36 protein-coding genes, 1 tRNA gene, 1 pseudogene and 1 riboswitch are annotated in these 41,200 nt (G+C 74.1%); of the genes and pseudogenes, 17 read left to right on the top strand and 21 right to left on the bottom strand.

Translation table 11 applies throughout. The features are described 5' to 3' along the window. Positions 1–75 precede the first annotated feature (75 nt). From ABZ873_RS23910 to ABZ873_RS23895, 4 genes are all read right to left on the bottom strand, one after another. On the bottom strand, positions 76–636 hold the full coding sequence (locus tag ABZ873_RS23910; protein ID WP_360875528.1) for a stress protein: 561 nt from the start codon (positions 634–636) through the stop codon (positions 76–78). 82 nt (positions 637–718) lie between these two features. Beyond that, positions 719–1,243 carry a stress protein gene (locus tag ABZ873_RS23905; protein ID WP_360875526.1) on the bottom strand — a complete coding sequence of 175 codons (525 nt, stop codon included), beginning with the start codon at positions 1,241–1,243 and terminating at the stop codon, positions 719–721. Between the two features lie 252 nt (positions 1,244–1,495). Continuing rightward, positions 1,496–1,693, bottom strand: coding sequence for a hypothetical protein (locus ABZ873_RS23900; RefSeq protein ID WP_360875524.1), 198 nt, complete (start codon positions 1,691–1,693; stop codon positions 1,496–1,498). Positions 1,694–1,748: 55 nt separating this feature from the next. Then, on the bottom strand, positions 1,749–1,934 hold the full coding sequence (locus ABZ873_RS23895; protein ID WP_360875522.1) for a hypothetical protein: 186 nt from the start codon (positions 1,932–1,934) through the stop codon (positions 1,749–1,751). Positions 1,935–2,079: 145 nt separating this feature from the next. Between ABZ873_RS23895 and ABZ873_RS23890 the strand changes: the two genes are divergently transcribed. From ABZ873_RS23890 to ABZ873_RS23875, 4 genes are all read left to right on the top strand, one after another. Then, entirely contained in the window at positions 2,080–3,180 is a 1,101-nt protein-coding gene (locus ABZ873_RS23890) for a LuxR family transcriptional regulator (protein ID WP_360875521.1), read from the top strand. Positions 3,181–3,257: 77 nt separating this feature from the next. Then, entirely contained in the window at positions 3,258–3,923 is a 666-nt protein-coding gene (locus ABZ873_RS23885; protein ID WP_360875519.1) for a GNAT family protein, read from the top strand. A 4-nt stretch (positions 3,924–3,927) separates the two neighbouring features. After that, a complete protein-coding gene (locus tag ABZ873_RS23880; RefSeq protein ID WP_360875517.1) occupies positions 3,928–4,827 on the top strand; it encodes an arginase family protein in 900 nt (299 codons plus the stop codon). 64 nt (positions 4,828–4,891) lie between these two features. Continuing rightward, the gene (locus ABZ873_RS23875; RefSeq protein WP_360875515.1) at positions 4,892–6,862 is read left to right on the top strand and encodes a DUF5107 domain-containing protein; all 1,971 of its coding nucleotides are present in this window, start codon (positions 4,892–4,894) and stop codon (positions 6,860–6,862) included. Between the two features lie 25 nt (positions 6,863–6,887). On the opposite strand, the gene ABZ873_RS23870 is transcribed toward ABZ873_RS23875, so the two are convergent. After that, a complete protein-coding gene (locus tag ABZ873_RS23870; protein ID WP_360875513.1) occupies positions 6,888–7,709 on the bottom strand; it encodes a methyltransferase domain-containing protein in 822 nt (273 codons plus the stop codon). A gap of 232 nt (positions 7,710–7,941) precedes the next feature. On the opposite strand from ABZ873_RS23870, the gene ABZ873_RS23865 reads away from it, so the two are divergent. Then, positions 7,942–9,159, top strand: coding sequence for an aminotransferase class I/II-fold pyridoxal phosphate-dependent enzyme (locus tag ABZ873_RS23865; protein WP_360875511.1), 1,218 nt, complete (start codon positions 7,942–7,944; stop codon positions 9,157–9,159). Between the two features lie 53 nt (positions 9,160–9,212). Then, positions 9,213–10,283 (top strand): MBL fold metallo-hydrolase, encoded by a 1,071-nt coding sequence (locus ABZ873_RS23860; RefSeq protein ID WP_360875509.1) that lies wholly within the window; start codon positions 9,213–9,215, stop codon positions 10,281–10,283. Here ABZ873_RS23860 and ABZ873_RS23855 read toward each other — a convergent pair. From ABZ873_RS23855 to ABZ873_RS23845, 3 genes are all read right to left on the bottom strand, one after another. Further along, complete coding sequence (locus tag ABZ873_RS23855) at positions 10,280–10,738, bottom strand: MarR family winged helix-turn-helix transcriptional regulator (protein ID WP_360875507.1); 459 nt, start codon at positions 10,736–10,738, stop codon at positions 10,280–10,282. The genes ABZ873_RS23860 and ABZ873_RS23855 overlap by 4 nt on opposite strands. 126 nt (positions 10,739–10,864) lie before the next feature. Next, the gene (locus tag ABZ873_RS23850) at positions 10,865–11,515 is read right to left on the bottom strand and encodes a VTT domain-containing protein (protein ID WP_360875532.1); all 651 of its coding nucleotides are present in this window, start codon (positions 11,513–11,515) and stop codon (positions 10,865–10,867) included. Between the two features lie 44 nt (positions 11,516–11,559). Further along, the gene (locus ABZ873_RS23845) at positions 11,560–12,330 is read right to left on the bottom strand and encodes an MBL fold metallo-hydrolase (protein ID WP_360875505.1); all 771 of its coding nucleotides are present in this window, start codon (positions 12,328–12,330) and stop codon (positions 11,560–11,562) included. A gap of 145 nt (positions 12,331–12,475) precedes the next feature. On the opposite strand from ABZ873_RS23845, the gene ABZ873_RS23840 reads away from it, so the two are divergent. The 3 genes from ABZ873_RS23840 to ABZ873_RS23830 all read left to right on the top strand — a co-directional run bounded on the left by ABZ873_RS23840 (position 12,476) and on the right by ABZ873_RS23830 (position 16,564). Next, positions 12,476–12,880, top strand: a complete 405-nt coding sequence (locus tag ABZ873_RS23840; protein ID WP_360875503.1) for a hypothetical protein — start codon at positions 12,476–12,478, stop codon at positions 12,878–12,880. A 114-nt stretch (positions 12,881–12,994) separates the two neighbouring features. Beyond that, entirely contained in the window at positions 12,995–15,112 is a 2,118-nt protein-coding gene (locus ABZ873_RS23835; RefSeq protein WP_360875501.1) for a phage holin family protein, read from the top strand. A 75-nt stretch (positions 15,113–15,187) separates the two neighbouring features. After that, positions 15,188–16,564, top strand: a complete 1,377-nt coding sequence (locus ABZ873_RS23830; protein WP_360875499.1) for an amino acid permease — start codon at positions 15,188–15,190, stop codon at positions 16,562–16,564. A gap of 73 nt (positions 16,565–16,637) precedes the next feature. Here the strand turns inward: ABZ873_RS23830 and ABZ873_RS23825 are convergent, their stop codons facing one another. Both ABZ873_RS23825 and ABZ873_RS23820 read right to left on the bottom strand, forming a co-directional pair. Further along, positions 16,638–18,236, bottom strand: coding sequence for an RNA polymerase sigma factor (locus ABZ873_RS23825; RefSeq protein WP_360875497.1), 1,599 nt, complete (start codon positions 18,234–18,236; stop codon positions 16,638–16,640). Positions 18,237–18,473: 237 nt separating this feature from the next. Then, the gene (locus ABZ873_RS23820; RefSeq protein WP_360875495.1) at positions 18,474–19,235 is read right to left on the bottom strand and encodes a methyltransferase domain-containing protein; all 762 of its coding nucleotides are present in this window, start codon (positions 19,233–19,235) and stop codon (positions 18,474–18,476) included. Between the two features lie 56 nt (positions 19,236–19,291). Next, positions 19,292–19,394: riboswitch (ZMP/ZTP riboswitch) on the top strand. 72 nt (positions 19,395–19,466) lie between these two features. Between ABZ873_RS23820 and ABZ873_RS23815 the strand changes: the two genes are divergently transcribed. After that, positions 19,467–20,312, top strand: coding sequence for a bifunctional 5,10-methylenetetrahydrofolate dehydrogenase/5,10-methenyltetrahydrofolate cyclohydrolase (locus ABZ873_RS23815; RefSeq protein ID WP_360875530.1), 846 nt, complete (start codon positions 19,467–19,469; stop codon positions 20,310–20,312). Between the two features lie 108 nt (positions 20,313–20,420). Here the strand turns inward: ABZ873_RS23815 and ABZ873_RS23810 are convergent, their stop codons facing one another. The 3 genes from ABZ873_RS23810 to ABZ873_RS23800 all read right to left on the bottom strand — a co-directional run bounded on the left by ABZ873_RS23810 (position 20,421) and on the right by ABZ873_RS23800 (position 24,672). Further along, positions 20,421–21,818, bottom strand: a complete 1,398-nt coding sequence (locus ABZ873_RS23810) for an FAD-dependent oxidoreductase (RefSeq protein ID WP_360875493.1) — start codon at positions 21,816–21,818, stop codon at positions 20,421–20,423. Positions 21,819–22,038: 220 nt separating this feature from the next. Then, positions 22,039–22,842: a helix-turn-helix transcriptional regulator gene (locus tag ABZ873_RS23805; protein ID WP_360875491.1), complete on the bottom strand. Its 804-nt coding sequence runs from the start codon at positions 22,840–22,842 to the stop codon at positions 22,039–22,041. Between the two features lie 24 nt (positions 22,843–22,866). After that, entirely contained in the window at positions 22,867–24,672 is a 1,806-nt protein-coding gene (locus tag ABZ873_RS23800; protein ID WP_360875490.1) for an FAD-dependent oxidoreductase, read from the bottom strand. A 171-nt stretch (positions 24,673–24,843) separates the two neighbouring features. On the opposite strand from ABZ873_RS23800, the gene ABZ873_RS23795 reads away from it, so the two are divergent. Together ABZ873_RS23795 and ABZ873_RS23790 are read left to right on the top strand one after the other, a co-directional pair. Continuing rightward, positions 24,844–25,149: a 4a-hydroxytetrahydrobiopterin dehydratase gene (locus ABZ873_RS23795; protein WP_360875488.1), complete on the top strand. Its 306-nt coding sequence runs from the start codon at positions 24,844–24,846 to the stop codon at positions 25,147–25,149. Beyond that, entirely contained in the window at positions 25,149–25,913 is a 765-nt protein-coding gene (locus ABZ873_RS23790) for a class I SAM-dependent methyltransferase (protein WP_360875486.1), read from the top strand. Before ABZ873_RS23795 ends, ABZ873_RS23790 begins: the two co-directional genes overlap by 1 nt. 27 nt (positions 25,914–25,940) lie before the next feature. Here the strand turns inward: ABZ873_RS23790 and ABZ873_RS23785 are convergent, their stop codons facing one another. The 4 genes from ABZ873_RS23785 to ABZ873_RS23770 all read right to left on the bottom strand — a co-directional run bounded on the left by ABZ873_RS23785 (position 25,941) and on the right by ABZ873_RS23770 (position 30,232). After that, on the bottom strand, positions 25,941–26,366 hold the full coding sequence (locus ABZ873_RS23785; protein ID WP_360875484.1) for an RICIN domain-containing protein: 426 nt from the start codon (positions 26,364–26,366) through the stop codon (positions 25,941–25,943). Positions 26,367–26,379: 13 nt separating this feature from the next. Then, a complete protein-coding gene (locus tag ABZ873_RS23780; RefSeq protein WP_360875482.1) occupies positions 26,380–27,228 on the bottom strand; it encodes an aldo/keto reductase in 849 nt (282 codons plus the stop codon). 144 nt (positions 27,229–27,372) lie between these two features. Beyond that, a complete protein-coding gene (locus ABZ873_RS23775) occupies positions 27,373–29,232 on the bottom strand; it encodes a long-chain fatty acid--CoA ligase (protein WP_360875480.1) in 1,860 nt (619 codons plus the stop codon). Between the two features lie 148 nt (positions 29,233–29,380). Next, positions 29,381–30,232 carry a LysR substrate-binding domain-containing protein gene (locus ABZ873_RS23770; RefSeq protein WP_360875478.1) on the bottom strand — a complete coding sequence of 284 codons (852 nt, stop codon included), beginning with the start codon at positions 30,230–30,232 and terminating at the stop codon, positions 29,381–29,383. 471 nt (positions 30,233–30,703) lie between these two features. Between ABZ873_RS23770 and ABZ873_RS23765 the strand changes: the two genes are divergently transcribed. Both ABZ873_RS23765 and ABZ873_RS23760 read left to right on the top strand, forming a co-directional pair. Continuing rightward, a complete protein-coding gene (locus ABZ873_RS23765; protein ID WP_360875476.1) occupies positions 30,704–31,783 on the top strand; it encodes a bile acid:sodium symporter family protein in 1,080 nt (359 codons plus the stop codon). A 9-nt stretch (positions 31,784–31,792) separates the two neighbouring features. Continuing rightward, complete coding sequence (locus ABZ873_RS23760; protein ID WP_360875474.1) at positions 31,793–32,221, top strand: (2Fe-2S) ferredoxin domain-containing protein; 429 nt, start codon at positions 31,793–31,795, stop codon at positions 32,219–32,221. A 117-nt stretch (positions 32,222–32,338) separates the two neighbouring features. On the opposite strand, the gene fdhD is transcribed toward ABZ873_RS23760, so the two are convergent. Next, a complete protein-coding gene (fdhD, locus tag ABZ873_RS23755) occupies positions 32,339–33,166 on the bottom strand; it encodes a formate dehydrogenase accessory sulfurtransferase FdhD (RefSeq protein ID WP_360875472.1) in 828 nt (275 codons plus the stop codon). A gap of 216 nt (positions 33,167–33,382) precedes the next feature. On the opposite strand from fdhD, the gene ABZ873_RS23750 reads away from it, so the two are divergent. Continuing rightward, positions 33,383–34,324, top strand: a complete 942-nt coding sequence (locus ABZ873_RS23750) for a beta-ketoacyl-ACP synthase III (RefSeq protein WP_360875470.1) — start codon at positions 33,383–33,385, stop codon at positions 34,322–34,324. Positions 34,325–34,507: 183 nt separating this feature from the next. Continuing rightward, a tRNA-Leu gene (locus tag ABZ873_RS23745) sits at positions 34,508–34,595 on the top strand. A 153-nt stretch (positions 34,596–34,748) separates the two neighbouring features. On the opposite strand, the gene ABZ873_RS23740 is transcribed toward ABZ873_RS23745, so the two are convergent. From ABZ873_RS23740 to ABZ873_RS23730, 3 genes and pseudogenes are all read right to left on the bottom strand, one after another. Further along, positions 34,749–36,284 (bottom strand): CHAP domain-containing protein, encoded by a 1,536-nt coding sequence (locus tag ABZ873_RS23740; RefSeq protein ID WP_360875468.1) that lies wholly within the window; start codon positions 36,282–36,284, stop codon positions 34,749–34,751. Between the two features lie 334 nt (positions 36,285–36,618). Beyond that, a pseudogene (locus tag ABZ873_RS23735) lies at positions 36,619–37,338 on the bottom strand (IclR family transcriptional regulator C-terminal domain-containing protein); the annotation flags it as partial. Between the two features lie 815 nt (positions 37,339–38,153). Continuing rightward, positions 38,154–38,933: a sigma factor-like helix-turn-helix DNA-binding protein gene (locus ABZ873_RS23730; protein WP_360875466.1), complete on the bottom strand. Its 780-nt coding sequence runs from the start codon at positions 38,931–38,933 to the stop codon at positions 38,154–38,156. Positions 38,934–39,417: 484 nt separating this feature from the next. Here ABZ873_RS23730 and metG point away from each other — a divergent pair. Then, positions 39,418–41,200 (top strand): methionine--tRNA ligase (gene metG / locus ABZ873_RS23725; protein WP_360875464.1); only part of this gene is annotated, 1,783 nt, incomplete at its 3' end.

The following is a 41,200-nucleotide window of genomic DNA, read 5'->3' as shown; positions in this document are numbered from 1 at the left end:
CGCGCCCGGCGGCCCCCTCCGCCGTCCCCGCGCGGGGGAGGGAAGGGGGCCGCCGGTGGGCCTGGTGGGGTCCGCCTACCAGGAGCGGTTGAACTTCACGTGGCCGCCGTTGCGCTCGTACCAGCCGACGAAGCCCCAGTTGATCCAGCCGCCGTCGCCCTGGTTGGTGAACTCGCCGGACTCGAAGATCCACAGGCCGTAGTGGATGTTGCCCCACTGGACGTTCGCGTAGACCTTGGTGCCGCGGAACTTGTCGTTGTAGTTGTGGCTCAGGTTGAACAGCATGACGTTGTGCCGGCTGCCCGCGGCCTTGAACGCCTTGTCCACCGCTTCCTGGACGAAGCCCCCGCGGTTGTCGGTCTTGATGCCGCGCAGGGCGTCGGCCACGGCCTTGCCGCGGCCCAGGTGGTCCATGGAGACGGTGACGGTGACGCTCTTGCCGGACGCGGCCTCGGCCCCGGCCTGGGGCGCCGCCTGCGGGGCGGCCTCCGCCGCGTCCGCGGCGACGCCGGAGGTGGCGGGGGCGGAGGCCGCGGGGGCGCTGGGCCGTTCGGCGGCCTGGGCCGGGAGGGCGGCGGCGCCGGTGAGGGTGAGGGCGGTCAGGGCGATCGTGGCGAGGGAGGTGCTGCGACGCATGGTGAGGTCCTGTTCGGAGGGGACGGGCGGGACGAGGGGGAGCCGGGGCGTGAGCCGGGCCGGTGCGGGCCCGGCCGCCGGTTCACCAGGAGCGGCGGAACTTCACGTGGCCGCCGTCGCGGTCGAACCAGCCGCGGAACGCCCAGTTGATCCAGCCGCCGTCGCCGTGGTTGGTGAACTCGCCCGACTCGAAGACGAGGACCCGGTAGGTGCCGTGGATGCCGCTGACCTTGGCGTCGTAGACGACGCCGCGCAGCTTGGGGGTGTACTTGTTGGAGTTGTTGATGACCATCACGTTGTAGCGCTGGCCGGTCTGGTAGAAGGCGCCCTCCATCAGGGACTTCACATAGCCGGACCGGTTCTGCTTGCGCTCGATGGCATCGGTGACGATGTCCATGATCTTCTTGGTGATGTCGAGGACGGCGGAGGCGACGTCCACCTTGCCCGCGAGGGCGCCCGTCTCACCCGGGACGGCGCCCTGGACGGCGGCGGGGCGGTGCTGGGCGGGGGCGTCGGCGGCGAAGGCGGCCGTCGAGGGGATGAGGACGCCGGCGGCGGCGACCGAGCTGACGAGCATGAGCGCGGCACGCTTGCGGTGGAAACGCATGGTTCTGCTCCTTTGGGACGATTTTTCGGGCGTGCGGCAGCCAGGGAGGCCGCCGCAGGTGAATGCGCGGTGAGTGAATGCGCCGCGGAGTGCGGCAGAGCAGGGCAGGGCGCGGCGGAGCGTGGTGGAATTCCTGGTTTCGCCGTAGCGGGATTGTTTTAGGCCGAACTCGTCCGGCCGTATCCGGCGGGAAACCGCACCGCTGCCGCGGGAAAGGGGGCCCCGCTTATCGGGGCGCGGGGGCGGATCCCGTCACCACGAGGTGGTGAGGTGGGTGGCCGCGTCGTTCCGGAGGGGGTGAGGGCCGCGGTCGCGGCGGGCCGCCCCGGAGGGGGGAGGGGCGGTGATCCGCCGGACCAGCAGGAGGGCGCAGCCTCCGGCGCAGAGCAGGGAGAGGGCCTGCCACCAGGGAAGACAGGCTCCCCCGGTGGAGGTGGAAGGTTTCGGCATCGGGCACTTCCGGCGAGTTTCGCTCGATTCGGAACCTCGGGGGGCCCGGTCGGCTCTAGACGGACGGGGGGCAGTGGGTCGCGGGGTTGGTCCACTCGGTGTCCCCCGGCTTGTGGGTGCAGGAGGAGGTGGCCCGTGCGGAAGCGGTACCGGAGTCGACGCCGGATGCCGCCCCGGCGGTGAAACCGCCCGCGATACCCGCTGCCAGCGCCGCCGCACAAAGGAACCGAGTGAACTTCATGCTGTACTCCTGAGAAAGTGAATTCCGGTCTGATTCCGCCGGGTGTTTCTTTCCGGTGACTCAAGAATCCCCCGCCGGGGAAGTCCGGGTCCAGCGCCGGCGGGCCTCAGCAACGTGCGTGGCACGAAAGGGAGGGGCGTAAAAAATGGACAGAACCGGAGGAATGCGGTCGGACGCGGGGGTGTCGGGCCCGTTACCGCCCCCGTCGGCCCCCTCGGATCCGGAGCCGGATCCGGCGGGGACGGCGGACATCGGGCCCGTCGCGGTGCGGCTCTGGACCCGGCTGCTGGAGGGCGGCCCCGCGCCGACCGCCGACCTGGCCGCCGCGCTCGGCCTCAGCCGCGAGCAGGCCGAACGGGCCGCCGAGGAACTGCTGGGCCAGCGGCTGCTGGCCCGCGACCCCGACGGCTCCCGCGACCGGTGGCGGGCCGTCAGCCCCTACACCGCCGCCGCCGAGCTGGTCGGCCCCGAGGAGAACCGGCTGCGCCGCCGCCTGGAGACCCTGGAGCGCACCCGGTCCCGGCTGGGCGCGCTGATCCCGCTGTACGAGGAGACCGCGCGGCGCGGCGCCGACTCCGGCGCGGTGGAGGTCGTCGAGTCCCGCGACCGCGTCATGCTCCTCATCTCCGACACCGCCGCCCGGTGCACGGAGGAGGTCCTCACCGTGCAGCCCGGCGGCGGCCGCCCGCCCGGCTACCTGGAACGGGCCCTCCCGCGCGACCTGGAGATGCTGGGCCGCGGGGTGCGCCTGCACACCCTCTACCAGCACACGGCCCGCTACAGCCCCGGCACCCAGGAGTACGTCCTGGCCGTCAGCGCCGCCGGGGGCGAGGTGCGCACCCTCGGCGAACTCTTCGGGAAGATGCTGGTCTTCGACCGCGCCACCGCCTTCCTGCCCGTCTGGGACAACCCGGAGGCGGCGGTGGTGCTGCGCGAGCCCTCCGCCGTCGCCTTCCTCTGCTCGGTCTTCGCCAACGCCTGGGGCCTCGCCGAGCCCTTCTCTGCCTCGTACACGGCGGCCACGTCCAGCCAGTTGCAGGGCACCATCGCCGCCCGCCTCGCCGACGGGGCCAAGGACGAGCTGATCGCCCGCAGGCTCGGCATGTCCCTGCGGACCTGCCGTCGGCACATCGCCGAGCTGATGGACGAACTGGGTGCCGAGAGCCGCTTCCAGGCCGGCTATCTGCTCGCCCTCAGGGCCTCCGCCGCCCCGCCCGAAGGCTCCCACCATGCCGCGGGACTCTGAGAGCGCTCCCGGGGACCCCGCGCCCCGCCTGCCTCCGCGCTCCGCCTTCCCCGGCGTACAGCCCCTAACCTGGCCCGATGACCTCACCGACCTACCTCCGCGAGGGCCCCCGCGTCGGCCTGCGGCCCTTCCGGGCCGCCGACGGACCCGAGTTCACCGCACGCGTGCGCGAGAGCCGCTGGCTGCACCGCCCCTGGCTCTTCCCGCCCGACACCATCGAGGAGTACGAGCCCTACGCGGCCCGGCTGGCCGGGGACGCGGGCCGCGCCGGGTTCCTCGTGTGCGAGCTCGCCACGGGGGCCCTGGCCGGTTTCGTCAACGTCAACAACATCGTGCACGGCGCCTTCCGCTGCGGTGCCCTCGGCTACGGGGCCTTCGCCCACGCCGCCGGGCGCGGACTGCTCGGCGAAGCGCTCGGCCTGGTCCGCGCGCACGCCTTCGCGCCCGCCGGCGCGGGCCTCGGCCTGCACCGGCTGGAGGCCAACATCCAGCCCGCCAACACCGCCTCCCGCGCCCTGGTCCGCCGCGCCGGCTTCCGGCTGGAAGGGCTCTCCCCGGACTTCCTCCACGTGGACGGGGCCTGGCGGGACCACGAGCGCTGGGCGGTGACCGCCGAGATGGCCGCGCCCGGCGAGATGGCCGCGCCCGGCGAGACGGCCGCGCGCGCCGGGACGGCCGTACCCGCCGAGACGGCCGCGCCCGGCGAAAGGGCTGTGCCCGAGGGGCCGGATCGCCCAGGATGAGGGCATGCGCACCCTCGTACTGCTCGATGCCCCCTCCAACCTGGGACTGCGGCCGCCCGCCCCCGGCACCGTCCCCGGCGTCTACAAGCTCGCGGGCGCCCTGCGCGAACGGGATCTGCTGAGCCGGCTCGGAGCGCGCGAGGGCGGGGTCGTCGTACCGCCCCGTTACGACCGCGGGGACTGGGAGGAGGGGGACGGCGTCTTCAACGCCGACGCCCTCGCCGCGTACACCGTCGCCCTCGCCGACCGGATCGAGGGGCATCTGCGGGCCGGGGAGTTCCCCGTGGTCCTCGGCGGCGACTGCTCCATCCAGCTCGGCGCCTCGCTCGCCATGCGCCGGATCGGCCGCTACGGACTCGCCGCCGTCGACGGCTCCGCCGACTTCCGCCACCCCGGCAACACCGGTACCAACGGCCCCATCGGTGCGGCGGGCGGCGAGGAACTGGCCCTGGCCACCGGCCGCGGCCAGGCGTCCCTGACCGACCTGGAAGACCTCGCCCCCTACCTGCGGGACGAGGACATCCGCCTCTTCGGCCTGCGCGACGGCGATCCCGACCTGGCCGAACTGGCCGAGACCGGCATCTTCACCGCGACCGTCGGCGAGATCCGCCGCCGGGGCGCCGCCGCCGTGGCCCGTACCGCGCTGGACGGGCTGCACCCGCCCGTCACCGCAGGGTTCTGGGTGCACCTGGACGCGGACGTGCTCGATCCCGAGGTGATGCCCGCCGTGGACAGCCCCGACCCGGGCGGGCTGCGCCCGGAGGAGGTCGCCGCCCTGCTCGCGACCCTGGTGGGCTCCCCGCGCTGCGTCGGGCTCAACGTCACCATCTACGACCCGGACCTGGATCCGGACGGGCGTGCGGGCACGCTGCTCGCGGACCTGGTCGTGGGGGCCTTTGCGTAATCCTGACCGGTGGTCCTCGGCGGAACCCCTGTGCACCGGCCGCCGTGGCGTGTTCCATTTCCCCATGGCCACCACCGTCCGCCGCGCCGTACTGACCCTTCCCGCCGCCCTCTTGGGCTCCGACAACCCGCTGCCCGCCCTGCGCGCGCCCGACGGCGTGCACGCCCTGGACGAGCGGGCGCGCGCCGGACTGCCCCGCGACATGGCCCGCCAGATCGGCTGGGAGCCGCTGCGCTCGCTGCTGCCCGTCCGGATCCGCGACGGGTACGGGCGGGAGCGCGCGGAGCGGGAGTTCGAGGCGATCGTCATCGAGAACGCGCACCTGCGGGCCACCGTGCTCCCGGGGCTGGGCGGGCGCGTCCACTCGCTCACGCACCTGCCCAGCGGGCGTGAACTGCTGTACAGCAATCCGGTGTTCCAGCCCGCCAACTTCGCGCTCAACGGCGCCTGGTTCTCCGGCGGCATCGAGTGGAACACCGGAGCCACCGGCCATACGGCCCTCTCCTGCGCGCCCCTGCACGCCGCGCTGGTTCCGGCCCCGGACGGCGGGGTGATGGTCCGGCTGTGGGAGTGGGAGCGGCTGCGGGACCTGCCCTTCCAGGTGGACCTGTGGCTCCCGGAGGACTCGGAGTTCCTGCTGGTCGGGGTCCGGGTGCGCAATCCGCACGAGCGGCCCGCGCCGGTGTACTGGTGGTCGAACACCGCCGTTCCGGAGGACGCGGGCACCCGGGTCATCGCCCCCGCCGAAGCCGCCTGGCACTTCGGCTACGAGCGCTCCCTGCGGCGGGTCCCCGTACCGGAATGGGAGGGCGCGGACCGCACGTACCCGCTGCGCGGCGAGCACCCGGCCGACTTCTTCTACGAGGTACAGGACGGGGCCCGGCCCTGGATCGCCTCGCTCGACGCCTCGGGGCACGGCCTCGTGCAGACCTCCACGGACGCCCTGCGCGGGCGCAAGCTGTTCGCCTGGGGATCCGGGGCCGGGGGCCGCCGCTGGCAGGAGTGGCTGACCGAGCCGGGCACCGGCGGGTACGCGGAGATCCAGGCGGGCCTGGCCCGGACCCAGCTGGAGCACGTACGGCTGGACGCGGGCGGGGAGTTCGCGTGGCTGGAGGCGTACGGCCCGCTCGCGGCGGACCCCGCCCGGACGCACGGCGCCGACTGGGCCGAGGCCCGCAGCGCGGCGCGGTCCGCGCTCGACGCGGCGCTGCCGCGGGAGAGGCTGGACGAGGCGTACAAGGCGTGGCGCGGCCGGGCCGACACCGCACCGGGGGAGCGGCTGGCCACCGGCTCGGGCTGGGGCGCGCTGGAGGTGCTGTGCGGGGGCCACGAGCTGCCCGGTACCCCCTTCGAGGAGTCCACGCTCGGCGCGGAGCAGGAGCCGTGGCGGGAGCTGTGGCGCAGCGGCGCCCTGCCCGCCCCGGCCCGGCCGGAACCGCCGGGTCCGAGCCTGGTCGCCCCGCACTGGCGGGACATGCTGGAGACGGCCCCGGCGGACCCGCGGACCGAGTTCCACCTCGGCGTGGCCCAGTGGCACGCGGGTGATGTGGCCCAGGCGGTACGCAGCTGGGAGCGCGGGCTGGCCCTGGCGCCCTCCCGGTGGCCGCTGCTGAGGTGCCTGGCGGTGGCGGACACCCTGGCCGGGGACACGGAGCGGGCGGCCGACCGGTATGCGGCGGCCTTCGAGGACCTGGCCGCGGAGAGCCGGGACGAGGGGGAGCCGTGGGCGGCCGCGGAGTCGGCCCTCGGGCGGGAGGTGCTGGAGGCCCTGCTCACCGCGGGCCGGCTGGCCCAGGCCCGCGCGGTCTGGGACCGGCTCCGGCCCGCCCAGCGCGAGCAGGGCCGCTTCCGGCTGCTCGGGGCCCGGCTGCTGGCGGCGGAGGGCCATGTGGCGGCGGCCCGCCGGGTGTTCGAGGACGGCCTGGAACTCCCGGACCTGCGGGAGGGCGAGGAAACCCTGACGGAGGTCTGGTCGGCCCTGACGGACCGCCCCCTGCCGCCCCGGTACGACTTCCGCATGCGGCCGGAGGGCTGACGGGCCCGCCGATGGGGCCCCGGCGTCAGGCGCGGCAGAGGATTTCGGGGTTCAGGACCGAGAACCAGGCGTCCGGGGCGGCGGCCCAGGTGCGCCAGGCGTTCGCGGCCGCCTCCAGGTCCTCGGTCGTCGCGTGGCCCCCGCTGACGGCGAGGGCGGCGTAGGCGGAGGCGGTCGTACGGTCCGCCCACAGGCCGGACCACCACGCGGTCTGCTCCGGGCCGGTGAAGCACCAGGCCGTGGCCGAGGAGGTCACGTCCGTGAAGCCGGCCCGCAGGGCCCAGGCCCGCAGCCGGCGGCCCGCGTCCGGTTCGCCGCCGTTGGCGCGGGCGACCCGCCGGTACAGCTCCAGCCACGCGTCCAGTCCGGGCGTGGCCGGGTACCAGGTCATCGCCGCGTAGTCCGCGTCGCGGGCGGCCACGATCCCGCCCGGCCGGCACACCCGCCGCATCTCGCGCAGGGCCGCCACCGGGTCCCCGACGTGCTGGAGCACCTGGTGGGCGTGGATCACGTCGAAGGAGTCGTCGGGGAAGTCCAGCGCGTGCACGTCCGCCACGGCGAAGGTGACGGTGGCGCCCAGCCCGCGTTCCTCCGCGTACGCCGCCGCACCCGCGAGCACGTCCTCGGCGGCGTCGACGGCGGTGACCCGCCCGCCCGGGGCGACCCGTTCCGCCAGGTCGGCGGTGATCGTGCCCGGTCCGCAGCCGACGTCCAGCACGGTCATGCCGGGGCGCAGTTCCCCGATGAGGTAGGCGGCGGAGTTCTCCGCGGTGCGCCAGCGGTGCGAGCGCAGGACCGATTCATGGTGTCCGTGCGTGTAGACGGCGGTTTCCCTGGCGGCGTCCATGGCCGTACCCCTCCTCGTCGAAGCGTGGGCACCACCGTACGGGACGTGTTCGCGATATGAGATCTGCGTTTCAGTATATGGACCGAGCCGGGCAGGCGGCCGGGCCGCCGCCGGGCGATCGGCCCCGACAGCGCGCATACCGGGGTAAATAATCGTATAAAGGTCACCGTCGGCGGAGTGCGGTGGCACGAGAGGTGCGAGAGGCACGGAAGGCGGGAGTCCGGTGGCGGGGATGCAGCGCACGGTGGCGGAGGGCCGCGGCCCGGTCCGCTACGGCCCGCCCGCGCTCCAGCCCGGCCTGCCCGTCCTCCCCGAGCTGGTGGCCGTCCTCGGCGAGGCCGCCGCCCACCCCGCACCCCAGCCCCCGGGCGGCGACGAGGCGCTGCGCCAGGCCGCCTGCCGCTACTGGGGCCGGCGCGGGCTCGCCACCACCCCGGACCGCGTGGCCGCCGGGCCCGGCGCCCCCGGTCTGCTCCTGGCGCTGCTCGGGGCGTACGGGGGCGACGTGCTGCTGCCCCGGCCCTGCCCGGCCTGGTGGACCCCGCAGGTCCGGCTGCTGGGGCGGCGGGCCTACCACGTGCCGACCCCGGCCGAGTGCGGCGGCGTACCGGATCCCTACGCCCTGCTGGAGACCGTCCGGCGGGTGCGCGCCGAGGGCGGGGACCCCCGGGTGCTGCTGCTGTCGGTGGCCGACGACCCGACCGCGACCGTGCCGCCGCCCGAGACCCTGCGCGAGGCGTGCGAGGCCGCCGAGAGCGCCGGGCTGTTCCTCGTCAGCGACGAGAGCTGGCGCGACACCGTGCACCGGCCCCACGACACGCTCGTCCTGAGCCCCGCCGAGATGCTGCCCGAACAGGCCGCCGTCCTCGTCGACCTGGCGGGCGCGCTGCTGCCCGCCGGCTGGCCCGCCGCCGTCGTCCGCTTCCCCGGCACCCCGCGCGGGGCCTGGCTGCGCGCCCGTACCCTCGACGTCCTCACCGCCACCGGCGCCACGGTCGCCGGACCCGTCGCCGCCGCGGCCGCGCACGCCCTCGGCGAGCCCGAGGCGGTCTCCGTACGCGCGGAGGGCGCCGCCGCCCTGCACGGCCGGGTGGCCGCCGCCGTGCACCGCGAACTCCTCGCGGCGGGCGCCCTGGCCCGGCCCCCGCAGGCGGGAAGCCACCTCTACGCCGACCTCACCCCGCTGCGGGCCGGACTCGCCCGGCACGGCGTCGGGGACGCCATGGAACTGGAGGACTGGCTCGGCGGCCGGCTCGGAGCACCGGCCCCCGGAGGCCAGCGGTTCGCGGACGAGCTGGGCGCGCTGCGCGTCCGGCTGTCCACCGGCCCGCTGCTCGGCGCCACCCCGGAGGAGCGGCTGACCGCGCTCACCGCCCCCGACCCGCTCGCGCTGCCGCACGTACGGCGCTCCCTGGACCTCCTCGGATCGGTCCTGGCCGGACTGGCCTGACCCGACCCGACCCGACCCGACTCGACCCGGTGAACGGAAACGGAGACTTCTCGATGAGGGACCGGACGGACACCCCCGCCGCTGCCCCGGCCCCCGCCTCCGCCGCTCCGGAGCCGGACCCGCCGGCCGCCGCCCCCGTCCGGCCGCTCGGGGAGCACCGCCGCTGGCCCGCCTCCTTCGCCGACCGGCTGACCACCCCGCTGCCCGGCCTGCGTGCCTTCGCCCGGCTCGCCCGCGAGGGCGCCTTCCGGCCCGGCCCCGCCGGACTGCGCGGCATCCCCGACCTGCCCTACGCGCCCGGACCGCTGCCCGCCGCGCCGCCGGGCACGGTCTGCGCCACCTGGGCCGGGCACGCCAGCTGGGTGCTCCGCACGGGCGGGCTGACCGTACTGACCGACCCGGTGTGGTCCCGGCGGATCCTCGGCACCCCGGCCCGGATGACCCCGGTCGGGGTCCGCTGGGAGGATCTGCCGCCGGTGGACGCCGTGGTGATCAGCCACAACCACTACGACCACCTCGACGCGCCCACCCTCAAGCGGCTGCCCCGGCACACCGCCCTCTTCGTCCCGGCGGGCCTGGCGGGCTGGTTCCGCCGCCGCGGGTTCAGCCGGGTCACCGAGCTCGACTGGTGGGAGGCGGCCGAACTGGACGGCGTGCGCTTCGAGTTCGTCCCCGCCCACCACTGGTCGAAGCGCTCCCTCCGCGACACCTGCCGCTCGCTGTGGGGCGGCTGGATCCTCACCGACACCCTGAGCCCGGCCCCGCGCACGCTCTACTTCGCCGGGGACACCGGCTACGGCCACTGGTTCGGGGAGATCGGCCGCCGCCATCCGGGGATCGACCTGGCCCTGCTGCCCGTCGGCGCCTACGCCCCGCGCTGGTGGCTGGGCGATGTGCACGCCGATCCGGAGGAGGCCGTACGCGCCTGCCTCGACCTCGGCGCCCGCCGGATGGCCCCCATGCACTGGGGCACCTTCGTGCTCTCCGCCGAACCGGTCATGGAGCCCCTGCACCGCACCCGGGCCGCCTGGGCCCGCGCCGGGCTGCCCCGCGAGGACCTGTGGGACCTGCCGATCGGCGCCTCCCGCACGCTGCCCGACCCTGATCCGCAAGAGACGGCCTAGTGGTGCCAGGCGTGGCCGCCCGTGTTGTGGATGAAGCGCTGGAGCACCTTGAGGGTGGTCAGGTACTCCTCGTCCGGGATGCCCGCGTGCCGCTCGTCCCACAGCTCCCGCTGCAGGGCCGCCGCCCGCTCGAAGAAGTCCCGGCCCTCCGGGGTGAGCCCGAGGCGGCCCTCCGCGTCCTCGGTGATCCAGCCCCGGGCCACGGTCGTGTCGATCTCCTCGCCCAGGGCCGGATCGCCCACGGCGAGGTAGCCGCGCAGGACCGCGGTGACCTCCTCGCGGGACTTCGGCCGCTCCGCCCCGGCCACCTGGGCCAGGATCCACCACTGGGGCTGGGTGGTGCCGATCCCGGCGAGCGCGGCCCGGGTCCGGGTGATGACCGCGTCGTAGGCGGCCCAGCTCCAGTAGCCGATGGGCTGCCGGACCAGTTCGGCGTCGCTGTGCGTGTACTCCATGGTGGATCCGCTCCGTTCGCTCGGTCTCGGGCTCTCCCCCCGATGGACACGAACCTAGGAGCTCAACCGCACTTGATGTCCAGCCCGTTGGCGGCCCACTCGCGCGGGGCGCTCATCCGGGGCCACTCACGCGGCCCGCCCGGTGCCGCCGCGCCGCAGCCGCCGCCACAGCGCCGGGGCCGAGCTGATCAGCAGGGTCAGGCCGACCGCCAGCGCCACGCCCTTCCACGGCTCCGGGAAGAGGGAGCCGCCCAGGATGCCGATCAGCCCGTAGGTCGCCGCCCAGGCCACGCACGCCGGGGCGTCCCCGCGCGCGAAGCGGCGCAGCGGCATCCGCGCCAGCAGGCAGGCCAGCATCACCGGGATCCGGCCCGCCGGGAGCAGCCGCGACAGCACCAGGATCAGCACCCCGTGCTCGTCGAGGCCCCGCCGCGCCTGCTCCAGCCGCTCGGGCGCGGCCCGCGCGCGCAGCGCCTCCAGCCGGCGCGAGCCGTTGCGCGAGCGCACCCCGCGCTGTCCGAGCCAGTACAGGGCCAGGTCCCCGGTGAACGCCGCCAGGGCCGACACGCCGGTGACCAGCAGCACCCCGAAGGGCGGCGACTGGTGGTGGAAGGCGACCACCGCCGCCGAACTGACCAGCGCCCCGGTGGGGATGACCGGCACCAGCGCGCCCAGCGCCACCAGCAGGAACAGCAGCGGGTACCCCAGGGCTTGCTGGGTGCTCTCCGGCGGCACCTGGCCGGTGCCCGCCCCGGCACCCGCCCCCGCGGCCGCCAGGGAGACCGCGCCCGCCGTGGCCGCCGCCGCGAGCCCGGACGGCGTCACGGCAGCCGCACCCGTTCGCCGTGCCCGGGTACCCGGACGGCCACCTTCGGCGCCAGCCGCCGCGCGTGCCGCTCGAACTCGGCGCCGGGCGCGTGGAATTCGTGCGGCCGCACCGCGTCCATGCCCACCGGCCAGTACGTGCCGTAGTGCACCGGGACCGCCGCCGCCGGGGCCAGCGCGGCCAGTGCCCGCGCCGCCCGGCCCGCGTCGAGATGCCCCGGGCCCAGGTAGGGGCCCCAGCCGCCCACCGGCAGCAGCGCCACGTCCACCGGCCCGACCTCCTCGGCCATCGTGTCGAACAGGCCGGTGTCCCCGGCGAAGTAGGTCCGGGCCGCGCCCTCCACCACGTACCCGAGGGCCGGCGCCCGCTGCGGCCCGAACGGCAGCCGCCGCCCGTCGTGCCGGGCGCGTACCGCCCGGACCCGCACCCCGTCCCGTACGGGGACCTCCGCGCCCGGCGCCACCTCCGTCACCGCCAGCCCGCGCAGCCCCGCGACCCGCGCCAGCCCGGGCACCGCCCGGCGCGCCCCGCGCGGCACCAGCAGCCGGGTGCCGGGGGCCAGCCGGCCCAGCGACGGCAGGTGCAGATGGTCGGCGTGCAGATGCGACACCAGCACCACATCGGCCTCGGCCGCCTCGGGCGGCGGCAGCGCCCCGCGCCGCCGCCGCAGATGCGCGAGGCGCCGCGCGAACAGCGGATCCGTCAGCAGCCGCACCCCGGAATCCTCGACGGTGCACGTCGCATGGCCCCACCAGGTGATCTCCACCGGTCCCGGCCCTCCCTCCCTCACGCTCCCACGCGTCTCGGGGGTTCTCCTGCCCCACCCATCATGCCGGGACCCGCCGCCCGGCCCGGAATCGGAACGCCCCACCCCTCCTCTCGGGCGGCGGATCGGAGTAGGGTCCGGCGGCATGGAAGAGTTGCGCGTGGCCGCGATCGCCAGCCTGGCCCCGCTCGAAGACCTGGACACCGACCCCTTCGCCGTGGACACCCGCGGCCAGCAGGCCCTGTGCGCGCGCTGGGCCGCCGACCGGGGCTACGTGGTCACCCAGCAGCTGCTGGTCTACGGGATGCGCCCGGACCACTGCGGTTTCTGGTACGAGATCGACGCCGGGCGGGTCGACCTGTTCGTCGCCGCCAACCGCCGGGTGCTGTCCCGTGCGCTGAGCTGCGTGGAGGAGTTCGCCGCGGAGTGCGCGCGGCGCGGCGTACGGCTGGAGACCGCCGGGGAGGACGAGCCGCGGTACACCTCCGCGATGAAGGCCGAGGTGCACCGGCGGCTGTCGATGCCGACCGCCGGCTACGACGGCACCTGACGGCGGGACCGCCCTGAGCGGCCCCGGTGCCCCCCGGGCTACCCGGGTGGACCCGCCCCCACCGGCCCGGTTGTGCGAGCCTGGAGGCCGGACGGGCTCGCGGGAGGTGGCGGGGTGCGGCGAGGACGGTTGCGGACCACGGGCAACGCCCTGCTGCGCGTGATCCTGGTGTGGGCGGTGTCCACCCTGACCCTGCTCGCCCTGGCCGGGATCCTGCCGGACTTCCGCCTCCGCTCCGGGGACGGCGAGAGCGTCACCCGGACCGCACTGACCGCCGCCTGGGGCGCCGGGGCCTTCGGTCTGCTGAGCGCGCTGGTCTGGCCGGTGGTGGTGCGGGCCCTGCTGCTGGTGCCCGCCCTCGTGCTCGGGCTGCTCGTCTTCTTCCTCAACGGCTCGCTGCTGCTGATCGCGCTCCGGCTCGTCCCCGACGGCGGCGGAGCGGCCGCCCCCGAGACCGCGGTGGTCGTCGCCGCCGTGATGTCCGCGGTGGCCTCGGCGACCTCCACCGCCCTCGCGGTGCGCGACGACGAGGCGTACCGCCGCCGCCTCTACCGCCTCGCCGACCGGCGCCGCCGTCGGCAGGACCGCCGCCGGGGGCCGGAGCGCGGCGGGCCGCGCGCCCCCGGGCTGGTCTTCCTCCAGCTCGACGGAGTCGGCTACGAGGTGCTGCGCCACGCCTGCAACAGCGCCCTGATGCCCACCGTCGCGGGCTGGCTGGAGCACGGCCACCGCGTGATGCCCTGGCGCACCGACTGGTCCAGCCAGACGGGCGCCAGCCAGCTCGGCATCCTGCACGGCTCCACCTTCGACGTGCCGGCCTTCCGCTGGTACGAGAAGGACACCGGCGAGGTGATGGTCTGCAACCGGCCCACCAGCGCGGCCGAGCTGCAACGGCGGGCCGTGGCCCGGACCGGGGACGGCGGCCTGCTCACGCTCGACGGGGCCAGCCGCGGCAACCTGTTCAGCGGCGGGGCCGATCAACTGGCCCTCGTGCTCTCGGTCTCGGCGCGGCGCGGCCGCGCGAACCGGTCCCGCGCGGGCTACTTCGCGTACTTCTCCGACCCGGCCAACGCCGTCCGTACGGCCCTGTCCTTCGCCGCGGACGTGGTCCGCGAGATCCGCCAGTCCGTGCGCGCCCGGCTGCGCGGGGACCGGCCCCGGGTCTCGCGCGGGGCGCCCTACCCGCTGATCCGGGCCTTCGCGACCGTGGTCGAACGGGACGTGGTCGTGGCGGCGGTGATCGGGGACATGCTGGCCGGGCGCGCCGCGGTCTACGCGGACCTCGTCGCCTACGACGAGGTCGCCCACCACTCGGGCCCGCTCGGCCGGGACACCGACCAGGTGCTGGAGCGGCTGGACCGCAGCCTCGCGCTGATCGCGCGCGTGGCCGAGCATGCGCCGCGGCCGTACCGGATCGTGCTGCTGTCGGACCACGGCCAGAGCCCGGGGGAGACCTTCCTCGGCCGGTACGGGCTGACGCTCAAGGACCTGGTACGGGCGGGCTGCGGGCTGCCGGTGTCCCGCCGGGCCGGCCGCACCCACAGCGGGGCCGAGGCGCGCGCGGCCGTGCTCGCGGCCCTGCACCGGCCCGTGGAGGAGGGGGCGGAGGCCCGCCCGGGACCGGGGCCGGATCCGGTGGTGCTGGCCTCGGGCAATCTGGCCCTGATCTCCTTCCCGGACCTGCCCGGACGGGCCTCCCGCGCCGACGTGGAGCGCCGGCATCCCGCCCTGTTGGCGACCCTCGCCAACCATCCGGGCGTGGGCTTCCTGCTGGTGGACGGGGAGGTGCTGGGGCCGGGCGGGGCGGTGGCCCGGCTCGATGTGCCGGGGGAGGCGGAGGAACTGCTGGCCGCCTTCGGGCCGGGCGCGGCCGATGCCGTCCGGCGCACGGACGCCTTCCCGCACGTGGCCGACATCATGGTGAACTCCGCGTACGACCCGGCGACGGGCACGGTGCACGCCTTCGAGGAGCAGATCGGCTCGCACGGCGGGCTGGGCGGGGAGCAGGGGCGGCCGTTCCTGATGTGGCCGGCGGAGCTTTCGGATCCGGGGGAGGAGCCGGTGGGGGCGGAGGAGGTGCACCGGGTGCTGCGGCGCTGGCTGCGCGAGTCCCACGGGCCGCAGGTGCCGCTCACGGCCGGGCAGGGAGCGGAGGAGGATCCTCCGCCGGGGGGCGAGGAGAGCGGAAGGTTTCCTTCCGGAAGGGTGGCCGCACGGGACGACATCCGTTGATTTGGCGGCGCACGGGCGGTGGTCAACCATGTGTTGACCTGCCCACCATGTGAGACATCCCGAGGCGCACCACCGATGACCAGCACCGCAGCCCTGCCCACCGAGGCCACCGCACCCCCCGGACAGGGCCGCGACCCGCACGCCCGGCGCTTCGGGCTCCCCATCGCGACCTGCCTGGTCATGGGCAACATCATCGGCGGCGGGATCTTCCTGCTCCCGGCCTCGGTGGCCCCGTTCGGGACCATCAGCCTGGTGGCCTTCGCCGTGCTCACCCTCGGCGCCGTCGCGCTCGCGCTGGTCTTCGGCCGCCTGGCCCGGCGCCACCCGCAGACCGGCGGTCCGTACGTCTACGCCCGCGCCGCCTTCGGCGACTTCGCCGGCTTCCTCGCCGCCTGGAGCTACTGGATCACCTCCTGGGTGTCGAACGCGGCCCTGGCCGTCGCCTCCGTCGGCTACCTCACCGTCCTCTTCCCGGCCATCGGCGCGCACAAGTGGTCCATGTGCCTGGCGGCGCTGGCCATGCAGTGGCTCCCGGCGCTGGCCAACCTGGCCGGGACCCGCTGGGTGGGCACGGTGCAGCTCGTCGCCACCGTCCTGAAGTTCGCCCCGCTGCTGCTCGTGGCCGTCGGCGGCCTGTTCTTCTTCGACCCGGCCAACCTCGGGCCCTTCCAGGCCACCGACCAGAGCCCGGCCGGGGCCCTCTCCGCCTCCGCCGCCATCCTGCTGTTCAGCTACCTCGGCGTGGAATCGGCCGCCGTCAGCGCCGGAGAGGTCCGCGACCCGGCCCGCAACGTCGGCCGGGCCACCATCCTCGGCACCGCCGGCGCGGCCGTCGTCTACCTGCTGGGCACGCTCTCCGTCTTCGGCCTGGTCGCCCACGAGAAGCTGATCGCCTCCGAGGCCCCCTTCACCGACGCCGTGAACGCCATGTTCGGCGGCACCTGGGGCGGCACCGTCGTCGCCTGCGCCGCCGTGATCTCGATGGCGGGCGCCCTCAACGGCTGGACCCTGCTCAGCGCCCAGACCCCGTACGCCGCCGCGAAGGACGGGCTCTTCCCGCGCGCCTTCGAGAAGAAGCGGCGCGGTGTCCCGGTGGTCGGCGTCCTCGTCACCACCGGCCTGGCCTCCGCGCTGACCGTCTACAACTACACGGCCGGCTCCGGCGGCGTCTTCGAGATGCTGGTCCTGGTCACCACCTTCACGGCGACCGTCCCCTACCTGCTCTCCACCGCCGCCCAGATCTACTTCCTGCTCTCGGGCCGCGCCGACCGCGTCCACCGCGGCCGCCTGGCCCGCGACGGCGCCCTGGCCACCCTCGCCTTCGCCTTCTCCATGTGGCTGGTCGCGGGCTCCGGCTACGCCGCCGTCTACCAGGGCGTCCTCTTCCTCTTCGCAGGCGTGGCCGTCTACGCGGCCATGTCGGCCCGCACCACCCGCCGCACGACCACCTGAGCCACCCAGGCCCACGCAGAACGCCCCCGGTCCGCGGAATGCGGGGCGGGGGCGTTCCGGTGTTGCGGGTGGATCAGTCCAGGTAGTCGCGCAGGACCTGGGAGCGGGACGGGTGGCGGAGCTTCGACATGGTCTTGGACTCGATCTGGCGGATGCGCTCGCGGGTCACCCCGTAGACGCGGCCGATCTCGTCCAGCGTCTTCGGCTGGCCGTCGTTGAGGCCGTAGCGCATGGAGACCACGCCCGCCTCGCGCTCCGAGAGCGTGCCCAGGATGGACTGCAGCTGCTCCTGGAGGAAGGTGAAGGAGACCGCGTCCGCCGGGACGACCGCCTCGGAGTCCTCGATGAGGTCACCGAACTCGCTGTCGCCCTCCTCACCCAGCGGGGTGTGCAGGGAGATCGGCTCACGGCCGTACTTCTGGACCTCGATGACCTTCTCGGGGGTCATGTCCAGTTCCTTGCCCAGCTCCTCCGGAGTGGGCTCCCGGCCGAGGTCCTGGAGCATCTGCCGCTGCACACGGGCGAGCTTGTTGATGATCTCGACCATGTGGACGGGGATACGGATCGTGCGCGACTGGTCGGCCATGGCACGCGTGATCGCCTGCCGGATCCACCAGGTCGCGTACGTGGAGAACTTGAAGCCCTTGGTGTAGTCGAACTTCTCCACCGCGCGGATCAGACCGACGTTGCCCTCCTGGATCAGGTCCAGGAACAGCATGCCGCGGCCCGTGTACCGCTTGGCCAGGGAGACCACGAGGCGGAGGTTGGCCTCCAGCAGGTGGTTCTTGGCCCGGCGGCCGTCCTCGACCAGGATCTCCAGCTCGCGCTTGAAGGCGGGCTTGTGGTCCTCCTCCTCTTCGAGCTTGTACTCGGAGAAGAGACCGGCCTCGATGCGCTTGGCCAGCTCCACCTCCTGCTCGGCGTTGAGGAGCGGCACCTTGCCGATCAGCTTGAGGTAGTCCTTGACCGGGTCGGCGGTGGCACCGGCCACCATGACCGTCTGCGCCGGGGCGTCGTCCTCGTCCTCGTCGGACAGTACGAAGCCCTGGGCGCCGGCCTTGGGGGCCGCCTCCTCCTCGACCTCGTCGACCAGGTCCTCCGCGGCCCAGTCCTCGCCCTCGACGGCCGGGTTCTCGCCCTCGTCGGCGTCCTTGGCGCTGGTCTTCTTCGCCGCGGCGGTCTTCTTCACCGCGGTCTTCTTCGCGGCGGTCTTCTTGACCGTGCGCTTCTTGGGCTCGGCGGCGGCCTCGGCCGGCACCTCACCCGCGGCGGCGGCCGACGGTGCGGATATCGCCGCGGCCGTGGAGCCGACGGCGGTGGCGGGAGCGGCGGTCGCCGCGGTCTTGCGCGCGCCGATGGGGCGCGGCGCGGCGGTGGCCTTCTTGGTCACGGTGCGGGCCGGAGCGGCGGCAGCCTTGCGGGGCTTCTTCGCGGCGGCCTTGGTGGCGGGGGCCGCGCTGACGTGAAGGGCGACACCCTCCTCGTCGAGGACCTGGTTCAGACTGCGCAGGACCCGCTTCCACTGGTCCACCGGGATGCGGCCGGCCTCGAAAGCCTGGCGCACGTCGTCACCGTTGATGTGACCCTGCTCGCGGCCGCGCTCGACGAGCGCGACCAGGGCCTCGGATTCGGCGATCTCCGGAGGGAACGTACGGGACGGGCTGAGCGACACAAGGAGCCTCTCGTTGCGAACAGATTAAGGATGGGCGGGACATCATCGCGCGAACTCGGGAAACAGACCGACAGGGGGTCTGTATTCCGGGCCGCGCGAGGACACCTGTCGGTTCATCGCATGCCCGAGTCGATTCGTTACGCGCTGAATTGAGTGACCTGCGCCACGCCGCGACGGGGCAACCCGATCCGGCGCGGATCCGTCCACCCTCCGTGCACGCTCCGTACCGCCCCGCTGTCAGCCCGCCTTGCGGGCCTGGATCAGGAAACGGGCGGTGTGCGCGACGAACGGACCCTCCCGCTCGATCCGTTCGTGCAGCTCGCGCAGGCGGTCCCGGTACTGGCCGACCGTGAAGCCGGGCACCATCCAGATCACCTTCCGCAGGAAGTAGATCACGGCACCGATGTCGTGGAACTCCGTCCGCAGCCGCTCGGAGCGCAGATCGGTCACCTCCAGACCGGCCGCGGTGGCGTCCGCCACCGCGTCGTCGGGGTGCCGGCTGCGCCGCACCTCCTCCGGCTGGGGCCCGAGAAAGTATTCGACGAGTTCGAAGACGCTCGCCGGGCCGACCTGCTGCGAGAGATAGGTCCCGCCCGGCGCCAGCACCCGCGCGATCTCCTCCCACCAGATGGTCACCGGGTGCCGGCTGGCCACCAGCTCGAAGGCGTCGTCCCCGAAGGGCAGCGGCGGCTCGTCCGCGTCCGCGACCACCACCGCGCCCAGCGGGTGCAGCAGCCGCGTCGCCCGCTGGATGTTCGGCGGCCAGGACTCGGTGGCCACGGTCAGCGCCGGCAGCGGCCCGGAGCCGGCCAGGACCTCCCCGCCGCCGGTCTGGATGTCCAGGGCGGAGCGGACCCGCGCCAGATGCTCCCCGAGCAGCCGCTGGTAGCCCCAGGAGGGCCGCTGCTCGGTCGCGCGGCCGTCGAGCCAGGAGAAGTCCCAGCCGTCCACGGACACGGATTCCGCCTCGGCGACAAGATGGTCGAAAGTACGCGTCATGCATTGATCGTCGCAGGTGGGACATCGGTGGACCACCGGATAAGTCGTCTACAGTGGAGCCGGGCCGTGACTGGCGTTCGGGTGGATCACCACCGGGGAGCGGCCCGGCGTACCGCATGCTCCTCCGTACGCCGACTGCCGCGCGCCTGGGCGAACCGCGATCCGCAGCGACGTTCAGGAGACCCCGTGACGACTGCCCAGACTGCCCCCGCCGCCGGCACCGCCCGCCTGATGGACGGCACCGCCCTCGCCCGCCGCGTCTCGGAGCGCACCGCCGCCCTCGCGGCGGCGATCACCGAGCGCACCGGTACCGCGCCCTGCCTCGCGACCGTGCTGGTCGGCGAGGACCCCGCCTCCGTCACCTACGTCCGCATGAAGCAGAACCGCTGCGCGAAGGCCGGTATCACCTCCCGCCACGTGGAGCTGCCCGCCTCGACCACCACCGAGGAGCTCGTCGCCGCGATCACGGCGCTCTCCGAGGACCCGGAGATCAGCGGCATCCTGCTCCAGCACCCGGTCCCGCACCACATCGACGAGCGGGCCGCCTTCGAGGCCATCGCCCCCGGCAAGGACGTCGACGGGGTCACCATGCACTCCTTCGCCGCCATGGGCTTCGGCCTGCCCGGCTTCGTCTCCTGCACCCCCGGCGGCATCATGCGCCTCCTCGCCGAGTACGAGGTGGACCTCACCGGCAAGCACGCCGTGGTCGTCGGCCGCAGCGCCATCCTCGGCAAGCCGGCCGGGATGCTGCTGCTGGAGCAGAACGCCACCGTCACCTACTGCCACTCCCGCACCCAGGACCTCCCCGCGATCGTGCGCCAGGCGGACGTGCTGGTCGCCGCCGTCGGCAAGGCCGAGTTCATCCGCGGCGAGGACATCAAGCCGGGCGCGGTGGTCCTGGACGCCGGCTACAACGAGGGCAACGTCGGCGACGTGCACTTCGAGTCGGCGGCGGCCCGCGCCTCGCTGATCACGCCCGTCCCGGGCGGCGTCGGCCCGATGACCATCGCCGTCCTGCTGGAGCAGACCGTGCGGGCGGCCGCCACGCAGGCCGGACTGGACCTCGCGGAGCTCTGATCCCGCCGCAGCACGCCGCGTACGCCCCGGGGCCCGGCCCCGGGGCGTTCCGCGTTCCGGATCCGGCTCAGCCTCCGGGCCGGTCGCTTGTCCCTCCGGGCCGGTCCCTCACCCCTCCAGGCCGGCCACCGCGCGTTCCGCGGCCGTCAGCGGCGGTGCCGTCGGGGCGCCGCGCTCCGAGGCGCGCAGGACGTGCCACACCACCGAGGGCCGCAGCCAGTGCGTGGGCCCGCTGCTCATGGTGATCACCTGGAGGAAGGCGGCGGTCAGGGCCTCGCGGGTGGTGGCGCCGGTCATCAGCCGGCTCACGTAGGCGTTGAGCAGCCCGGCCCCGGTGCGCGGCCGCATACCGGTGGCCCCCGGGTAGAGGATGTCCTGCGAGGTGGCCAGGTCCCAGGCGGTGGCCACCTGTGGGGCGATCGCGCGCTGCGCCGCCCGGCCGAGGCCCGGCGGGACGATCCCGGCGACCCGCAGCAGGTCCCGTACGGCCAGCAGCCCCTGGGCGGCGACGGTCATGCCCTGCCCGTAGAGCGGGTTGAAGGTGGCGACGGAGTCCCCGACGGCGAAGAAGCCGTCGGGCAGCGCGGCCTTCTCGAAGAAGATCCGGCGGTTGGCGTTGCCCCGGGTGACGGCGACATCGCTGAGCGGCTTGCGGCCCTCCAGCAGCCGGCCCACGATCGGGTCCCGCAGGCTCCGGGCGAAGGGGATGAAGGCGTCCGGGTCCCCGGTCGGCCGGCCCCCGCGGGTCCCGGACAGGGTGGCCTGCCACTGGCCGTTCTCGATGGGCACGATGGTGGCGGTGCGGCCGGGCACGGGAACCCGCGGATCGGACTGCACGTTCACGATGGGGAAGCCCGCCTCGTGCGCCCCGGCGGGCGCCTCGAAGATCCGCGTCGCGTAGACCAGACCGGAGTCGACCTCCGCCTGCCGGATACCGCGTACGCCGAGGGCCTGGAGCCATGCGGGGGAGCGGGAGCCGCGCCCGGAGGCGTCGACCACGAGGTCGGCGGCCAGGGACCGGCCCTCCTCCTCCGGGGTGTCCACGCGCACACCGGTGATCCGGGCCGCGCTGCCCTCCAGCGCCCGCACCCGGCTGTTCTGGAGGGTGGAGACACCCGGCAGGGCCGTCACCCGCGCCCGGACCACCGCGTCCAGCAGGTCCCGGCTGCAGGAGATGCTGAACTGCATCTCCGGGCGGCGCGGGATCCAGCCCTGGGCGGTCATGGTCACCAGGTCGGCGGGCAGGCTGCGGCGCAGCGCCCCGGCGGCGGTCCAGTCGTCCGTGATCCCGGGCAGGATCCGCTCGATCGCCCGCGCCCCGCCGGACCACATGACGTGGACGTGCCGGGCCTGCGGGAGTCCGCGGCGCGGGACCGGGCCCTCCGGGAGGGCGTCCGCGTCGATGATCGTGACCCGGGCGTGCTCGGCGAGGACGGCGGCCGCGAGCAGGCCGGCCATGCTGCCGCCGATGACGACGGCGTGCGGGGCCGGGGAGGACTGCGTCATGGTGTCGGGCTCTCTGTCGGGGCCGTGCCGGCGGCATCGGCGCACGGGGCCCCGGGGGAGGGCCGGGGCGGCGTACGCCGTGGGTCCGCTGCACGGCCCGCGCCCGGGCGAACCTCCCTGTATCGAGGAGACGTTCGAGCTGATCGGTCGCGTGCAGCGTAGCCCGCCGCCCGGGGCCGGGACAGGGGAACCCCCAAGCTTCTCGATCTCCGCCCCCGGCTCAGCTCCCGAGCGTGCGCAGGTACTTCACCGTCGCCGGGTCGGCGGGCAGCAGCGTCTCGATGGCCAGCTCGGCGACCGTCACGTCCATCGGGGTGTTGAAGGTGGCGATGGAGGACACGAAGGAGAGCACGTGCCCGTCGTGCTCGATCACCAGCGGCAGCGCGATCCGGGCCACCGCCGCCGCGGAATCGTCCGGCTGCTGTCCGTCCGCCGCCGCCCGCTCCGGGACCGGGTACGCCGCCACCTCCTCGTACAGCGCGCGCAGCGGCTCGGACCGGGCCAGGGCGATCTGGCGTTCCATCTGGTGCAGCAGATGCCCCCGCCACTGCGCGAGGTTGCGGATCCGCGGGGCCAGCCCCTCGGGGTGCAGGGTGAGGCGCATGGCGTTGAGCGGCGGGGTGAGCAGATGCTCCGGGAGCCCGTCCAGCAGCATGGTGATGCCCGCGTTGGCGGCCACCACGGTGTAGGTGGCGTCCACGACCAGCGCCGGGTAGGGCTCGTACCCGGTCAGCAGCTGCCGGATGCCCTCGCGCAGGGTCTCCATCGACGGGTCGTCCAGGGCGGTGTGCGCGTAGTGCGGGGCGTAACCCGCTGCGAGGAGAAGGGAATTGCGCTCGCGCACGGGCACGTCGAGGTGGTCGGCGAGCCGCAGTATCATCTCCTCGCTCGGCCGGGAGCGCCCCGTCTCGATGAAGCTGATGTGCCGGGACGAGGAGTCCGCGCGGCCCGCCAGCTCCAGCTGGCTGAGGCCGCGGCGCTCCCGCCAGGCGCGCAGCAGCGGGCCCACTCGCGTCGTCGTCATGCGCACGACGGTAGCCGAGGCGGATCATCCCAGGTCGAAGACGTTCCGCAGGCCGAGCCGGTAGCGCCACAGGTCGTGCCGCCTGGCCGGTTCCACTTCGGGCGACCGGTACAGCGGCCGGACCACGCACCGTTCGGCCTTCGAGCCGTCGCGGTCCAGCAGGCTGTTCACGGCGGCGCGGGCCGAGGCGTTGGCGCCCTCCATCGTGGCCAGGTCGATGTCGACGGCGACGTAGTCCCCGCTGAGGAAGAAATTCGGGATACGGGTGCCCGCGCTGGGCCGGTTGTGGAAGGTCCCGACGGGGTGGATCAGCAGCTCGTCCTCGTTGGTGGGGTGCGGGGTGCCGAGCCCGTCCACGCCCGGGTCCAGGAACCACGAGTGCAGGGCGGAGTCCGTCAGGACCGCCCTGCCGGTGTCGTTGAGGGACGCCTTGAGCTGCGCCCACACCTCGCGCGCCACCTCCTCGCGGGTGCACTGCTTGGCCGTCTTCCCGTACAGGATCCCCGGCTTGTCCCATTCGGAGATGTCCACGGACAGGCAGTCGACGGCCCGGCCGTCGCCGTAGTCCGCGGCGAAGTCCCGGGAGGTCCAGTGCCCGGCCTGCTGGATGGCCGTCAACGACCAGGGCGAATCGATGCAGTTGAAGTGGCCGTGCACCAGTGGCGCGCGTTCGGTGAGATAGAACTGGATCCCGGTCATCCAGTCCGTCTCCAGCCGGTCGCAGCGCGCCAGCATCGGATCCGCGGCCCGCAGCGCGGCGCTCCAGGTGCGCCGGGCGTGCTCGACGGGCAGCGCGCTGACGTAGTGGTCGGCGGTGATCTCCCGCCGGGCGCCCTCCGGGTCCTCGACGGCGACGCCGCTCACCCGGCCCCCGGCGCAGCGCACCTCCCGCACGGTCCAGCCGATCCTGAACTCCACGCCCAGCGAGCGCAGATGGGCCTCCCACGGGTCGATCCACGCCTCGTTCGTCGGCAGGTCGAGGATGCGGTCCGGCGGGCCGTCGGCCCCGCGCCCAAGCAGGTTGAAGACGAACGCCTCGCCGAGGGTGCCGACCGTACGGGTGGACGCCTCCTCCGCCTTGGTGGCCACGATGTTGCGGGTGATCCCGATCGCGAGGATGCGCTGGTACTCCTGCGACATCTGCGCGGCCCGGGTGAACTCCCACCACGGGGTGCGCTCCCAGACCTCGTCGCGCCGCTCGTCGCAGCTGGTGAGGAAGACGAGCGCGCGGTTGACGAAGTACGCCGTCTCGTGGGGCTGCAGCCGGACGAACGTCTCCAGGATCCCGGTGAGGGCCCGCCGCAGCTCCTCGGGCGTCAGCCCGGCGGAGGAGTGGCCGGGCCAGGGGATGGGCGCGCGCAGGTCCTCGCGGCCGCCGGCGCGGGCGAACATCATCTCGCGCGGGGCCACCAGGTTGTCCCAGACGCCGTTCGCGTTCCCGGGGAAGGGGATGCGGCGCAGGGTGTCGGGGAGGTTGTGGTAGATGCCGGGGATGAAGCGGAAGCCGTGCTCGGCGGGCAGCGGCCGGCGGCCGCCGCGGGCGCTGCCGGGTACGTCCATGCTGCGGGCCTTGCCGCCGAGGGCGCGGCGCTCGTAGACCGTGACGGCGTAGCCGCGCTCGGCCAGCTCGTGCGCCGCGGTCAGACCCGCCACCCCGCCGCCGAGGACGGCGACGCGCCGGCCGTGGGGCTCCGCCGGTGCTGCGGCCCGGGTGGCCCGGGTGGCCTGGGGTGCCGCCGCGGCCTCCGGGGCCGTGAGGGCCTGGGCCGACAGGGCCGTCGCGCCCGCTCCCGCGAGGAACGTACGCCTGGAATTTCCGGTGCCGGGCATGGCCCATCCCCCTCGTTACCGCTGGTAACAGTGACGTCGGCGCAGGAGCCTAGGGGGCGCGCGGCGGGGGCGGAAGACGCGGGAGCACCCGAGCGCACTATGGCGCGAAAGGGTTGCTCCGGCGTGCGCTGTGGGAATCTTGACCACACGTCACGGAAAAGGAGCCGGTGCATGCCGAGTGAGCCGCTGTCGCAGAAGGAGATCGAGGACCGGTTGCGGGAACTCCCCGGCTGGGCCTTCGAGAACGACCGCATCTTCCGTACCTACCGGCTGGGCTCGCACTTCGCCGCCAGCGCCCTCGTCGCCCATATCGCCAGCATCCAGCAGGAGTTGAACCACCACGCGGAGCTGACCCTCGGCTACGACACCGTCCGCCTCGCCGTGAACAGCCACGACGCGGGCGATGTGGTGACCGGGTCGGACTTCGCGCTCGCCGAGCGGGTCGAAGCCCTCGCCCCCGCCCACGGCGCCAGCTGATGACCGGGCCCAGAGCCGCCGTACGGCCCCGGCCCGACTACGACGCCGAGGCCGCGGCCTACGACGCCACCCGCGGCGGAACCCCCCGCGCGCGGGCCGCCGCCGAGGCCGTCCTCAGCCTGCTCCCCGCCGGTACGGGAGCCCTCCTCGACCTCGGCTGCGGCACCGGCATCGTCACCACCCGCCTGCGCCGCCCCGGCCTGCGCGTCCTCGGCGCGGACGCCTCCCGCGCCATGGCCGCCCACGCCCGGCGCCGGGGGATCCCGGTGACCCTCGCCGACGCCGCCCGGCTGCCCGTGGACACGGGCTCGCTGGACGCCGTCAGCGCGGTGTGGCTGCTGCACCTGCTGCGGGAGCCGGGGCAGGTACCGGCCGTCCTCGCCGAGGCCGCCCGGGTGCTGCGGCCCGGCGGGGTCCTGGTCGCCACCGTCGACAAGGACTCGGCGCACGACGTCGGCAGCGACATCGACGCCGTGTTCGCCGCCCACCTGGACCCCACCCCCTCGGACTCCTCCGGCGAGGTCGAGGCCCACGCCGCGCGGGCGGGCCTGCGCCCCGCCGGTGAAGCCCTCTTCACCGGCCACGGCCAGGGCCGCACCCCGCGCGGCGCCGCCGCCGCGCTGCTCGCCGGGCGGTACGCGGCCCGCATCGTCCCGCGCGGCATCACCGCCGGGGAGCTCGCGGCCCGGCTGGAGCTGCTGCCCGACCAGGACACCCCGCGCGCGGAGCCCACGTACCGGCTGCGGAGCTTCGTACGGAGCTGAGGCGGCGGGCCGGGGGCCGGCGCGCGGTCAGGCCGGCTCCAGCCGCCACCACTGCGACGGCGAGTCGGAGTCCTCGACCTGCCGGACCCGGCCCTCCGCGTCCGCCTCCAGCGGCAGGCCGCTGATGCAGGCGATCAGCGACACCACCCCCGGATCGTCGAGATGCCGCTCGACGATCCACTCCTGCGCGCCGAAGGCGTTGGCCCGCCACACCTGCACGCGCGCACCGCTGTCCGTCGACGCGTTCGCCACGTCCAGGCGCCGCTCGTTGTCCTCGCTCACCACATGGAAGATCCCGCCGCCGCTGTGCACCGGCGCGATCCGCCACCGGCGGGCGGCCTGCGGGGCGGGCGGCCCGTCGGGGCCGACCCGCACCCGGGAGGCGCCCTCCAGCTGGAGCACCAGCCCGCTGTCCACATTGCGGATCCGGTACGTGCCCTCGGGAAGGTTCACCCGGCCCGCCCGCTCAGGCGTCGAACTCGGCCGGGTCCGGGCCGATCCGGCGGCCCGCCGCGCTCGCGCCCAGGGAGTCCAGGGCGGCCATGTCGGCGGAGTCCAGCTCGAAGCCGAAGACGTCCAGGTTCTCCCGGATGCGGGAGGGGGTGACGGACTTCGGGATCACGACGTTCCCGTGCTGGAGGTGCCAGCGCAGCACCACCTGCGCGGCGCTGCGGCCGTGCCGCTCGGCGATCGCGGTGACCGCCGGGAGCGTGAGCAGCTCCTTGCCCTGGCCCAGCGGGGACCACGCCTCGGTGGTGATGCCGCGCGAGGCGTGCAGGGCGCGCAGCTCGGTCTGCGGGAACAGCGGGTGCAGCTCGACCTGGTTCACGGCCGGGACCAGCGAGCTCTCGGCGGCGAGCCGGTCCAGGTCCTCGGGCCGGAAGTTCGACACGCCGACCGCCGTGGCGCGGCCGCTCTCCGCGATCTCCTCGAAGGTCTTCCAGATGGTGAGGAAGTCCTCGCGCATCGGGCGCGGCCAGTGGATCAGGTACAGGTCGACGCGGTCGAGGCCCAGCTTGCCGAGCGAGTCGTCGAAGGCGCGCAGCACCTCGTCCCGGCCCCACTTCTGCTTCGGGCCGTTCCACAGCTTGGTGGTGACGAACAGCTCCTCGCGCGGCACCCCGGCCGAGGCCAGGGCCTTGCCGGTGCCCCGCTCGTTGTCGTAGACGGCGGCCGTGTCGATGCTGCGGTAGCCGGCCTCCAGGGCCGTGCCGACGGCGTGTTCGGCTTCCGCGTCGGGCACCTGCCAGACGCCGAAACCGAGCTGGGGCATGAGCGTGCCGTTGTTGAGGCTGATGGCGGGGACCTGGTTCACGTTCGGTCGTTCCCTCACGTCGGTGCGGTGGGCGCGGCGGGGGACCGCGCCGTCGTACGAGGGGCGACAACCGGCCCCTCCTGCGACGTATTCCCGCCATCGCGCTGCCGTTCCCGCCCGTCCGGGTGACGCCGCCGCTTCCCGTCAGTGCTGGTAGAGGGCCGCGACCTCTTTCGCGTAAGCCTTCTCGATCGCCCGCCGCTTGAGCTTGAGCGACGGCGTCAGCAGGCCCCGCTCCTCCGTGAACTGCTCGCCCAGCACCCGGAAGGTGCGGATCGCCTCCGCCTGCGACACCAGCGTGTTCGCGGCCACCACCGCCCTCCGCACCTCGGCCGTCAGCTCCGGATCGCTCACCAGCTCGGGGGCGGTGATCTGCGGCCGGCCGCGCATCGACAGCCAGTGCGCTATCCCCTCCATGTCCAGGGTCAGCAGCGCCGCGATGTACGGCCGGTCGTTGCCCACCAGCACGCACTGCGAGACCAGCGGATGCGAACGGACCCGCTCCTCCAGCGCCGCCGGCGCCACGCTCTTGCCGTTCGAGGTCACCAGGATGTCCTTCTTCCGCCCGGTGATCACAAGGTAGCCGTCCTCGTCCAGCCGCCCCAGGTCCCCGGTCGCCAGCCAGCCGCCCCGCAGCACCGCCTCCGTGGACCGGGGGTCGCCCAGATAGCCCGAGAACACGTGCGCGCCGAACAGCCACACCTCCCCGTCCTCCGCGATGTGCACCGAACTGCCCGGGATGGGCCGGCCCACCGTCCCGTACTTGGTCGCCCCCGGCGGATTGGCGGTGGCCGCCGCGCAGGTCTCCGTCAGCCCGTACCCCTCGAACACGGTGACGCCCGCGCCGTCGAAGAACAGCCCCAGGCGGCGCGACATCGCGGAACCGCCCGACATGGCGTACCGCACGCGGCCGCCCATCGCCTCGCGCACCTTGCCGTAGACGAGCCGGTCGAAGACCTGGTGCTCCATGCGCAGCGCCGCCGAGGGGCCCGGCCCGGTGCCGAAGGCGCGCCGCTCGCGTGCCTCCGCGTACCGTACGGCCGTCTCCACGGCCCGGTCGAAGGTGGCGGTGCGCCCCTCGGTCTCCGCCTTGCGGCGGGCCCCCGCGAAGACCTTCTCGAAGACGTGCGGGACCCCCAGCACGAAGGTCGGCCGGAACGCGGCCAGGTCCGGCATCAGCTCGGCCGCCGCCAGCACCGGCTGGTGCCCGAGCTTGACCCGCGCCCGGACGGCCGCCACCTCCACCATCCGCCCGAAGACGTGGGCCAGGGGGAGGAACAGCAGCGTGGAGGGCGGATCGCCCTCCTTGCCTTCCTTGCCCGCCTTGCCTTCCTTACCCGCCTTGCCCTGGAACACCGACTCCCAGCGCGTGACCAGGGTGTCGGCCTCGTACATGAAGTTGGCGTGCGTGAGCACACAGCCCTTGGGCCGGCCGGTGGTCCCGGAGGTGTAGATGACGGTCGCGGTGGCGCCCGGTGTCACGGCGCCCCGGTGGCGGTGCACGACGTCCTCGGCGACCTGGCGTCCGTCGGCCACGAGCGCGTCCACGGCCCCCGCGTCGAGCTGCCACAGCCGTCTGAGGTGCGGAAGCCGGTCGATGACGGACCCCACGGTCATGGCCTGGTCCTCGTTCTCCACGACACAGGCGGTGCAGTCGGTGTCGGAGAGGATCCAGTGCACCTGCTCGGCGGAGGAGGTCGGATAGACGGGAACGGGCTGCGCGCCGATCGCCCACAGCGCGAAGTCGAAGAGCGTCCACTCGTACCGGGTACGGGACATGACCGCCACCCGGTCCCCGAACCGCACCCCCTGCGCCAGCAGACCCTTCGCCAGCGCCAGCACCTCGGCGGCCAGCTGACCCGAGGTCACGTCCCGCCACACCCCGCCGGTCTTCCGGCCGAGGACGACGCGGTCCGGATCCTCCCGGGCGTACTGGAACACGACGTCGGCCAGCCCGCCGACGGGCACGCCCGTGACGACCGGTGGGACGGTGATCTCCCGCAAGGCCCCGCTCCTCTCCGCGCGCCGCGGCGAACGTACCTCACGGCCGAGCCCCCCGAGGCCCCTTCGACGACCTCCACAACATTTCCCCAGCGATCACCCCTTCATGCCGCTGACGTGCGGTGCAGGGGGGACGGGAGGGGCGGGGGCGTCAGCCCGTGCGGGTGAGGCGGTCCGCGCCGGAGAGGATCGCGGCCGCCAGTGCCTCGGCCGCCGGGGAGGGCCGGGGGCCGCGCAGCAGCGCGAACTCCACCGGCCCCAGTTCCGGCAGGGCCCCGACCCGTACCAGGCCCGGCGGGATCAGCCCCCGCGTGTGCGCCATCACGCCCAGCCCGGCCCGCGCCGCCGCGACCAGACCGCTCAGGCTGCCGCTGGTGCACGCGATCCGCCAGGCCCGCCCGTCCCGTTCCAGCACCTCCAGGGCCCGCGCCCGGGTGATCCCCGGCGGCGGGAAGACGATCAGCGGTACGGGACGCTCCGGATCCACCCGCAGGCCCTCCGCCCCGATCCACACCATCCGGTCCCGCCAGACGAGCCGGCCCCGCTCGTCGCCGGGCCCGCGCCGTTTCGCCAGCACCAGGTCCAGGCGCCCGGCGTCCAGCCGCTCGTGCAGCGTGCCCGACAGCTCCACGGACAGCTCCAGGTCCACCTCGGGGTGCTCGTGCCGGAACCGCTCCAGGATCTCCGGCAGGCGCGTGAGGACGAAGTCCTCGGAGGCCCCGAAGCGGAGCCGGCCGCGCAGCCGGGTCCCCGTGAAGAAGGCCGCGGCCCGCTCGTGCGCCTCCAGGATCGTCCGCGCGAACCCGAGCAGCGCCTCGCCGTCCTCGGTCAGCTCGACGCTGTGCGTGTCCCGCAGGAAGAGCGGCCGCCCGGTCGCCTCCTCCAGCCGCCGCACGTGCTGGCTGACGGTGGACTGCCGCACCCCGAGCCGCCGCGCGGCCTGCGTGAAGCTGAGCGTCTGGGCGACGGTGAGGAAGGTACGGAGCTGGACGGGGTCGTACATGGGGCCATGTTATTGCGCTTCATGATGACAGTCAGAGCGGTGTACGGCTTTCCCGATCACGGCACACCCCTGACCATGGAGACACAGCCTCCGGCCCCCACCCCGGCCCCCGGCTCGCCCTTTGCCCGCCCCCGACCGGCGCGCGGGCACGACGGCCCCCGCCTACAGCCCCGACCCGCGCGCGGGCACGACGGCCCCGCCTACAGCCCCGACCCGCGCGCGGGCACAACGGCCCCACCGCCGGCCCCGACGGGTGCCCGGGCCGACGATCCGGTCCACGGCTCGCCCCGACTCCGACTCCGACCCCGCCCCCGGGCTCGTACCGACGCCCCGGGCTCGGGCTCGTACCGACGCCCCGGGCTCCGGCCCGTACCGACGCCCCGGGCGCCAGCCCGTACCGCCGATCCGCCGCCCCCGGCCCGCCGCGCCCCGCCCGGTGGGTGATCCGCCCCGACAGCAAGTGAGCGCCCCATGCCACGCCGCCCGTACCTGCCCGCCCGGATCCCGGTGGACCCGTACGTCCTGGCCCTGCTCGGCACCGTCGGGCTCGCCGCCCTGCTGCCCGCGCGCGGCGCCGCCGCCGGCCTCGCCGGGGCCGCCTCCACCGCCGCCGTGGCCCTGCTCTTCTTCCTCTACGGCGCCCGCCTCTCCACCCGCGAAGCCCTGGCCGGCCTGCGCCACTGGCGGCTGCACCTCACCGTGCTCGCCTGCACGTTCCTGCTCTTCCCGCTCCTCGGCCTGGCCGCCCGCGTCCTCGTACCGAGCGTCCTCACGCCCCCGCTCTACGGCGGCCTGCTCTTCCTCTGCCTGGTCCCCTCCACCGTCCAGTCCTCCATCGCCTTCACCTCGATCGCCCGCGGCAACGTGCCCGCCGCGATCTGCGCCGGCTCCTTCTCCAGCCTCGCCGGGATCGTCCTCACCCCGCTGCTCGCCACCGCCCTCCTCGACGGCGACGCGGGCGGCTTCTCCCTCGACGCCGTCCTGAGGATCACCCTCCAGCTCCTGCTGCCCTTCCTCCTCGGCCAGGCCCTGCGCCGCTGGGTCGGCGGGTTCCTGACCCGCCACAAGAAGGCCCTCGGATACGTAGACCGCGGCTCGATACTGCTCGTCGTCTACGCCGCGTTCAGCGCCGGCATGGTCGCCGGCATCTGGCAGCGGATCAGCCCCCTCCGGCTCGGCGCCCTGCTGCTGGTGGAAGCCGTACTGCTCACGGTGATGCTGCTCGCCACCTGGTACGGGGCGGCCCGCCTCGGCTTCGGCCGCGAGGACCGCATCGCCATCCAGTTCGCCGGGTCGAAGAAGAGCCTGGCCGCCGGACTCCCGATGGCCAGCGTGCTGTTCGGGGCGCAGGCGGGCCTCGCGGTCCTCCCGCTGATGCTCTTCCACCAGATGCAGCTGATGGTCTGCGCGGTCATCGCCCGACGCCGCGCCGCCGACCCGCTGCCGCCCGAACCCGCTGACGGGCATGGGGCGGACGGAGCGGACGGAGCGGACGGACATGTGGCGGAGGTCTCCCGCCCGTCCCGACAGGCGGCCGCCCGGGCCCGGTAACGTGCGGTGGTGACCTGGATACGCCCGCTCGGCGCCCACACCGAACGCCCCTGCACCCTGGTGGTCTGCCGCGGCTGCTGCTGCGGCGACCCGCGCAAGAACCCCGGCTCCGACCACGCCGGCCAGCTCGCCCGGCTGCGCGAGGCCGCCGCCGGCTCCGGGGGGCGTCTGGCCGTCCGTACGAGCGACTGCCTCGGCCCGTGCGCCCAGGCCAACGTCATCGTGGTCCAGCCCACCACCGAGGCCCGCCGGCGCGGCGCCCGCGCGATGTGGTTCGGCTGGGCCCTCGACGACACCGCCACGGACGAGATCATCGCCTGGGCCACCTCGGGCGGCCCGGGCACCACCCCCCTCCCGCCCACCCTGGACCTCCACCGCATCGACCCCCCGACCCCGAAGCCGGCCACGCCCACCCGCCGCAACCGCCGCGGCCGCTGACGTGTGCACCCCCCGGAGGTGACGCCCGACGGCCGGGCCCGCCTCACGGGGCCTACGGCTCGCGGTGCGCCTCCGGCGACCAGGAGCGTTACCACCGCAGGCCCGCGGAGTGACCCGCTACAGCGTGATCCGTTCCTCGCCCGCGTAGATGTTCATGTCCGGGCCCCGCAGGAAGCCCACCAGCGTCATGCCCGACTCCAGCGCCAGGTCCACCGCCAGCGAGGACGGCGCCGAGACCGCCGCCAGCAGCGGGATGCCCGCCATCACGGCCTTCTGCGCCAGCTCGAACGAGGCCCGGCCCGACACCAGCAGCACCGCCCCCGTCAGTGGCAGCCGCCCGGCCTGCAGGGCCCGGCCGACGATCTTGTCCACCGCGTTGTGCCGGCCCACGTCCTCACGCAGGTCGAGCAGATCCCCCCCGGCGCTGAACAGCCCCGCCGCGTGCAGGCCGCCCGTACGGTCGAAGACCTTCTGGGCCGCGCGCAGCCGGTCCGGGAGCTCGCTGAGCAGCCGCGCGGGCACCCGTAGCGGATCGGCGGCGACCCCCGGGAAGCGGGTCGCCGTACGGACCGCGTCCAGGCTGGCCTTCCCGCACAGGCCGCAGGACGACGTGGTGTACACGTTCCGCTCCAGCGTGATGTCCGGCAGCGGAACCCCGGCGGCCAGCTGCACGTTGACCACGTTGTAGGTGTTGGAACCGTCCCGCGTCGCCCCCTCGCAGTAGGTGACGGCCTGGACCTCCTCCGCCGCGCCCAGCACGCCCTCGCTCACCAGGAAGCCCACCGCGAGGGCGAAGTCGTCCCCCGGGGTGCGCATCGTGATGGCCAGCGGCCTGCCGTTCAGCCGTATCTCCAGCGGCTCCTCGGCCACCAGCGTGTCCGGCCGCACCCCCGCCCCGCCGTTCCGGATCCGGACGACGCGACGGCGCTCGGTGACCCGTCCCATGGTGATCAGCCCACCCCTCCTGTTTGCCCGCCGTTTCCGGCCGATGCCGATGTACTCATTCTCGCGGTTCCGCATCGGACCTGGTCCCGGGCAGGGAGCTCCTCGGGAAGCTCCAAAATCCGGGGCCGGAATCCTGTCGGGTCACGCGCACACGTACCCACCGGTAGCAGGCAAAGCTGGGTGATCCTGACTTCCGTACGAGGGGGGACCCCGCCCATGACCGGTTCACGCGTGGTGGCGCTAGGGCACTACCAGCCCGCGAAAGTGCTCACCAACGAGGACCTCGCGGCCATGGTCGACACCACCGACGAGTGGATCCGCTCCCGCGTCGGCATCCGCACCCGCCACATGGCGGGCCCGGACGAACCGGTGGACGAGCTGGCCTTCCAGGCGGCGGGCAAGGCGCTGGCCGGCGCCGGCCTGACCCCGGACGACATCGACCTCGTCCTGGTGGCCACCTCCACCGCGATCGACCGCTCGCCGAACATGGCCGCGCGCGTCGCCGCCAAGCTGGGCATGGGCAGCGGACCGGCCTGCATGGACATCAACGTCGTCTGCTCGGGCTTCACCCACGCCCTGGCCACGGCCGACCACGCCCTCCGGGCCGGCTCCGCCACCCGCGCGCTGGTCATCGGCGCGGACAAGATGACCGAGATCACCGACTGGTCCGACCGCACCACCTGCGTCCTGACCGGCGACGGCGCGGGCGCCGCGGTGGTCGAGGCGTGCGAGGAGCCGGGCATCGGCCCGGTGCTGTGGGGGTCCGTCCCGGAGATGGGCAACGCGGTCCGCATCGAGGGCTCGCCGCCGGTGTTCGCCCAGGAGGGGCAGTCGGTCTACCGCTGGACCACGAGCCAGCTCCCGCCGCTGGCCCGCAAGGTCTGCGAGAAGTCCGGGATCACCCCGGAGGACCTGGCCGCGGTCGTCCTCCACCAGGCGAACCTGCGCATCATCGAGCCGCTGGCCGCCAAGATCGGCGCCGTGAACGCGGTCGTCGCGCGCGATGTCGTCGACTCGGGCAACACCTCGGCGGCCAGCATCCCGATGGCCCTGTCGAAGCTGGTCCAGCGCGGGGAGATCCCCTCGGGCGCCCCGGTCCTCCTCTTCGGCTTCGGCGGCAACCTCTCGTACGCGGGCCAGGTCATCCACTGCCCGTAGCGGCACCCGGCGCCGGGGGCCGGGGGAGCCGGGACGCAGCGTCCCGGCTCCCCCCGCCCCGGACATGCCCGCAGGTCAGCCCGGCGTGGCGCACTTGGGGGCCACCGGGATAAGTGGTCGGAGCCCCGCCGATCCTTTGCTATTGTTGTCCATGTCGCCGCGGGAAACCGGGGCCGACCACCGGTCCGGGTGGCGGAATGGCAGACGCGCTAGCTTGAGGTGCTAGTGCCCTTTATCGGGCGTGGGGGTTCAAGTCCCCCCTCGGACACCAACGAAGACCCCAGCTCTGCTGGGGTCTTCCGCGTTTCCGGGGGCACTTATGGTGGCGGTATTCCGCTCCGGGCGGGGTGCGCGCAGGAGCGCCGGGCACAGGTGCTGGAGCGCGGGGGCCGCCGTGCTGCAGGACGGCCGGCTGGGCGGCGGCTCAGTGGGAGACCGAGAACAGGCCGGTTGTGGTGGGGCCGGTGCCGTTGCCCCACCAGGTTTCGTGGATCCACTGGCCGGCAGCGGTGTAGAGCTGCTGGGTGGGGCCGTCGCTGGTTTTGTCGATCGCGCCGATGTTGCCCTGCGCGATGTCGATGAGTGTGCCGCCGCCGCTGTTGCCGCTCGTCCACCAGTACTCCTGGACCTTGGCGCCTGTGGCCAGGTACAGCTGGTCCGCGCCGTCGGTGACCAGCTTCCGGCTCATGACCGCGTTGTTCTGGCCGACCACCTTGGCCGTGGTCCGGATGCCGCTCAGGCCGCCGCCCCACCTGCTCTCCCAGACGGTGCTGCTGGTCGTCGTGTAGAGCCGCTGGGTGCCGTCCGGCAGGGTTTCGGCCTTGGTGAGCTGGCGGATGTCGCCCTGGCTGACGTTGATGACGGTGCCGGTGCGGACGTTGTTGCTGCCCGGCGTCCACCACACCTCGTACACCCACGTCGGTGTCGCCACGTACAGCTGCAGGGTGCCGTCTGGGGCCACCGCCATCGTGAAGGTCTTGCCGCCGTTGATGGTGGTCAGGCGGCTCACGTGCACGCCGTCGCCGCCGTCCTTCCACCACGCCTCGTACGGGCCGTCGCCGGCCAGGATGTAGAGGTGGTGGACGAACTGGCCGTTCTCGACGGTGTTATGGGCGAACACACCCTTCACCCCGCTGAGCCCGGACACGATCTGGCCGCCGCCGCTGGAGCCGTCCGGCTTCCACCAGGTTTCCCGGACCCCGTCGCTGGTGGCGGTGTAGACCGCTTGTGTGCCGCCCGGGAGATTCACCTTGTCGAAGCCGACGATGTTCTGCTGGTCGATCTTGATGACCTCGTGCAGGTGCACGCCGTCCCCGCCGGGAATCCACCAGCCCTCCGTCACCGCCGTGTTGGTGCAGGCGTAGACCTGGCGCACCCCCGACGGGTCCGTGGTGCGCTTGACCTGGAAGATCTGGGGGATGGCGGGCACCGGTGAGCCGCCGCCGGAGGATGCGTCGAGGTCCTTGTAGTGGATGTAGCCGCTCACCGAACCCCGGGTGATGGGGCGGCGGTCGTGATCGCCTTTCCCATTGTGGTTGTAGTCCTGGATCATCACCGTGTCGCCGTTGACGGATTCGACCCAGGCGACATGCCCGTAGCCGCCGTTCCACGAGGCACCCGCCCACCAGGCAGCCGCTCCGGGCGCGGGGTTCATGTCGACCGTGATGCCCAGCGCCCCGGCGTTGGGGCCCCAGTCCTTGGCGTGGCCGATGTGCCTCATGTCGTAGCCGTTGCGGTCCTTCAGCGCGAAGGCCACCCATGACGTGCAGTAGCGGGTCGAGAACCTCCAGGTGTCGGTCATCGCTCCGAGGGCGGCGCTGCGCCACGGCTCCGGGTAGTTGTCGCCGCTGCCCGCCGAGGCCCGGAGGGCAGGCCCGAGGAGTGAGTACGCCGCAGCGCCCGCCGCGGCGCCGAGGCCGAGCCTCAAGGCCCGGCGGCGGTCGTACGGCTGCTCGCTCACGTTCACGTCTGCCTTCTCTCTTCCGTCATGTGCCCAGGACGGTCAGGCCCGTGGGGGAGGTCAGGCTGCCCGGGGTGACCGCCGTGAAGGTGTGGGGGAGGGTGAGGTGGGGGTGGTCCGAGTGCGGGGCCGCGTCGAAGAGGTACGCCTCCGCCGCTCTCGTGTCGCTGACCAGGTGCGGGCCGTCCGGGGCCGCCGTGGCACCCGTGAGCGGGGTGCGGAAGACGCGGCGGAGGTGGCGCAGGGTCTCCGGGGTGACCGGGGCCCGCATCGGGCGCGGGCGGGCCGGGGGAGCGGGCTCGGCGGCGGGGGCGTCCGGCGGGATCGCGCCCGTCAGCAGCAGGGCCAGGAGCATCGGGACGGCCTTGCGGCGCAGGGTCGCGGTGGCCGAGTGCAGCCGGTGGGCATGGGCCGCCGGGAGGGACAGCGCGAGGCTGCCCGCGGCGCCGCCCATGGCCAGGGGGACGGCCGCGCAGACGTGCCGCGGGGAGTACTCCAGCAGGTCGAAGACCGGCGCGCCCGGAGCCACCGCGTCCAGGGCGGTGAACAGGGCCCTGCTGTCGGTGATGGTCTGCGGGGTGAGCCGGGCGGGGCGGTGCCGGGCCACGTGGTCCGCGCGGCGGTCGTGGTCGAGCTGGGTCAGCAGGCATTTGCCGACCGCGCTGGCGTGCGCGGCGGCCCGGAAGTCGACCCACTCCCGCACCGGCGGCGCCGCGGGCCCGGCCGCCATCTGCGTGATGTGGACCTCGCCCGCCGCGTACCGGCTCAGGTACACCGCCGCGCCCGTGCTGTCCCGGGCCAGGGACAGCGTGCGCTGGAGCTGGTCGGCCAGGCCCTGCCCGCCGGGGGCGGCGAGCCGTTCCAGGGCAGGCCCGCGGGCGTACACCCCGGCGGCCGGGCGGTACGCGTACTCCTCCTCGCACAGCATCGACAGCAGCGGCCGCAGCTCCGCCTCCGTACGCCCCGCCTCCCGCGCCAGCTGGGCGGCCCGCACCCCCAGCGGGTGCCGTTCCAGGACCCGTACGAGGGCCAGCGCGCGCCGGGCTTCCGCCAGCGCCTGGCCGGTCCCGTCCTGTACAAAGGTCCCGCGCGCCGCCGCCGTCAGCGCGGGGTGCCGCAGCGGCCCGGCGGCCGACCGGGGCGGGGGCGGTGACGGCGGCGGGGCGAGCGGCGGGGCCAGGACCACGGGCGGGAGGAACGCGGCCAGCACCGAGGACAGTCCGGGCCGGGGCAGCGGCACCGGGCCCAGGTCGGGATCGTCGCACTGGTCGACGTAGCGCAGTACGGCCGCCTGCGCGCACAGCCGGACCTCCCGCAGGTCCCGCCGCCCGCCCGGCCGGAAACCGCGGCGGCACAGCTCGCGCGCCCAGTGCCGGGCGTCGTGGTGCTCGCCGCGCCGCGAGTGGTCGAGGAAGAGGCAGTAGGCGGCCGGGGCGGTGCGCGGGCCACCGGCCGCCGCGGCGAACTGCCACCAGAAGCGGGCCCCTTCGCGCATGCCCGCGAGGTGCAGCAGACAGCCGAAGACCACGGCGCCCACCAGATCGGTGCGGCCGCGGATGAAGGACTCGAGGTGCGCGCCGGCCGTCGGCGCGCAGACGGAGGCCAGGCAGACGGCCTTGAGATCGCGCCGGGCGCGCTCGGCGTCGAGGGGGCAGTCCCGGGCCGGATCGCTCCAGCCGTGCGCCGTCCGCCGCCGGACGCGGTGCGCCGGGCCGGGCGGGGGGTGCGGGGCGACCCGGAGCAGCCGGGCCTCGGCCGCGCCCAGGTCGTAATGGCGGTAGCGGTCGCGGACACCGGCCCGGGCGAGGAACTCGGCCAGGGAGCGGGGGGCCGGATCGCCCTCCGGCCGCTCCCGCCGGTCGTGCCGCCTCATGACTCGGCCGGTTCGCTCGGCCCGGCGGTTCCGGCGGCCCCTGCGGTCTCGGCGGCCCCTACGGTCCCGGCAGTCTCGGCGGCCCCTGCGGACCCAGTCGTCCGCGCCGTCCCCGCGGCGTCAGGGGCCTCGCTCGGAACGGCCTGGTCACCCGGCTCGGCCGAGCCCGCCACCACCCCCGCCGCACGCGCGTCCAGCAGCCGCGCCAGCCGCCGGTGGGCCTGGCCGAGGTACGAGCGGACGGTGGCCTCGTCCACGCCCATCACGTCCGCCGCCTCACCCGGCGTGCACTGGAGCCCGTACCGCAGATGCACCACGTCCCGCTGCCGTTCGGCCAGCCGCGAGACGGCCGAGTAGAAGCGGATGGTGTCCGTCAGCACCTCGTACTGATCGGCGCGGGCATCCTTCAGAGCGGCCTCGAAGGCGCTGATGTCCACCGGCTCGGGCGGTGCCTGCCACGGGTGGTGTCGGCCCTGCCGGTCGGCCAGGCAGTGCTTGAGGACGGTCCAGGCGTAGGCGTCGAGGCGGTCCATGTGCAGCATCCGGAGCCATTCGCCCATGATCGAGTCGAAGGTGGCGTCCACCGCGGCCTCGGCGGCGGCGTCGGAGCCCAGCTGGAGGTACGCGAAGCGCATGTAGGCGGGCCTCCGGTTGGCGTGGAAGGCCCAGTAGGACAGGCGTGCCGTGGGATTCCACTGGCTCATGGGGGTCGGCCGCCGGCGGCGGCTCGGCAGCCCCACGGCCCCACCGGATTCCTCCGGTCCGACATCGTTCACGGCTTCACCCCATCCCCTCCCCTGTGCGCAGAACAGGAAAGCAGGGAGGGCGCACTCGGAGGGCGCAGAGCAGAAAGCTGGAAGTTATACGTCGCGGATGATCGAAGCGTGATCGATGCCGATCGCACCGGGCGCCTGTCGGCACGTATGCATATGCCCGCCGCCGGTGCCACCGGGCCGCCACCGCGCAGCCCACCGAGCCGTCACCGCCCAGCCCACCGAGCCCCCACTCCGCAGCCCACCGAGCCGCCGGCAGGCGGACGCCCGGTCCGGCGGACCACCGTCCCGCTGTACCATGGGCCCGGATCGCGAGGGCCGTGACGTAGAGGTCACTGTCCTCGCTTTTGTGTATCCGTCCACCAGAACAAATGCGGCGCGGGGCGTTTCGGCGGTTCGATACGATGAAACCCGCTCACCATCGGTGACATCGCGACACCACATCGCACCGCACCACACCGCATAAGAGGAAAGGGAGCATCCGAGGATGGCTCGACACCTGATCACCAGCGCGCTTCCGTACATCAACGGGATCAAGCACCTGGGCAACATGGTCGGGTCGATGCTTCCGGCGGATGTGTACTCCCGGTACCTCCGCCAGCGCGGCCACGACGTCCTCTACATCTGCGCCACCGACGAGCACGGCACCCCCGCCGAGCTCGCCGCCAAGGAGGCCGGCATCTCGGTCGCCGAGTTCTGCGCGCAGGCCCACGACGCCCAGAAGGCGGTCTACGACGGCTTCCAGCTGTCCTTCGACTACTTCGGCCGCAGCTCCTCAGCCCAGAACGCCGAGATCACCCAGCACTTCGCGCGGCAGCTCCAGGCCAACGGCTTCATCGAGGAGCGGGCGATCCGCCAGGTGTACTCGCCCGCCGACGGCCGCTTCCTGCCGGACCGCTACGTCGAGGGCACCTGCCCGCACTGCGGCTACGACAAGGCCCGCGGCGACCAGTGCGAGAACTGCACCCGCGTCCTGGACCCCACCGACCTCATCGAGCCCCGCTCGGCCATCTCCGGCTCCACCGAGCTGGAGGTCCGCGAGACCAAGCACCTCTTCCTCCTCCAGTCCCGGCTGCAGCACGAGGTCGAGGCATGGGTCGCGCGGCACGAGGAGGAGTGGCCGCAGCTGGCGTCCTCCATCGCCCGCAAGTGGCTGACCGAGGGCCTGCACGACCGGGCCATCACCCGCGACCTCGACTGGGGCGTGCCGGTCCCGGCCGACACCTGGCCCGAACTGGCCGCCGAGGGCAAGGTCTTCTACGTCTGGTTCGACGCCCCGATCGAGTACATCGCCGCGACCAAGGAGTGGGCGGACGCCGACCCGGCGAACCGCGACCACAAGGCGTGGTGGTTCGAGGCCGAGGACGTCCGGTACACGCAGTTCATGGCCAAGGACAACGTCCCGTTCCACACGGTGATGTTCCCCGCCACCGAGCTCGGCACCCGCGAGCCGTGGAAGATGGTCGACTACGTCAAGGCGTTCAACTGGCTGACCTACTACGGCGGCAAGTTCTCCACCTCCCAGAAGCGCGGCGTCTTCACCGACCAGGCGCTGGAGATCCTGCCCGCCGACTACTGGCGCTACTTCCTCATCGCCAACGCGCCCGAGTCCGACGACTCCTCCTTCACCTGGGAGCACTTCACCGCCACGGTGAACAAGGACCTCGCGGACACCCTGGGCAACTTCGTCAACCGCGTGCTCTCCTTCTCGCGCAAGCGCTTCGGCGACGACGTCCCGGCGGGCAACGCCGCGGGCGAGGCCGAGGCGAAGCTCGGGGAGCAGATCGCGGAGCTGCTGGCCGAGTACGAGGGCCACATGGAGACCCTGCAGTACCGCAAGGCCGCGGCCGCGCTGCGCGCCCTGTGGTCGGCCGGAAACTCCTACCTGGAGGAGAAGGCCCCCTGGCTGGAGATCAAGACCGACCCCGAGGGCGCGGCCCTGACCCTGCGCACGGCGATGAACCTCATCCACCTCTACTCGGTGGTCTCCGAGCCCTTCATCCCGGCCTCGGCGCGCGCCATGCGCTCCGCCTTCGCCCTCGCCGGTGACACGGCGACCTGGGTGACCCCGGAGCAGGCCCGCTCGCTGGACGCGGTGCCCGCCGGGACGCCGTTCACCGTGCCGCCGGTGCTCTTCGCGAAGATCACCGAGGAGGACCTGGAGTCCTACCGGGAGCGCTTCGGCGGTACCGAGGCCGGCTGCCGGAACGTCCTGATCGCCACGATGCCGATGATGCCCGCGGAGGCCAGTACGGAGGTGCCGAGCGCGC

Origin of the sequence: Streptomyces sp. NPDC047014, assembly GCF_040644195.1 — a bacterium.
GTDB lineage: Bacteria > Actinomycetota > Actinomycetes > Streptomycetales > Streptomycetaceae > Streptomyces.
Note: the sequence above shows the minus strand (reverse complement) of the source record. Positions and strands in the feature narration are given on the sequence as shown.

Bases quoted from the DNA above. Each gene is read 5' to 3' on its own strand.
- ABZ873_RS23840 (WP_360875503.1), top strand. From the start codon at position 12,476: ATGGAAGAGTTGCGCGTGGCCGCGATCGCCAGCCTGGCCCCGCTCGAA.
- ABZ873_RS23815 (WP_360875530.1), top strand. From the start codon at position 19,467: ATGGACGGCACCGCCCTCGCCCGCCGCGTCTCGGAGCGCACCGCCGCC.
- ABZ873_RS23890 (WP_360875521.1), top strand. From the start codon at position 2,080: ATGGACAGAACCGGAGGAATGCGGTCGGACGCGGGGGTGTCGGGCCCG.
- ABZ873_RS23855 (WP_360875507.1), bottom strand. From the start codon at position 10,738: ATGGAGTACACGCACAGCGACGCCGAACTGGTCCGGCAGCCCATCGGC.
- ABZ873_RS23810 (WP_360875493.1), bottom strand. From the start codon at position 21,818: ATGACGCAGTCCTCCCCGGCCCCGCACGCCGTCGTCATCGGCGGCAGC.
- ABZ873_RS23750 (WP_360875470.1), top strand. From the start codon at position 33,383: ATGACCGGTTCACGCGTGGTGGCGCTAGGGCACTACCAGCCCGCGAAA.
- ABZ873_RS23765 (WP_360875476.1), top strand. From the start codon at position 30,704: ATGCCACGCCGCCCGTACCTGCCCGCCCGGATCCCGGTGGACCCGTAC.
- ABZ873_RS23830 (WP_360875499.1), top strand. From the start codon at position 15,188: ATGACCAGCACCGCAGCCCTGCCCACCGAGGCCACCGCACCCCCCGGA.
- ABZ873_RS23865 (WP_360875511.1), top strand. From the start codon at position 7,942: ATGCAGCGCACGGTGGCGGAGGGCCGCGGCCCGGTCCGCTACGGCCCG.
- ABZ873_RS23800 (WP_360875490.1), bottom strand. From the start codon at position 24,672: ATGCCCGGCACCGGAAATTCCAGGCGTACGTTCCTCGCGGGAGCGGGC.
- ABZ873_RS23820 (WP_360875495.1), bottom strand. From the start codon at position 19,235: ATGACGCGTACTTTCGACCATCTTGTCGCCGAGGCGGAATCCGTGTCC.
- ABZ873_RS23905 (WP_360875526.1), bottom strand. From the start codon at position 1,243: ATGCGTTTCCACCGCAAGCGTGCCGCGCTCATGCTCGTCAGCTCGGTC.
- ABZ873_RS23795 (WP_360875488.1), top strand. From the start codon at position 24,844: ATGCCGAGTGAGCCGCTGTCGCAGAAGGAGATCGAGGACCGGTTGCGG.
- ABZ873_RS23880 (WP_360875517.1), top strand. From the start codon at position 3,928: ATGCGCACCCTCGTACTGCTCGATGCCCCCTCCAACCTGGGACTGCGG.
- ABZ873_RS23770 (WP_360875478.1), bottom strand. From the start codon at position 30,232: ATGTACGACCCCGTCCAGCTCCGTACCTTCCTCACCGTCGCCCAGACG.
- ABZ873_RS23860 (WP_360875509.1), top strand. From the start codon at position 9,213: ATGAGGGACCGGACGGACACCCCCGCCGCTGCCCCGGCCCCCGCCTCC.
- ABZ873_RS23900 (WP_360875524.1), bottom strand. From the start codon at position 1,693: ATGCCGAAACCTTCCACCTCCACCGGGGGAGCCTGTCTTCCCTGGTGG.
- ABZ873_RS23805 (WP_360875491.1), bottom strand. From the start codon at position 22,842: ATGACGACGACGCGAGTGGGCCCGCTGCTGCGCGCCTGGCGGGAGCGC.
- ABZ873_RS23910 (WP_360875528.1), bottom strand. From the start codon at position 636: ATGCGTCGCAGCACCTCCCTCGCCACGATCGCCCTGACCGCCCTCACC.
- ABZ873_RS23885 (WP_360875519.1), top strand. From the start codon at position 3,258: ATGACCTCACCGACCTACCTCCGCGAGGGCCCCCGCGTCGGCCTGCGG.
- ABZ873_RS23895 (WP_360875522.1), bottom strand. From the start codon at position 1,934: ATGAAGTTCACTCGGTTCCTTTGTGCGGCGGCGCTGGCAGCGGGTATC.
- fdhD (WP_360875472.1), bottom strand. From the start codon at position 33,166: ATGGGACGGGTCACCGAGCGCCGTCGCGTCGTCCGGATCCGGAACGGC.
- ABZ873_RS23875 (WP_360875515.1), top strand. From the start codon at position 4,892: ATGGCCACCACCGTCCGCCGCGCCGTACTGACCCTTCCCGCCGCCCTC.
- ABZ873_RS23870 (WP_360875513.1), bottom strand. From the start codon at position 7,709: ATGGACGCCGCCAGGGAAACCGCCGTCTACACGCACGGACACCATGAA.
- ABZ873_RS23790 (WP_360875486.1), top strand. From the start codon at position 25,149: ATGACCGGGCCCAGAGCCGCCGTACGGCCCCGGCCCGACTACGACGCC.